The sequence below is a fragment of the Bacillus sp. 2175 genome (genome assembly GCF_057812155.1).
Genome location: NZ_CM173819.1, coordinates 4,605,001 through 4,662,671, shown reverse-complemented (window position 1 = coordinate 4,662,671; position 57,671 = coordinate 4,605,001). Strand labels below are relative to the sequence as shown.

Here is a 57,671-nt window from a genome sequence, read left to right as displayed (position 1 = left end):
ATTGAAGATAAGTGGAATACAGTTGAAAAATTCTTCAGCACTATAAATCTACGTTCCATTGGTAAATCCATTATAGAAGGTCTTGAAAAAGGTTTGGATGATGCGACAGATGGTTTATATAGTAAGGCGAAAGGCATTGCTGGAGAGATTAAAAAGACTATTTCTGGAGCACTAGAAATTAACAGTCCATCTAAAGTGATGATTCCAGTTGGTAGCGCAGTTCCAGAAGGTGTTGGCGTTGGTATGGATAAGGGGAAACGATTTGTTGTGGATGCAGCAAAAAATGTAGTTGGAACGGTTAAGAAACAGATGGGGAATATGCCATCTGTTTTTGATTTTGGATTCCAAACCTCGCATTATAGTATCCCACATCATACACTTGGTGATTTCAATGGTTATACGCAACCACAATCACCTTATAACAACGCACCTACAGCAAAAACTATGTTCTCGGATAGATCAGGTAGAGAACAAGAACTGAATGTAACGGTAAATATGACAAACGTTTTAGATGGAAAAGAATTAGCGAACGGAAGTTACGCATATACGACAAAGCTTCAAAATCGTGACCAAAAAAGAAGAGCGGAATTTTAAGGGTGGTGAGCAAGTTGGGGAAACTCGGTTTTACTTTTAATAAAATCAGAAAAGATTATATTCAAATGCTAGTTGGAAGAAAACGCCCTTCCTGGGCTCCAGTTAAAAGAAAATTAGTAAGGGTCCCTCATCGCGCAGGGGCTCTTTTTCTTCATACAGAAACGGAGGAACGTCGTATTGATGTTCCTCTTGTAATTAAGGCAGCAAAAGATATGGCTGATTTACAAAAGGTAAAAGAAGATTTAGCGGATTGGCTATATACAGAGCAACCAGCTGAACTTGTTTTTGATGATGAATTAGATAGGACGTATCTAGCATTAATTGATGGTTCTGTAGACCTGGATGAAATAGTTAATAGAGGTAAAGGGGTTATTACTTTTGTTTGTCCAATGCCATATAAATTAGGAAAACAAAATACTCATTCGTTCTCTCAAAATGGTTCTACTGAAGTCACTGCTTCTTTTGTCAATCAAGGGAATATAGAAGCACCTGCAATTATTGAAATCGAAGCACAGAAACCAAGTACATTTTTAGATGTGTGGTTTGGTGAGTATCCATATAATCGAGATTACTTTAGAATTGGTTATCCTTTGAAAACAGAGCAATTACCCGTTGAAAGAAATCAAAGACTTATATGGGACGAAATGGCTACCACTGTAGGATGGAGTAAAGTCAGTTCAATGGAAGATGGCAATCCAATTGGTGAAATGAAGTCAGATAAATACCAATTTTATTGTTCTGATTTTGGTACTAGTGCGGGGAAAGGGTGGCACGGTGCAGCTGTTAAAAAGAATATACCTGGGGGTCCAGTACAAGATTTTATTATGCAAGCCCATGTTACATGTAAGAGTAAAAAAATTAATGAAATGGGCCGAGTTGAGATAGCGATATTGGATGAAAATAGCAAGGTTCTTTCCAAAATTGCCATGTCTGATGTGTTTTGGCAAGCTGAACAAAACTTTGGGACGATGGTAATTGGATATGATAATAAGCCAGGGAAAACAGGTTTAATTTATGAGAGTGGTGATTATCCGAATACATGGAATCAGTATTTTGGTCGATTGTGGATAGCTAGAACGGGAAATGTATGGGAAGCATATATTTCAAAATTCTTGCCAGGGACAGAGAAGGATGATTCAGAGCGCTTTGCACGGTGGACGGATGAAAAAAACGATCACATGGAAAAAGCAGCACAAATCCAGATTAGTATTATGCAATGGCAAGATGTACCACCAGTAGAAGCAATGACCGTTTCAGATTTGAAATTTTGGAAAGTCAATTTAAATACTCAAAATAATCCACCTTACATTTTTGAAACAGGAGATAAAATTATAATTGATAAAGAAAAAAGTCTTGTAACCATTAACGGAAAAAAAGCCATTAATTTAAAAGATTTTTTCAGTAATTTTCCAACTGTAATACGTGGTGAAAATCGTATTGATATCATGCCACCAGACGTTAAAGCAACTGTTCGTTATAGGGAGAGATACAGATGAGAACACCAAGCGGCATTTTGCATGTTGTGGATTTTAAAACAGATCAAATCGTTGCAGCTATTCAGCCGCAGGACTATTGGGATGATAAAAGGCAGTGGGAAATCAAAAACAATGTTGATATGTTGGATTTTACTGTTTTTGATGGAACAACTCATTCGGCTACGCTACAACAACAAAATCTTGTTTTAAAAGAAGTTCGTGACGGAAGAATTGTACCATATGTTATTAGAGAAACAGAAAAGAATTCAGACAACCGATCCATTACCACATATGCTTCAGGAGCTTGGGTTCAAATTGCTAAGTCAGGTATTATAAAACCGCAAAGAATAGAAGGGGAAACGGTAAACAAATATATTGATATGGCCCTAGTAGGCATGAAATGGAAACGTGGGAAAACGGATTATGCAGGATTCCATACGATGACCATTGATGAATTTATTGATCCACTAACATTTTTAAAGAAAATAGCTTCTTTATTCAAATTAGAAATTCAGTACCGTGTTGAGGTTCAAGGATCACAAATCATTGGATGGTATGTTGATATGATTCAAAGACGTGGTCGAGACACAGGCAAAGAAATAGAGCTCGGGAAAGATTTGATAGGCGTTACACGTATTGAACATTCAAGAGATATTTGTACAGCACTAGTTGGATTTGTGAAAGGTGAAGGCGACAATGTAATTACCATCGAAAGTATCAACAGGGGACTTCCGTATATTGTTGATAATGATGCATTTCAACGATGGAACGAACGTGGTAAGCATAAGTTTGGTTTTTATACGCCAGAAACAGAAGAGTTAAATATGACGCCAGAACGTTTAATGACGTTAATGGAAATAGAATTAAAAAAACGTGTTAATTCTTCCGTTTCGTATGAAGTAGAAGCGCAATCGATTGGACGTATTTTCGGACTAGCACATGAACTCATTAACGAGGGCGATACGATCCGAATTAAAGATACGGGCTTCACACCTAAGTTATACCTGGAAGCACGTGTAATTGCCGGTGATGAATCTTTTACGGATCCTACACAAGATAAATATGTGTTTGGTGATTATCGTGAAATTACGGATCCGAACGAGGAATTACGAAAAATTTACAATCGAATCCTTAGTAAATTCGGTGAAAAACAAGAAATGCTGGATCAGCTAGATAAATTGGTGAAAGAAGCGAATGAAACAGCAAGTAGCGCTAAGAAAGAATCAGAAGCAGCGAAAACACTTGCTGAAAAGGTACAAGAGAATATTAAAAACAATACTGTTGAAATTATAGAAGCTAAGAACCCACCAACAACAGGGCTTAAACCTAATAAAACGCTTTGGCGTGATATGAGTAACGGAAAGCCCGGTATTTTAAAAATATGGACAGGTACAGCTTGGGAATCAGTTGTTCCTGATGTGGAATCAGTTAAGAAAGAAACACTGAATCAGGTGAATAAAGATATTGAGGCTACGAAAACGGAGTTAAATCAAAAGGTTAAAGAAGCACAGAATCAAGCTACAGGACAATTCAACGAAGTGCAGGAAGGTTTACAAGGTGTCAGCCGTACAATTACTAATATCGAAAATAAACAAGGTGAAATCAATAAGAAAGTAACTCAGTTTGAACAGGATTCCAATGGATTTAAAACTTCTATTGAATCGTTAACGAAAAAAGATAATGATATCAGCAATACATTACATACAGTCGAACAAACTGTAGAAGGTACAAAGAAGACTATTTCGGATGTGCAGCAAACAACAAGTGAGCTTAAGCAAAAAACAACTGAAATGAAAGAAGAAGCTGGGAAAATCAGTGAGAAGTTGCAGAGCGTAGAAAAGAAAGTTAATAACGATAAATCTGGTGGACGTAATCTTTTATTAAAATCAAATGTTAAATATGAGAAGACCGATTATTTAATCAATCAATACAATTCTACTGAAAATTTCTCTACAGGTGAGGAATATACCTTTGTAATGAAAGGGAGTGTCCCGCAAGGTCAGAAATTTGGGATTTGGCAGAATGGTGGGTCTAGCAATGTTGGATATGCAACAAGTGTTTACGCGAATGGAATAACGTATGTAACCTTCAAAGCTGTTGCGGCTACAAGTGGAAATGAACGAAAGTTAAGCTTATATAATTATCCGAGTAGTACTACGAAATCTATTGTGGAATGGGTTGCCTTGTATAAAGGGAATAAGCCGCAGGATTGGACAGCACCGCCTGAAGAGCAGGTAACAACGGATGAGTTCACCCAGAAAACAACTGAAATTACAAAAAGTGTGGATGGAATTAAAGAAACAATTACAAAAGTGGAAAATAATCAAAATGGGTTTGATAAACGTGTTGCGACTGTAGAAAAAGATGCAACTACCATTAAACAAAATGTCTCTTTCATACAAAATACGCAGACAGAACAAGGAAGACAATTACAAGAGGCGAAAGCTGGATGGGAAAATACTGCGAAAGCACTGCAAGGTAAAGTTGAACTTAAGCAAGTAGAAGATTATGTTGCTGGGTTTAAGATACCTGAGTTGAAGCAAATAGTTGATAAAAATAAACAAGATTTGTTGGGAGAACTAGCTAATAAACTTGCAACGGAACAATTTAATCAGAAAATGACTATGATCGACAACCGTTTCACTATCAATGAAGAGGGTATCAATGCCGCAGCAAAAAAGAAAGAAGTATACACAATAGAGCAAGCAAATGGACAATTTGCAAAAGATTCTTATGTAAGAGATATGGAAACCCGTCTTCAGTTAACTGAAAAGGGCGTTAGTCTATCTGTAAAAGAGAACGATGTAATTGCAGCATTTAATATGAGCAAAGAAAACATTACGTTGAATGCGAACAGAATTAACTTAGTAGGTTTCATTACAGCAAATCATATTAAAGGAAAAGTTTTAGAAGGGGTAACGCTTAAAACAAGTGGAAACAGATTTGTTGAAATAAATAAGCAAGACATGAAGATTTTCGATTTAGATAAGCCACGTGGCTATATAGGATTTATGGAAACAGATGATGGAAGTATTCAACCTTCATTAGTCCTTGGTTCTGATAATAGAAAATACGCTGGTACAGGATCATTTTATATTTATCAAGTCATGCCGCGAATTAATGGAGTTGATCAACCTTCTAAAGCATATGCGAAATTTGGGATTTCTAAAGGAGAAAATGCAGAAGGAACTAATATTTGGTCAAACTATATTCAAATGCATAATGACGGTGGACATCTGAGCGTATATTCTGATGGACAATTTCGTTTTCAAAACTTGAATAATATTATTTTTGAATCTGAAGGATGGGCTCCAGGATATGGTTACTTCTCTGTAACTACAACTGAACCACATATTTTTACAAATAACGCGGGGCAGTTTACTTTCAAAAGAAAAGGCAGTGACTATAAAATACATTTCGTAAACGGCGCCACCGATCATGATTTAATTATGGGTAATGCAATGATAAGGTCAAGTTTTGTACAAGGTTATAACAATGGCCTGCAGATTAAAGATATGATGGGTAAGGGATGGAAAGATATGGAATTAAGAACATTACGAGCGCAAGAGAATATTAGCGCTACAGGGCGTATGTGGGCGCAAGAATTTATCCCTAATTCTTCTCGTAAGCTTAAAACGGACATAGAAGACCTTCCATTCTCTGCTTTAGATAAAATCAACTCTGTAAACATCAAACAGTATCACTTTATAAGAGATGTTGAACGCTTCGAGTCAGGGGAGTCTATTATACTTCCAATTAATTACGGTATGATTGCGGAGGACTCTGACGATGTATTCACCACACCACAGAAAGACGCTGTAACACTTTATAGCTCGGTTTCAATTTCTATTCAAGCAATACAAGAAGTTCACTTTGAAGTTAAAAATCTTCAATTTGACCACGGTATGTTGAAGCAGGAAGTTGACACTCTTAAAGAACAACTTGAAGTAGAAAAACTTGAGAAAGTTTCAATGAAAGCTGAAATTGCTGAATTAAAGGTATTAGTACAACAATTAATAAATGAGGAACCAAAGCAGCCATAAGCTGTTTTTATTTTGCACAAAATAGGGCTTTTGTATAAAAAAATTTTCATGCATTCACTCAGAAAAGAGTTGTCTCATAGTATATAGAGATTGTCTTATTAAGATTTCAAAAGGGATGTGAATGTATGGAAGACGTATATGTAAAAATCGAAAGCCTAAAAGCAGAGCAAAAATAAATCATGCGAGATATTCGTAATTTAGAAACTCGTACAACGATAAACGAAAAAGATATTTCTACCATCAATCAGCAATTAGAAAAAATCAGTCTAAATACCACTTGGATTTTACGAATTGTTGTCAGTGCAATAGTTATGGCAATTTTGGGTTTGATACTTAAAGGTGGGATTTAGGTTGTTTATATAAAAGTATTTGTGAAAGAGGGACAAGTGTCTCTCTTTTTTATCTTGAAGAAGGAGGGAAGAATGTGGATCGTATCGATGTATTATTAAAAGTTTTTATTGCCACTTTCGGTGGGTTTTGTGGTTATTTCTTGGGAGGATGGGATGCAACATTGAAAATCTTAGTGACAATGGCAGTTATTGATTATGTAACTGGCATGATTGCAGCAGGATATAACGGAGAATTAAAAAGTAAAGTTGGTTTCAAGGGCATCGCCAAAAAGGTGGTGCTTTTTCTTTTGGTTGGGGCAGCAGCGCAATTAGATGCAGCGTTAGGAAGTAATAGTGCAATCCGTGAAGCAACAATTTTTTTCTTTATGGGTAATGAGTTACTTTCACTTTTAGAAAATGCCGGAAGAATGGGCATTCCACTTCCGCAAGCTTTAAAAAATGCAGTTGAAATTTTAGGTGGCAAAGAAAAACAAGAAGAGAAAAAAGGGGATGTTCAATAATGGAAATTAGAAAAAAGTTAGTTGACCCAAGTAAATATGGTACAAAGTGCCCTTATACAATGAATCCAGAATTTATCACAGTTCACAATACGTATAATGATGCGCCAGCTGAGAATGAAATTGCTTATATGATACGAAATAATAATGAAGTGTCATTCCACATTGCGGTAGACGATAAAGAAGCTGTACAAGGATTACCTTTAGAACGGAATGCATGGGCTTGTGGAGATGGGAATGGTTCAGGCAACAGAAAGTCGATTAGTGTGGAAATCTGTTATTCTTTAAGCGGCGGGGATAGATATTATAAAGCAGAAAATAATGCAGCTATTGTTGTAGCGCAAATCATGAAACAATACAACATTCCGATAAATAAAGTTCGCACACACCAATCGTGGAGTGGAAAGTATTGCCCGCATCGTATGTTAGCAGAAGGGCGTTGGAATTCTTTTATTGAAAGGGTGCAGAACGCATATAACGGTGGTGGGAATGCAGGTTCTACAAAACCATCTAACAATGGTGTAGGTGTTGTTATAATTACAGCGAATGTCTTACGCGTTCGTACAGGTCCAGGAACGAATTATGGTATTGTGAAGAATGTGTACCGAGGGGAACGCTATCAATCTTGGGGCATTCAATATGGCTGGTACAACGTTGGTGGAAATCAATGGGTTTCTGGGGAGTATGTGAGGTTTGAGGGTTAGGATAACACCATTTTTGAGATTGTTCATACTCTGAGACTACGAATAAGGCCTATGTGTATGTGAAATGAACGGAAAAGAGCATTCCTCTGTGAAGTGACCCCTAAAAGTTAGACACGGTTATTTCATTAGGCAGCTTGATAAAAGTGAGTCCGGTATTGTACCGGGCTCATTTTTAATTTTGCCTTAATCCGTTTCGTATTATAATAATCTATATATTTTTCTAATTCTATTTTAAAGTGCTCTACATTTTCAAATTCTTTTATGTAGAGGAACTCCGACTTCATAATCCCAAAGAAATTTTCTATTACTGCGTTGTCGTAACAGTTGCCTTTTCGAGACATACTCTGGACGATAGCTCTTGATTCAAGTGTCCGGACGTACTGTCTCATTTGATAATGCCATCCTTGATCCGAATGCATCAGTAGCTGGTGGGTTTCAGGTAAACGTTCCAATGCTTTCTCTAACATGTCTGAAACAAGCGAAAATTGTATAGGTAATAATTTCACCATTATACAAATCTAATACAGGTGATACATACAGTTTTTCTCCAAACAATTTAAACTCTGTGATGTCTGTTACCCACTTTTGATTCGGTGCATCTGTATGAAAATTACGCTCTAAAATATTAGGTGCAATTCTACCGACTTTTCCTTTATAGGATTTATATTTCTTCATACGCACAACACACTTTAACCCAAGCTCTTTCATAATGCGCTGAACCTTCTTGTGGTTCACTTTCTGGCCACGATTCGTTAATTCATCACGAATGCGACGATAACCATAACGACCTTCATTTTCCTCATAAATCGCTTTAATCTCAGCTTTCAAATCGGCATCTACATCTGGACGATTCATTTTCTTTACTAAATCATAATACGTGCTTCGAGGAATAATAGCTAGCTCCACGAGTGCCTTCACCGAATATTTATGCCTTAATTCATAGACTACTTGCGCTTTGTCTTGTTTTGTGATTTTTCCTTGTTTTGAACTAAGGCATTTAACTTTTTTAAGTACTCATTTTCCATCTCAAGCTGTTTAATGCGTGCTTCAAGTGCTTCGACTGATCCTTCAGCTAAAGGTTGTTTTACTTGTTTATTTGAATCTTTTTTCATGGATGGACGCCCCTTTTTCTTAGATTGAAGGGCATCAATTCCTTGTGTTTCGAGCTGTTTTTTCCAAACAGAAATCGTTGAAGGGGCAGGAATATTAAAGATAGCTGCCGTCTCAAATAAGGACATACCGTTTTCAATCATAAAGTTTAGTACGTCTAGTTTAAATTGTTGTGTGTAATTTGTACATCGTTTTAGAAAAGCTTCCAGACCATTCTGTTTATATTGGTTTACCCAATTCAAAATGATTGTGTCACTTATACCGAGCGATCTACCCATTTCTCGATAACTTTCATTTCCGTTCAAATAACGTAGAACGATTTGTATTTTTTCATCAGCTGTAAATTTAGCCATAGAAAAACTGCACCCCCAATTGTTAGACTGTGTCTAACAATTGGGGTGCAGTTCACTGGCGAGTGAGGGACGCTCTTTTTTAACATTATAAAGATATATCTCTCATTTGGTTTGTCGATAGTAATCATATGTAACGAAAGGAATAAATATGAACAATAAAAATCAGAGTACTCTTGTGGAGTGCTCTGATTACATAGGATGCTATATAAAAAGGGAACGTGTTAATTACATTGTATGTAGCAACATGCTGAAATATGAGAAAAAGCAATCCAGGGTGGTGAGGCCGGAATGCTTTTTCTGTATATAGAAAGGCATCATGCTAGGAGCAATTTAATATATGCTTCTAAAGTACGTAATGTTCCATCAAAATAAAAAGGCACCTTCCCCAGCTGAAGGTGCCTCATGTGGTGATTCTCTAAATGTATAAATAGTATATCCAATATTAGTGAAGGATAGAACTTATTATTGACCGATAAATGTATATGTTAAATATATTTTTACAAAAGAATAGTTTTATAAATCAGAAATTCTTCTAACTTGTTTTTCTTTCTTCATAAAATTCCTCTTATATTGTTTAAAGTCTTGTTTATCGACTCTGAACTTCTCTCCAGTAGCAACGTTTTTAACTAAATATGTTGTACGCTTAAATTCTCTAATGTAATAGATCACTAATCCAACTAAAAGGGATATACACATTGTTGCTGGGATAGCTAAAATACAAAGAACGATAATGAACGCAGAAATTTTATCTGATTCATAAACTCTTTTTAACACTATGCGTTTTCCAGAAGCAGCTTGCGCTTGTTGTAATTGTTGCATGCGTTGTAGCGATGCGACGGTATCATAACTCACGTGTTCAACCTCCTATTTTAAGTTGTATTGAATTAATACATATTCATAATATTTTATTTTGATGTAACTACACTGTTATTGTACATTTTGTCTACCTGTTCTTTATTATATCCATATGACAGTGTCAATCTGTCATCTACAAACAAACAAGTGCCTACATTAAAGCCTCGACACCCAGCCATAAATTTAGAAAGTTTAGGAATAAAACCAATTGCTTCAATATCCATTAAAATAAAACGTACTGGAATCGCTCTTTTATTTTGCTGTGCACCTTTTAACATATGGCTCATAAATGAAAAAATTCGATTTCCTATATCGGGCATAAAGTCTTCTTGTTGTTGATCATGATCTGTATACGTGAAATAAACAATAATTTTACGCTTTAATAGTTGCAGTAAATCTTGTTTAGAATTTGAATGTAGTTCTGTATAAGGAAGTAATAAGATTTCATAACCCTGATCATATTTTAGAGCAGATGTTTTTTGATACATAATGCCTTTGTAATCTAATACAAAAAGTGATTCCGCTTCAAAACCTATGATAAATTGCTCTACTTCAATTAATCCATTTTTAGGATCATAATATTTTTCAATAATTCGATTTAATGTTTTGAATGATGGTTGTTTTGACATTGTAATTACTCCTGGTTATATTTTTTCTCTTGGTGTTTTTCAGTGGCTAATTTTTCAGATGTTTTCCTGCTCACCTTAACTTTTAATCCGTATTTTCTTTCGTAAAGTTCTTCAAAAACTTCCTCTATTTTTCGTTCACCGTATACTTCTTTTACAATCCTCAAGTTGGTTTTGGGTCTAGGCATATATTATATTATCTCCCCTCTTCAATCCAAATTTCTTCCACAGTCAGATCCAAAGCTTTTGCAATACGAAGCGCAACTCTTAACGTAGGTTCACTTTTCCCTCTTGCTATCATGCTTAATGTTTGGTCTGTAATACCCACCAGTTTCGCAAGATCAGACTGTTTTAGCATTCGTTCGGCCAAGATTATCTTTAATTTACACTTCATAAAATCCCTCCTTTTTCAATGTTCTATTTCAATTTTTAAAAACCTCTAATATTTTTATTTGTGGACAAACAAGTTTTAAAGTTCTACATCATATACCTATATTACTTCCACTCAGAAGCCCACGAAGACTTCTACTTGGAATTCCAAATGGCATCGTAGATATTAAGAGAGGAGAGGGTTGCATGCGTTCTCAGTATAGTTATCTCAATGTAACGCCGTATTTATATTCATCAAAAGAATTACGTCACATGTATAACGAATCAAGATCCAGAAAAGAGACGGAATCTATTCTTACTCACATGAGGAACCATGAAGTATTTGATAATAAAGAATACAAAGGGTATTTCAACTTATCACAAGTTATTGAAGAAGATTTATATGGAGAAGAGGAAGATATATTGAATTGGCAAGATTTAATGGAGCGGTATCAAATTGTAGCTACCAAATCAGGGATTAAATTTCGTGAGAAAGAGGAACTGGTTGAGGAGGAATGGCTATGACACTTGCAGGAGAAGCAGTCATTATTTGGACGGCAACAGGTTTGTCTGTAATTGCGATGAGTGTAGCTGAAAAAATGGGGAAGAGTGTTCCACATTGGCTTCCACGTATAACCTTGTATACGACGCTTACGGGCTCGTTCTTATATCTTCTACGTTATGTTCTCGTTATGTTTCTATGAAGGAATATGATGTGGAAGAGAGGGACAGTAGAATTCATAAGCGAAAATGCTTGTTCTGTCTTCTTCCAACAAAGTGCAATGATATCCTTATAGGATATCTAAAGGAGAAATGTTTATGCTGGAATTACTATTGGTCCCGACGACAGCTTTAACTATTGCATTCGTAAGTGATCGGTTTAAAAGTAAAATAGATGATAAAAAGAAGATACAAGTATTTTTTGAAGTGTCAGGAATTGCAATTAAAAAAGATGATAGGATTCATTATCCAACATTTAAGAAGCGAACTCATGATGATCGAAGTACAACATATGTGTATGAGTTGCCTGTTGGTATGCCGAGTAAAATTATTCAAAAAGTTGAAGATGTTGTAAGTGAAGGGTTAAATAAACCTGTTCGAATTCAGTATGACAATTATAAATTGAACATACGTGTATTCGATCAAGAAATACCAAAGAAATGGGAATGGTCAACAAATTTAATTCAAGCTGGAAAATGGCTTGTGCCAATCGGGCAAAGTTTAGAACAATTGGTTTATCATGATTTTGATAAAACACCACATATGACATTAGGTGGTTTAACTCGTATGGGAAAGACTGTATTCCTAAAGAATGTGATGACATCTCTTATTACTGCACAAGCAAACAATACGCACTTGTTTATTATTGATTTAAAAGGAGGATTAGAGTTCGGACCGTACCAAAACATAAAGCAGGTTGATTCTATTGCAGAAAAGCCACTGGAAGCTTTTCAGGTATTAAGCGCGATTCTAAAAAAGATGGAAGAAAAAATGCTTTTTATGAAAGAACACCATTATACCAATGTGGTAGAAACAAATATAAGAGAACGCTACTTTATTATCGTAGATGAAGGGGCAGAACTTTGTCCTGATAAAAGTATGAATAGGGAACAACAAAAGTTATTAGGAGCTTGTCAACAGATGATTTCTCACATAGCGCGAATTGGTGGAGCATTAGGATTTCGATTGATTTTTTGCACACAATATCCTACTGGCGATACTTTACCACGTCAAGTGAAACAAAACAGTGATGCAAAATTAGGATTTCGGTTACCAACTCAAACAGCTTCTCAAGTTGTCATCGATGAAACTGGTCTTGAATCGATTGAAAGTATACCAGGGCGTGCGCTTTTTAAAACTGATCGATTAACAGAGATTCAAGTCCCTTATATCTCAAATGAACAGATGTGGGACGTATTAAAACAATACGAGGTGAAAAAGGATGCATATGCAGACACATATCAAAATGAATCGTCAGATGATGATTTTGACCTCGATTAGAAAGCTAAAATTTGCGACAAGAAGACACTTAATGGCAATTCACGATATGGGAGGAATTCGAAATGCAAATCGAATTTTAAAAGATTTAAGTCCATATGTGAATAGTACCGTTTATAAAAAAGAGCATGTATATTACCTCAATAAACAAGGACGTGCGCTATTCGATGATGTAGAAAAGGTTGTGCCCACCATTCGATTAGCACACAGCCTCATGAGAAACGAAGCGTGGCTGAATCTATTTTGTCCTGAGGATTGGCAGATAGAAGCCCCTATACGTTATAAAGTAGATGACAAGAAGCGAACCATTATTCCGGATGTAAAGTACCGTGATAGTGACGGGATTCTCAATGCAGTCGAAATAGATCGTACACAAATGATGAATGTGAACAGTGAAAAAATGAATAAGTATGGTGAATTCACGGTGTATTATAAAAACAAATATAACGGGAAAGTCCCTATCCTTCATTTCTTTACACTCACACCATTTAGGCAAAAGACGCTAGAACAATTTGCTGTGCAGCAAGGTGTATATGCAAAGGTATATGTGATACCTGAAGTGTAAAAGAGAGCATCACATACCAAATTCAGGGTCAAAATAATATTTGTTCATCAAATTGTTTACGATACCGTTGAAATACGCAAACTTACCCTTTTTCATTTTGACTCCATCTTTTACCTTCATCGCAAATTCTTTCATAGCTTGTACACCAATTTGTAGTTCTTGTTCTTTGTCAAACGCCGTTTGGCCTGTTGTATGATTTATTACACAATTGCATTGTTTTACGACCTTCCAAAATTCTTGAATTGTTTTAGCTTTTGAATAAAATGCTGAAGTTAGGGAAACGAAACGTTTCGGAACCCAATGGGCTACAAATTCAGCACATTTAATGTTTTCTTTAGGTACAGCATTATTGTCATTACCATTACGTTTATTTATATCTTTACTCTTTTGTTTTAAGATTTTAGTATTTGTTTTAACGGTAGGACACTTCTTAGTCGTTTCAGTAGGGTGCTTGTGGGACACTTCATTTACAATTGGTTGGATAATAATTGCATTAGAAGTTTGGCGCATATCTTTTTTTCGCTTCATGGCTATTTGCTTAATTATTCTTAAAGTCACAAGTTTCGTCATTAAACGTTGTACAGTTTTATATGATACGCTCATTATCTCAGCTATTCTATTTTTACATAGGAAACTAACACCTACGTATTTGCAGCTATGACGCTTTAAAATTTCAAGTAATGCAATTAATTTAGATTGTACATCTGCACGTTTAATAGACGTTTTAATTACATCTCTGTATACTCTAATCGTTTGATTTAATTCCTGTACATTTGAAAATGTTGATAAATTATGATAGGACTCTGGTTGAGCTAATACATCAATACACTTTTTCATAACGGTTTGTCTCCTTTTTGGAAACAAAAAAGCAACGTCACCGATTTATTGGTAAACGTTGCTTAATACCCCTTGTATGAGGTAAAATAACTCATGAGAGTATAGCAAGTGTTTACCTGGTCAGCTCAGGTGGACGGTATATACGGTGGTCCAACACCATATATACACGCTGTGCTCTTTTGTTTTTATGGTCACATTTTGGTAACGAATGAATAAAATTTAAAATTTATTCATGATTTTTAACGTTACACAAACCGTTGATATATAAGGGTTTATTACTATTTTTAAAACGAACGTAAATAACCTTTATTGACGAACAGGGTCAATTCCTTTTTTTGTTTTCAAATTCTTCTTCTGAAATGACTTTAAATCCGTGTCTTTTAAATAAAGCAGTTGTCACTCCGAAACCAGTTTGCTTATTACCGTTAAATTCTCCAGTGTAAATCGTAGAACTACCACAAGATGGGCTGCGTTCTTTTAAAATAATATATTCTGGGTGTAAATCTTTAATTTGTTCTAATGCTTTATAAGCACCATTTACGAAAGCTGCTGTGACATCTTCACCATTTTTTGTTATCACTTTCGCTTTTCCGTCTAAAACGTCGTCGCCATTCCCGCCAATAATTTCAGCGGAAGGACGAGGTGTTGGTAGTCCTCCTAATACTTCAGGGCAAATGAGGACTGTATCTTCTTTTTGCAGAAGCTCCTCTATTTTTGAAACGAGATTGTCATTCCCGTCATAACGGCAAGCAATCCCACCTAAACAAGCGCTAATTACGATCATATTTTCATCTCCATTAAAAAATATTAACTATCACGCCAATTTCGCTTCCTGCCTCTTACTTATAAATGAGGTGATATAAATGGGAAGCTTATATAATTTAATGAAACCATATAGTGAATTTCGAAGTAAAGAAGAGTTTAATACATATCAAAAACAAGTTTTGAAGTGCTACCGATTTCAATTGAATAAAACTGATTCTATCATTATTCATTTTTTAGGAAAATATGCGGTGAATGAGAAACAAAAAACAGTAGGGGTTGCTTGTCCATTAATGGGGACGATTGCGACGAATGTTGGAAAGAGTATTCGTACAGTACGCCGTTCAATTGCAAAGTTAGAGGAACTAGGAATTATAAAGCGTGTTGCAACAAAAGAAAGGCATAAACGCGGCGGGTATAGTGCGAACTTATATGTATTTCTTACATCTGCGATTGACCGCATGGATGACCGTATGAAAATGTCCGCTTGTAAAACTGAGGATAATGCAACTGGCTGTAGTAAAAATGAGCAAAAAATTGCTGGGGAAACAATTCTTTCTAAAAACATTTCACAAATAAAAGAGAAAAGAAAAGGAACGTATGAGCTTGATGAGACGTATTGCCGTCATGATATACCGAAGCCTTTTATATACGCACTGGTGCCGATGACGAGTAATCCGAAGAAAATTAATATATTTTGGAGTAAGGTCGAGCTTGCGTATAAAAAGAGTGGGTTACTAGAACAAGGTGTTTTACTAGAGCAAATATTAGCTGACGAAGAAGTGTATGGAAATTTAATTTGGCGCGTGAAAAGTGTTGTAAGAGCATATAAATATGGGGAAATTTGTAAAGACATTGGGGCACTTTTATACAGTACAGTGCGAGATTTATTTTTAGAGGTTGGATTAGAATGGGGAGCAGCATTAAGGAGAAGTAAGGGAATATCACTATTTGATCCATTCAAAAAAGAGCCATGCGTATAATACATGACTCTAAGTGGCTAATCGAACTTCCTTACAACTGGAACACGAATCGCTACAAATAGTACGAAGACGATAACAGCTATTGCACCACTTTTCATAACGGTTACGATTGGAATTCCCATTGCAAGTGCAAGTGATGTGAATGCATAAGAGAGCGGGATAAAGCCCATTGATGATAGCATAAGTAAACTCATTACGCGTCCCATCATTTCTTCTTTTACTGTCGATTGAATCATTGCCATAAGCGGTACAATCGCCATTGCGATTGTAATACCATAAAACATGCCGGCTAATAGTGCTTGCCAAAGTACGGTGCTAAAGTTGATGGCTAAGAAGAATACACCAGACAATAGCATCATGATAATACAAAATAGACCGCGTCTACGATTAATATTTTTTAAACCTACAATGATAGCACCGATTGCCATTCCGCCGCCTACAGATGCTTCTAAGTAACTAAACTGGAGCGAATCACCATGCAGAACGTTTTTAACAAAAAGAGGGAAACCAACTTGCATCGGGCCGATTAAAAATAAGTTTAAAAAAGCGCTACAAATAAGGAAAGTTGAAAGGAATGGCGATTCCTTTACATATAAGATTCCTTCTTTAATGGAAGTGAACATACCTTTATCTGTATCTTTTTGTTCTGGCATCGTAAATTGTATTTTTTGAACGAGTATGGCAGCGACAATCAGTAATAAAATCGTAATGGAAAAGATTGTCTCATAGTTCGTAAATTTAATGAGAATACCACCAAGTACAGGGCCTAAGATGACCGATGCTTGGTTCGTCATTTGTGTAAGTGAATTTGCTTGTGTTAACCGGCTTTTTTCTACCAATTCCGGTAAGATAGATCCATCCGCTGACCAGAAGAAAGCATCAGCAAGTCCAAAGAATAAAGCGAATAAAGCAAATGTATATAGTGTTACATCACCGACAATGAACCATGTGAGAATGGTTGCGACAAGAATCGCTCGAATGATATTGGAGTAAAACATAATGTTTTTTTTCGGGAATTTATCAGCTACAGCGCCGCCGACAATCATAAAAATAAGCCTTGGAACACTAAGGGCTACGAAAACAACACCGAGTGAAGCTTCAAGGTTTAATGTTTTTGCTATGTACCACGTTTGTGAAAAAGTAAAAAAGGCTAAAGCAAAGCTTGAAAAAAGAGTAGCTGCCCAAAGAAAAAGGAAATTCGTATTTTTTAATAACGGTTTTCCGCTTCCTTCTAAAGCAGTTTTATTTTGTTGTAGTTCCTCCATATTGCTTCCTTTCTATGTGACGAATTTAAACTAAAAAACCTATTAACAATCGTTTTATACAGTTTCTAATATTTCTATACTGCACTTTCTCATTGTAGACAATAATAATGAATTTGCCCAGTAGCTATTTAACGACAAAAAAAGATGCCGAATGGGCATCTTTTTTTAGGCTAACGCAATATAAATATCCAATTGAACGTTGTTTGGATCTAACGCTCTTTCATCGTAAAGCTCAAAGTCTGTTGTGAAGGCACGTTTATTTTCTTTCGACCATTTCCAAATATATTCCCAAGCTTCACAAACGACTTCAGCAACTGGTCCCTTTCTTGTTGTAAATACCGCATATGTAGCGGCAGGTATTGTTAAAGTTGTCATATTTTCAGGAACGTCTTCTAATGAAGAAACAGGCATACCGATTGTAAATTGATATGTACCGGTTTCATCTGATTCGTAGTTTGAGTAGAAAGCGAATGTTTCTTTCGTTTGTTGATTTGGGATGTGATGCATCATTTGTTCTTGAAAGTATCGGTTCCAAAGTTGTGGAATGTTTCCTTCAGTAGATGCCTCTTTTTCATTAGTCGTCGTAACCGAAACGCCGATTGCGTGGAAAGCTTCTTTTTTTACGATAATAGGTTCGTGTAGCATAAAAAATTCCTCCTTTTTTTAAAAAAAGAACGTTTGTTCTTGTTTAATATAACATATTTTTACATGTAACGGTTGTTATTTTTAGAAAATTTTAATCATAAAAAACAAACTGAAAATAACTAAAAAATGGTAAATTTTCTATTGTATGTATAAATAGGGTGAGGAGTATGTTAAAATTTTTAAGTATCCTTTAACTGTTATATAAACCTATACAGCACGATGTTTTTACTATATTAAAAGTATGGTAAAGGTTTGTATAAGTGTCCGGTATATATGCTATTTTTGATAAATTAAAATAGTAATATTCTATGAGATTTATATTGTTGACATTGGGATTTCAACGATACATTTTCGTAGGTCGGATTGTTGCGAGTGGATATATATTGCTATGTATTCGGCTACTAAATGAAAGGGTTACTGAAATGAAGTAGGCGGATAGCAAGTATATAGAAAGGAGAAAGGTAGAAAATATGAAGCAAGTATTGAAGTGTTTTAATGTCGTAACAATGATCACACTTCTTCTATCCATCATATTGCCTTCGCCCAGTGCTTTTGCTACAGAGATAAATAAAAAAAGCTGGGATGAGTTACAAGGAAATGATGTGAAAATTAAGGCAGATCAAGTGAATGCTGAAATGTATAAGGGAGAAGTAGCGGAGAGGGAGCACGTATTTCAATATAAGATTGAAAATACGGGAGATACACCAATCCGAGAATTAGTAATTAAACAAAATAATGACAATGGAATTGAGTTTCTTTCGCAATCTGTGAAAGTAAACGGAGAGAAGTTACTTGAAAATAAGGTAGCGGATTTCTATGTAGAGGAAAAAGATAATGGAGGAAAGGTTCTTTCTTCTAATCTTAAAATTCAAGATTTAAAATCACATGAAAAAATGACTGTATTAATAAAAGCTCGTCGTGCGCAACATTTTAATAAAGAGTATAAGCAAAAAATTAGTGTGCAAAAGGATCAACTACAAATAGGAAACATGTCTGTAGATGTTGAAGGGCTTCCTTCTGAAGAGAAGTTAGAAGCTAATACCGATGATGAGGCTGACAGTAGTAAGAAAGCTATCGGATCAACAACTGATTCAAAAACTAAAGAAGTGGATGGAAAATTAAAAGTATCTGTAGAAGATAAAAATACATCTGCACAAAAAACAGAAATAGAGAAGATAAAACAACCTGAGGCTGAGAAGCAACTAGAAAAAGAGAAAAAGCAATCACCTTTAGCAGTAAAGCAGAGTGATGCAGAAGTACAAGCTGCATCAGAAAATGCTTCGAAGGTTCAAATCCAAACAGGAGATAAACAAGGATTTGGAGACCCGTTGTATTCTACAATTGCTCCTGGTAATTTAGTACAGACTGGTAATGTGACGCTTGGTTTGACATCTGATCATTATGGCAGACAAAGTATGGGTTATAAAACGAATAAAATGACGGTTGATGTTGATAACGATGATAGTACTTTTAATTCGTCAACAGGTGCATTTCCTAACATTCCTGCTGGAAGTAAAGTGAAAAAGGCTTACTTATTCTGGACAGCAGCAATGGGGTTACCAGGAAATATCGCTGATAGAAAGGTTACCGAGGATCAAGTAAGGCAACCAGTCAAAATGAGAATGGGAAATAAAGAATATGCAGAGGTAACTGCTGATAGCATAAGAAAAGCTGATTATCTACCTTATATTTCTAATTACTCAGGTAGTGGCGCAGGATATGTAGCGTATGCAGATGTAACAAATATAATTGCACAGCAAGGTATTTCTCAAACGTTGACAGTTGCAAATGTGCCACAAATTAAAGATGTAACAGGTGGCGGCTATTACTGGGGTAACTGGAATCTTATATTAGTTTATGAAAACTATAAAGAAACAGTAAAAGACATGAAGATTTGGGAAGGGCTAGTCTCTCAAAAAAGTACAGCCTGGACAGATATTAGTGTTAATAAAATAAACACACCAAAAGAAGGCGCTTTCAAGGCGGAATTTAGTTATTTTTCATCGCAAGGTGATCCAGCTGATAATGATGGATATGCCTATGATTATGGAGAGTATGATTTTGGGTTAGGGTATCAAAAGTTTAAAAATATTAAAAGTAAAGATAATGATGTTAATGACTCATCTATGACAGAAGTACAAGTAGATGGCACTAACGAATTTGTTACGAAAAAATACCCAGGATATAATCCAGATTGGACAAATTCTTTCAGTACAGATATTCATACGTATCACCTTGAAGGACCCACTCAAGTAAAGAATGATTTGAAAGAAGGAAAAATACGTTTTAGAGCATATGGTGGTGGCGGTGATATTTACGTATTAAATAACGCCACATTCGTTACAGAACATAATGCTCCAAACTTACAAGTTGATAAAAAGGCATTAGATAGTACCGGTAAAGAAGTTAAGGAAATTAAAGCTGGTGAAGAGTTTACGTATCAAATTGAAGTGAAAAATGATACGAAAAATAATCAAGCGCCGGTATCGAATGTAAAAGGTTTTGATAAATTAGATGACCGTTTAGAGTATGTTCCAGGGTCTATTCAATATGTTTCTGGAAGTAATAAAGGAAATAAAACAGATGATGCAAGCGATGATGAAGCGGAGTTTGTAAATAATCAAATTGATTTCCGTGTTGGTGAAGGTGCTAATGCTAAAGACGGCGGTGTTTTAAAGCCGGGTGAAAGTACCGTTATTACATTCAAAGTAAAAGTGAAAGATTCTGTACAATCAGATACAACAGTAAAAAATGTCGTTGTTGTAAAGGGACAAGATAGTGCCGAGATAAAGTATGAAACTGAGGACGATGCAAATGTTACGGTTACTACCCCAAAAGAAGTTCCAGGGGAAATAGAGGCGAGAAAAATAGCTTCTAATAAAACACCGAAGTTAGGTGAAGAGGTAGAGTATCGTATTACATTTAAAAATAAGACAAAAGATGGACGTCTAGATGTATTGACCATTGAAGATGAATTACCAAGTAGTCTTGAATACGTGAAAGATAGTTTGAAAGCCGAAGGTGCAAAACCAGAGCCAGTAGAGCTGAAGTTTGAAAATGGAAAAGTAATTGCAAAGTATCCAGAAATTATGGATATGGAAGAAAGAAGTATCGTCTTTAAAACAAAAGTAAAAGAAACTGCAAAAATTGGTGAAGAAATTGTTAATAAAGCAACCGTTAGAGATAAAACAAATCCACCAAAGAATCTAGAAGAGAAGATTACACCACAGCATAAGGCCGGTAAAATTGCTGCAAAGAAAAAAGCAACAAATAAGAAGCCGAGGCTAGGAGAAGAAGTTGAATATCAAATTAGCTTCAAAAATACGGTGGAAAACGGAAAACTAGATGCAGTTACAATAGAAGATGAAATTCCAGCTAACTTAGAATTTGTTCAAGGCAGTGTGAGAGCTGAAGGTGCTGCACCAAATCCAGTAGAGTTAAAAGTAGAAAATGGTAAGATAATCGCAAAATATCCAGAGATTACGGATACAAAAGAGCGAAGCATTGCCTTTAAAGTGAAAGTAAAAGAAGAGGCAAAAGCGGGAGAAACGATTGTTAATAAAGCGGTTGTGAGTGAGCCAAATGGACAAACTGAGCATCCAGAGGAAAAGATTACGCCGGATTATAAATACGGTAAAGTGGATGTAGAAAAAAGCGTAACGAATCAAACACCAAAACTAGGAGAAGAAGTGGAATACCGAATTACATTTTATAATACGGTAGAAAACGGAAAACTAGAAAAGGTGCTAGTAGAAGATACACTACCTAAAGGTGTTGAATACGTGAAAGATAGTTTGAAAGCTGAAGGTATAAAACCAGAGCCAGTAGAACTAAAAGTGGAAGATGGCAAAGTAATGGCCAAGTATCCAGAAATTACGGATACAGAAAAAAGAAGTATTGTTTTTAAAGTGAAAGTAAAAGATTCGGCAAAAGTAGGGGAGGCAATCGTAAATAAAGCAATTGCAAAAGATCCGAAAAATGAGCCTGTTGAATCAAAGGTTGTTATTACACCGCAAAGTAAAAAAGGTGAAATTGCTGCTACAAAGGTAGTTAATAATAAGAAGCCAAAGTTAGGCGAAGAAATCGAGTACCGCATTAGTTTTCATAATACGGTTGAGAACGGAAAACTAGAAAAGGTGCGAGTGGAAGATACAATTCCAAAAGGTCTTGAATATGTAGAAAATAGCATCAAGGCCGAAGGAGAAGCACCTGAACCAGTAGAATTAGCTGTTGAAAATGGGATAGTCAAAGCTAAGTATATCGATATTATGGATATGAAAGAAAGAAGTATCGTCTTTAAAGTAAAGGTGAAGGAAGAAGTAAAAGTAGATAAAGAGATTGTCAATAAAGCAATTGTTGATGATACGAAAAATCCACCGATTGAACCGGAGGAAAGAATTACTCCGCAACATAAGGATGGAATAATTGATTCGAAGAAGACAGTAGATAATCCATCACCAAAACTAGGAGAAGAAGTAGAATACCGAATTAGCTTTAAGAACACGGTAGAAAACGGAAAACTAGAAAAGGTAATAATAGAGGATACAATTCCTAACGGTTTAGAGTATGTAAAAGGCAGTGAAAAGGCTGAAGGTGATAAACCAGCTCCATTAAAGTTAAGTGTAAAAGATGGAAAAGTTATTGCTGAATACGACAATATTACGGATATGAAAGAAAGAAGTATTGTCTTTAAGGTAAAGGTGAAGGAAGAAGCGGAAGTGGGGAAGGAAATCATCAATAAGGCAATTGTTGATGATATGAAAGATCCGAAAGAACCAGAAGCGAAAATTACACCATTACACAAAGATGGAAAAATTAAAGCGAAGAAAATCGTAAATAATGAAACACCGAAGTTAGGAGAAGAAGTAGAATACCGAATTAGTATGAAAAATACGGTAAAGAACGGAAAGCTAACAGACGTGACAGTAGAGGATACTTTACCAGAAGGTTTAGAGTATGTAGAAAATAGTTTGAAAGCAAAAGGTGCCGGAATAGATTCAGTAGAGCTGAAATTTGAAAACGGTAAAGTAATGGCAAAATATCCAGAAATTACGGATACAGAAGAAAGAAGTATCGTTTTTAAAGTGAAAGTAAAAGAAGAAGTAAAAGTCGGTAAAAAAATCATTAATAAAGCAACTATTGATGATTCGCAAAATAAGCCAGTTAATCCGACAGCGGAAATTACTCCTCAGTATAAAGATGGAAAACTTGAAGCAAAAAAGATAGTAAATAATGAAACGCCGAAGTTAAGAGAAGAAGTGGAATACCGAATTAGCTTTAAAAATACGGTAGAACATGGAAAGCTAACAGAGGTGAAAATAGAAGATGATTTACCAAATGGATTAGAGTATGTGAAAGATAGTTTAAAAGTAGAAGGTTCTAAGCCAGATCCAGTGGAATTAAAATTTGAAAACGGTAAGGTAATGGCAAAGTATCCTGAGATTACAGATACAAAAGAGAGAAGTATTACCTTTAAAGTGAAAGTAAAAGGTAAAGTGAGCGATTCAATTGTTAATGAAGCGATTGTGAGCGATACGAAACATCCGCCAGAAACACCGACAGCAGAAATTATTCCGCAACATAAAGACGGAAAAGTGAAAGCGAAGAAGACGGTAAATAATGAAACGCCGAAGTTAGGAGAAGAAGTAGAATACCGAATTAGTTTTAAAAACACGGTAGAAGACGGAAAACTAGCAGAGGTAAAAATAGAAGATACTTTACCAGAAGGTTTAGAGTATGTAGAAAACAGTGTGAAAGCAGAAGATACTAAGCCGGATCCAGTAGAATTGAAAATGGAAAATGGTAAGGTAATGGCGAAGTATCCAGAGATTACGGACACAGAAGAAAGAAGTATCACTTTTAAAGTGAAAGTAAAGGAAGAAGTGAAAGTCGGTAAAAAAATCGTTAACAAAGCAATTGTTGATGATACGAAAAATGAACCAGAAACACCGACGGCAGAAATTACTCCGCAGCATAAAGACGGAAAAGTGGAAGCGAAGAAGACGGTAAATAATGAAACGCCGAAGTTAGGAGAAGAAGTAGAATACCGAATTAGTTTTAAAAACACGGTAGAAAACGGAAAGCTAGCAGAGGTAAAAATAGAAGACAATTTACCAAATGGATTAGAGTATGTGAAAGATAGTTTACGAGCGGAAGGTACTAAGCCGGATCCAGTAGAACTGAAAGTGAAAGATGGAAAAGTAATCGCCAAATATCCAGAGATTACGGATACAGAAGAAAGAAGTATCGTCTTTAAAGCGAAAGTAAAAGAAGAATTTAAAGTTGGTGAAGGCCTTGTCAATAAAGTAGTTGTTGATGATACAAAAGATCCAACAACTTCAGAAGTAACAATTACGCCAGAATATAAAGACGGTAAGCTTAAAGCAGAGAAATTTGTAAACAATAAAAAACCGAAATTAGGAGAAGAAGTAGAATACCGAATTAGTTTTAAAAACACGGTAGAAAACGGAAAACTAGTAGAGGTTACAGTAGAAGATGAAATTCCAGCTGGATTAGAGTACGTGGAGAACAGTTTACAAGCAGAAGGTTCTAAACCAAGTCCGGTAGAATTGAAATTTGAAAACGGCAAGGTAATGGCAAAGTATCTAGAAATTACGGATACAAAAGAAAGAAGTATTATCTTTAAAGTGAGAGTAAAAGAAGAGGCAGAAGTAGGCAAGGAGATTGTTAATAAAGCAATCGTAGTAGATACAAAAAATGAGCCCGAAGAGCCTCATGTGGAAATTACTCCGCAATATAAAGATGGTAAAATTGCTGCGCAGAAAGTGGCGAATAATCATAAACCGAAACTAGGAGAAGAAGTAGAATACCGAATTAGTTTTAAAAACACGGTAGAAAACGGAAAACTAGCAGAGGTAAATATAAAGGATGCATTACCAAATGGTTTAGAGTATGTGGAGGGCAGTATCACGGCAGAAGGTTCTAAACCGAAACCAGTAGAGCTACATGTGAAAAATAATAAGGTAATGGCAAAGTATCCAGAAATTACAGATACAGAGGAAAGAAGCATTGTCTTTAAAGCGAAGGTAAAAGAAAGCGTAAAAGTGGGAGAAGAAATCGTAAATGAGGCAATTGTAGATGATACAAAGAATCTGCCAGAAGAGCCTTATGTACCGATTACACCACAATATAAAGATGGGAAAATTGAGGCAAGAAAAGAAGTAAGTAACCATGAACCGAAGTTAGGTGAGGAAATCGAATATCGAATTATTTTTAATAATACGGTGAAAGATGGAAAACTAGCAGAGGTAAAAATAGAAGATAAAATTCCAGCTGGATTAGAGTTTGTAGAAGGAAGCGAAAAAGCTGAAGGTGAAGAGCCAAAACCAGTGGAGTTGAAAGTAGAAAATGGTAAGGTAATGGCAAAGTATTCAGAGATTATGGATACGCAAGAAAGAAGTATTGTCTTTAAAGTGAAGGTAAAAGATTCGGTTACAATAGGGAAGGACATTACAAATAAAGCGATTATCCATGTTGATGATCCGAACCATCCAGTAATTGATCCGACAGCAAAAATTACACCACAATATAAAGATGGTAAAATTGCTGCTCATAAAAAGGTGAATAATCATAAACCGAAGCTAGGTGAAGAAATCGAATATCGAATTTCATTTAATAATACGGTGAAAGATGGAAAACTGGCAGAGGTTAAAATTGAGGATGAAATTCCGTTTGGTTTAGAGTATGTGAAAGATAGTCTAAAAGCAGAAGGTGATAAGCCGGCCCCAGTAGAGTTGAAAGAAGAAGCTGGTAAGGTTAGTGCGAAGTATGAAAATATCACTGACATGAAAGAAAGAAGCATTATCTTTAAAGTGAAGGTGAAAGATTCCGTTGAAGTGGACAAGGCAATTGTAAATAAAGCAATTGTTGATGATACAAAAAATCCACCAGAGCGACCAGAAGTAGATATTACACCGCAGCATAAAGCTGGTAAATTTAAAGCTAATAAAAAGGTAAGTAAAAAAGATCCAAAGCTAGGAGAAGAAGTAGAGTACCGAATTAGTTTTAAAAATACGGTAGAAAACGGAAAACTAGCAGAAGTGAAAATTGAGGATCAACTACCAAATGGATTAGAGTATGTGAAGGATAGTTTAAAAGCAGAAGGTAATGAATCAAATCCGGTAGAGTTAAAAGAAGAAGCTGGAAAAATTACAGCGAAGTATGAAAATATTACTGATACAGCTGAGCGTAGCATTATCTTTAAGGTAAAAGTAACAGAAGCAGTAAAAGTCGGGAAGAAAATCGTGAATACGGCAATTGTGGATGATGATAATCCGAAGAATCCTCCGCAAAAACCAGAAGCGATTATTACACCGGAGTATAAGAATGGAAAAATAAAAGCTGAGAAAACAGTAAATAACCCAGCTCCAAAATTAGGAGAAGAAGTAGAGTATCGAATTACGTTCCGTAACGTAGTTGAGCACGGAAAATTAGCGAAGGTGAAAATTAAGGATGAATTACCAAACAGTTTAGAGTTTGTAGAAGGTAGCGGAAGAGCTGAGGGGGATAATCCAAAACCGTTGCATGTAAAAGTGAAAAACGGCATAGTACTCGCAGAATATCCAGAAATTACGGATACGAAAGAAAGAAGTATCGTCTTTAAAGCAAAAGTGAAAGAAAAAGCTAAAATTGGCGAAGCGATTGTGAATACGGCGGTTGTGGAAGATACTATAAATCCACCAGAGAAACCGAATGTCGCGATACAACCTCAACATAAAGAGGGTGTATTACAAGCTGAAAAGACAGTGAGTAACCATGAACCGAAGTTAGGAGAAGAAGTAGAATATCGAATTAGTTTTGAAAATACAGTAGAAAACGGCAAACTAACTGAGGTAAAAGTAGAGGACGAAATTCCAGCTGGTTTAGAATACGTACAGGATAGTATAAAGTCTGATGGGCCGGAACCAAATCCAGTAGAACTTAAAGTTGAGAATGGAAAAGTAACAGCAAAGTATCCAGAAATTACGGATACGAAAAAAAGAAGTATCATCTTTAAAGTGAAAGTACAAGAAACGGTACAAGTAGGAAAAGAAATTATAAACAAGGCGGTTGTGGATGATAATAATCCGACAAATCCACCAGTTGAGTCACTTATACCAATTACACCTCAATATAAAGATGGGAAACTAGAGGCAAGGAAAGAAGTAAGTAACCATGAACCAAAGCTAGGGGAAGAAATCGAATATCGAATTACTTTTAACGGCACAGTAGATGGCGGGAAGTTAGTTGATGTAAAGATTGAAGATGAAATTCCGTCTGGTTTAGAGTATGTGAAAGAAAGTCTGGAGGCCGTAGGTGATAAGCCTGTGCCAACAGAACTTAAAGTCGAGAATGGAAAAGTAACAGTGAAGTATCCAGAAATTACGGATACGAAAGAAAGAAGTATCATCTTTAAAGTAAAGGTAAAAGAATCGGTAAAAGTTGGAGAGGAAATAACAAATAAAGCGATCATTCATGTAGATGATCCAGATCATCCAGTTATGGAACCGACAGCGACAATAAAGCCAGAATATAAAGATGGTAAGTTAAAAGCGACGAAGACAGTAAATAATAAAGAACCGAAGCTAGGAGAAGAAGTAGAATACCGAATTAGTTTCAAAAATACGGTAGAAAACGGCAAACTAGCAGAGGTAAAGGTAGAAGATGAAATTCCAGCCGGTTTAGAGTACGTGCAAGATAGCATTAGATTTGAAGGGGCTGAACCAAATCCAATAGAGTTAAAAATGGAGTTTGGAAAAGTAATAGCAAAGTATCTAGAAATTACAGATACGAAAGAACGTAGTATTATTTTTAAAGTGAAGGTAAAAGCAGCACCAAGTAAAGGGATAACAAATAGAGCGGTAGTGGACGATAAAATAAATCCACCACTTGAGCCTACAGTTACAATTTTACCGAAAACAAAAGAAGATCTTAAGATACCAGAAGAGCCGAAGGAACCAGAAGTGAAGCCGGAAGAGCCGAAAGAACCGAAGGAACCAGAAGTGAAGCCGGAAGAGCCGAAAGAACCGAAAGAACCGAAAGAACCGAAAGAACCGAAAGAACCAGAAGTGAAGCCAGAAGGGCCGAAAGAACCGAAGGAACCAGAAGTGAAACCGGAGGATCCGAAAGAGCCGAAGGAACCAGAAGTGAAACCGGAGGAACCGAAAGAACCAAAAGAACCAGAAGTGAAGCCAGAAGATCCGAAAGAGCCGAAGGAACCAGAAGTGAAACCGGAGGAACCGAAAGATCTGAAGAAACCAGAAGTGAAACCGGAGAAACCGGAAGTAAGACTGGAAAAGTTAATTAAAGAACCGCAAGTAAAAGTAGAAAAAGAATTACCGAAAACAGGGGGAGCACATTCATGGATGATGTCAGTTGGTGCGGGAATTTCATTCTTAGTTGGCGGAGTATTATTCGTATTAGGTAGAAGAAGAAAACAATAATTTTTTAGACGAAAAGCACACTGAGTTCGATAGTTTATTGGACTCAGTGTGCTTTTATGTTATATAAAAGGAAAGCTCCTTCCACGTATGGAAGGAGCTTTATTTTTGCATATTAAAACATACTTGAGCTATGCATCGGTTGAAGTTTTGCATTTGGATCGAAGTAAGCTTTTGCATTGTTTACTGCTGTCGGTGCTTCGCCAAATCCACAAGCGATAAGTTTTACTTTTCCTTCATATGTACAAATGTCACCAGCAGCGTAAATGCCAGGAATATTTGTTTCCATTTTTGAATTTACAAGGATGCTGTTTTTTTGTATATCTAAGCCCCAGTTTTTAATTGGGCCAAGAGAAGAAACGAAGCCGTAGTTTACGATTACGTCATCAACATCGATGATAATTTTTTCCTCCGTTTTTACATGTTGAAGAACGACTTGTTCAATCTTGTCATCACCAATGAGTTCTACTGGAACGTATGGTGTACTTACTTCTGCACGAGAATTCATTAAGCTTTCTACGCTATGTTCATGCGCACGGAATTTATCACGACGATGAACGATTGTAACTTTTTCAGCAATCGGTTCTAACATCATTGTCCAGTCTACTGCTGAGTCGCCACCGCCAAATACTACGACGCGCTTACCAGCAAATTTATTCATATCATCAACGAAATAATGTAAGTTTTTCTTTTCGTATTTCGCTGTACCTTCTAATTCTAAGCGGCGTGGTTGGAAAGCACCATTGCCAGCAGTAATAATAACTGATTTAGAATAGTGAGTTTGCTTATTCGTAACAAGTTTAAATATACCGTCAGCTTGTTTCTCAAGCGTATCGACAGCTTCTTCTAAACAAACAGTTGGGTCAAATTTCTTCATTTGCTCTTTTAAGTTATCAACTAATTCTTGTGCGCGCACTTTTGGAAATCCAGCCACATCATAAATGTATTTTTCAGGGTAGAGTGTGGATAATTGTCCGCCAAGTTGAGGTAAGCTTTCAATGATTTTTACACTTGCTTGTCTCATACCGCCATAAAATGCTGTGAACAGTCCCGTTGGACCACCACCAATAATTGTTATGTCGTAAACTTTTTGATTTTCTGCCACTTTCATTCCCCCTATAGATGGAATTTTGATATTGATTTCATATATTGTTCATATGTACACGAAAATCCTGCAAATGATGACACTTTCAAATAAATGATAGCATATTTGAGTTCATAATACTTCTGAAAACGACTGAATTGTGTGTAAGTTTTCGCATAGGTTCTTTTTTATTGTATAAAATATACAGAAAGGAAAATACATGAAAAAAAGGCTAAAAAACCCTTGAAAACGCTATGTTATTTTAAAATATTGATAATTCTCCAGACGCTTGAATTCTGGAATAAAACCGACTAATATAGGGAAGTATTATGTTAAATTTCTATGACAAAATTCGTACGATTTTTTGACTGCGTTTTGTTATGATATAGAATGTGATAAATTCCACATTCTTGACAAATAGAGTTTTTAGTACTTGGTATTATTTTTTATTACTATTATATAAAGAAAAGGGTTGTGATTTGGTGAAGACTCCAAAAATCGTAGTTTTAGGTGCAGGTTATGGCGGGATGATTACGACTGTTCGTCTGCAAAAAGCATTATCTGTAAATGAAGCTGAAATTACGCTAGTAAACAACAACAGCTATCACTACCAAGCGACTTGGTTACATGAGAGCGCAGCTGGTACATTACAAGATGAAAAAATCTGTCTAGATATTCAAGACGTTATTGATACAAATAAAGTGAACTTTGTACAAGACACAGTAGTAGAAATTAAAGCTGCTGAAAAACGCATTATCTTAAAAGATGGCGAGTTAGAGTATGATTACTTAGTAATTGGTCTTGGTTTCGAATCAGAAACATTCGGAATTACAGGATTAAAAGAGCATGCATTCTCAATCGCTAACATTAATGCAACTCGTGAAATTCGTGAGCATATGGAAGCTAGTTTCTCTAAATATGCAACTGAACAACGCGATGAGTTAGTAACAATCGTTGTTGGTGGTGCTGGATTTACTGGTATCGAGTACGTAGGTGAGCTTGCAAACCGTGTTCCTGAACTTTGCAAAGAGTATAATGTACCACGTGAAAAAGCACGTATCATCTGTGTAGAAGCTGCTCCAACAGCACTTCCAGGTTTTGATCCAGCGTTAGTAGAATACGCTGTAAAACAGCTTGAGAAAAAAGGTGTAGAATTCCGCATCGGTACAGCAATTAAAGAAGCAACTGAAGAAGGTATTATCGTTGCGAATGGCGATGACACTGAATTAATTAAGTCTGAAACAGTAGTTTGGGCTGCAGGTGTTCGTGGTAATGGTATTGTGGAAGAGTCTGGCTTTGAAGCAATGCGCGGACGTGTAAAAGTTGATGAGTACATGCACGCTCCAGGATACGAAGATGTATTCATGGTTGGTGACGCAGCGTTAATTATTAATGAAGAAATTAACCGTCCTTACCCACCAACAGCACAAATTGCAATTCAACAAGGTTACAATATTGCACACAACTTAACTGTATTAGTTCGTGGCAAGGGCGAGATGAAGAAATTCGCATTCGATAATAAAGGATCTGTATGTTCTTTAGGTCATGACGATGCAATGGGCGTTGTTATGGGTAAAAAGTTAACAGGTTGGAAAGCTTCCTTCATGAAGAAAGTAATCGATAACCGTTACCTATTCTTATTAGGTGGACCTTTATTAGTTCTTAAAAAAGGTAAATTAAAGTTCTTTTAATATATAGTAGAAAAAGCAGAAACGGCTAAGAGCTGTTTCTGCTTTTTTCATATTAAAAATATAGTATAATATATAAAAAAGAAAGAATATTCTGTCCGTTCTGATGGAGGAGGTTATTACATCATGGAGAAACGAGGGAAGGTATGGCTAGCTGTTAGTGGTTTAGTAGCTACAAAAGATGGTAGGTGGCTATTTGTTAAGAAGAAATACAGTGGATTAAAAGGGAAATGGTCTTTACCGGCTGGTTTTGTAAATGAAGGTGAGACGGTTGATGAAGCTGTGAAACGCGAAGTGTTAGAAGAGACAGGCATTGTCGCTCATGTGAAGGGGATTATTGGTGTTCGATCGGGTGTTATTCGTAATGAGATTAGTGATAATATGATTATTTTCCTTTTGGAACCTGAAGGAGAAAATATTATTGTACAGGAGAAAGAATTGTCTGAAGTGGCGTTCTTACATCCGGATAAGATTGTAGACGATCCGAATACGTCTGTGCTTATTAAATATTTGTTAGAAGGAAGATCAGAACTACATCTTGAAGTGGACAAAACATTAAATCCAGGTGAACCATTTGGTTATACAGCTTATCACGTATTTACGGCACGTGCGAAGGAGAGGGGAAAAGAGTGAGTATACCGGTACTACTTATTTCAATGATGTTATTCTTTATTTTGTTCTTTGGAATTGGATTTTTACTCAACATGATTTTGCGAGCTACTTGGGTAATGGTTATTGTGTATCCGATTGTTTGTATGCTTATTATTAATAAAGCGAGTATGTGGGATTATTTTTCAAAACCGAAAGAAACATTTTCTTCATTTGGGACAAGTGTATCGCACTTAGGACAAGCAGACGTATTTATTCTATCTACTGGATTAGTAGGGGCTGCTTTAGCAGGAGTCGTAATCAAGAAACTTCGGAAAAGCGGATATCAAATGTTTTAATCTCCAATTAAGTTGGAGATTATTTTTTTGCATATTCCTTCATCGTATAGGGAATGATTAACGATGAAGGAGTGTGGAATATAAAAATGTTAAAACGATATTGTATTCGCATTATGATGACTTGTTTACTTGCAATTGCATTATGCGTAACATGGAATGCTTTCACAGGAGTTTCTTTATTAGAGATTGTAAAGATATATGAAGGAATGAGTGCAAAAGAAGTACATGCAGCAGAAGTTAAGAGAAATGTTGCTCCGAGTAAAGAAGTGATAAATGCTTTAGAGCAGGCAAACGACTGGTCTAAATATCGTTCAATTGAAATGACTGCAACAGGTTATACATCGGGGATTGAGTCAACTGGTAAGAGGCCAGGGCATCCAGAGTATGGTATTACATATTCAGGTGTCAAAGTGAAAAGGGATTTATATTCCACAATTGCTGCGGACTTACGCGTATTCCCGATTGGAACGATTCTCTTCGTGCCAGGTTACGGGTATGGTGTAGTAGCTGATAAGGGCGGTGCAATAAAAGGAAACCGTCTTGATCTATATTATGATACGGTGAAAGATGTTTATAGCCAATGGGGTAAGAAAAAAGTAAATGTGTACGTAGTAAAAGTAGGAAATGGTAAATTTACAGAAGAAGAGTTAACGATGTTAAATCAAGACGAAACGATGCAAGTGTTTCGTGGTCAATATTTAAAACAAAGATAGTCTAGTCGTAATTACGCTAGACTTTTTTTCTTGGCTTATTTCATGATAGAGGAGATTTTGGATCTGCGATTTTACACGCCATATAACTGTAGTTAGAATTATCGCATTTTATCGAAAATAAAGTTATAATGGTGGTAGAGAAATTTAGGGGGTCTGAACATGTTTCAAGTACAAAAAGAATTAGCAGGTCATGAAGCGGTAATTGTTGCTTTATTTGAAGAAGAGAAAATGAGTAGTTTTGTACAAGAACTGGACAAAGCGTTTGAAGGGCAATTACAAGTTTTACTAGAAGAGAAAGAATTATCTACGAAGAAAAAGGCCATTTCGAAAGTACATAGCTTAGGGAAAATAAATGTGAAACGTTATTACTTTGTTGGTTTAGGAAAGAAAGAATCTTACACGACAGAAACGTTACGTGCGGCTCTTGGTAAGGCGTTTAAAACACTGCAAGCAGCAAAAGTACGAGATGCAGCAATCTTACTTGATTCTTTCGTAACAGAGAAATTAGACGCGATTGATGTCGCTCATATTGCGGCAGAGGTACAAGGCCTTGGTACATATGAGTTACAAACGTATAAATCAGATAAAAAGGATCGTGTAGAGTTAGAGAAGTTCACGGCTATTACAGCGGAAGATGCACAAGAAATTGAAGCAGCATTAACAGTTGGCTACGTACATGGACGTGCAACAAATTCAGCTCGTACACTTGTAAATATGCCGCCAAACGTATTAACAGCGACAAAGCTTGCTGAGTATGCTGTTGAATTAGCGGAGAAATATGATATGGACTATAAAGTTCTTGAGAAAGAAGAGATGGAAGACCTTGGTATGGGTGCGTTACTTGCAGTAAACCAAGGTAGTGTAGAGCCACCAAAAATGATTGCTCTTATTTATAAAGGAAAAGAAGAGTGGACAGATGTCATTGGGTTCGTTGGAAAAGGTATTACATACGATACTGGTGGTTATTCTTTAAAACCACGTGAAGGCATGGTTGGTATGAAAGGTGATATGGGCGGTGCAGCTGCTGTATTAGGTGCGATGGAAATTATCGGTGAACTTCGCCCAGAACAAAATGTGATCGCTGTTATTCCTTCAACTGATAACGTTGTAAGTGGTACGGCATTTAAGCCAGACGATGTAATCACATCTATGAGCGGAAAAACAATTGAAGTATTAAATACGGATGCAGAAGGTCGTCTAGCTTTAGCTGACGGTATTACGTATGCGAAAAAACTTGGTGCAAACTACCTTGTTGATGTTGCAACATTAACAGGCGGTGTAATTGTTGCACTTGGAAACTATACGACAGGCGCAATGACAAATAATGAAGAGTTATTTGAGCAAGTGCTAGAGGCTTCTATGGAAACAGATGAGCCAATTTGGCAACTACCGATTTTTGATCGTGATAAAGAACGTGTGAGAAACAGTAAGTTTGCTGATTTAAATAACTCACCAGGCCGTGAAGGACATGCGGTTATGGCAGGTACATTCTTAGGCGAATTCGCTGAAGATACACCATGGGTACACTTAGATATCGCTGGAACATCAGAAACAAAAGGTGCGCACGACTTAGGTCCAGCTGGAGCAACTGGCGCAATGGTACGTACACTTGCAACACTTGTGGAGCGTTTTGGAGAAGAATAAGAGTATAAGTGAAGACTGTTCCGATATTTTGGAACAGTCTTCTTTTTTATAGGTTTGTTTATCCCACTATTTGCCGGGTAGTAAGACCCATAACTCAAAATTCAGCGAAAGGAAAGCAGTTAGGTCGGATTGCCGGTAAACGCTCGATTGGTGAGGGCTGATTAAAGTTTCACTTTATAAAGAAATCGTATACAAAACCCCATTTAAAGCAAAAGAAGTACGGCCCGTTTCTTCAGAGACAACTAATATAAGTGCATCACTCTTTTCAGATAAGCCAATTGCAGCTCTGTGACGTGTTCCTAGCTCAGGATCAACTTCTGTACTTTTCGTTAAAGGAAGAATATTAGCAGCTGAGACAATATGATTATTTTTTACGAGAACGGCACCGTCATGAAGAGGGTTACCTGGATAAAATATTGATTCGAGTAATGGCGCAGTTAAATGAGCGTTTAATGTCGTTCCAGTTTGAATGAGAGCTTCAAGCGTCTCGTTTCGTTCCACGACGATAAGAGCACCATGTTTTCTGGCGCTTAAATGTTGGATAGCTGTCGTAATAAAAGATGAACTTTCCGTATAAGGTGATAAATATGCCTGAATATAGTATGTAGCTGCCAATGTTTGTACATTTGCTAACATATGATGAATATCTTCCATTTTGCATAAAATACATTCGTCTTCTTTATCGATTGCGTTCCTCATAATCGATAGTTCTTTTTCAGCAATTTCAATCATTTGCTTTGTTTGTATTTTGAGCTCTTCTGACAAGCCCCATTCGTGCATAATCCTCATTCCCTTTAGTGGAGTATTTAACAATAGTGTATACAAATATTCCTAGTAAAATCCTGTTAGATTTTATAAAATATTGAGATACAGCATGTTTTTTTCATATAATAAAGGTATGACGAGCGAGAGGAGAGAGAAGAATGAATTGGAAACAAGAATTTAGTCGCTGGCTTTCTTACGCACAATTAGATGCAGAATTAAAAGAACAGCTAGAAAATATGAAGCAAGATGAGAAGAAAATCGAGGATAGCTTTTATAAAAATCTAGAGTTTGGCACAGGTGGTATGCGTGGTGAACTTGGTGCTGGTACGAACCGTTTAAATGTATATACAGTTCGTAAAGCAACAAAAGGATTAGCAAGCTTTATCGAAAAGTTAGGTGAGGAAGCGAAAAAACGCGGTGTTGTTGTAGCCTATGATTCTCGTCATAAATCACCTGAGTTTGCAATGGAAGTTGCTGCTACACTTGGTGCACGCGGTATCACAACATATGTGTTTGAAAGCTTACGTCCAACGCCAGTACTTTCTTTCGCAGTTCGTCATTTACATACAGTAAGTGGAATCGTTCTTACGGCAAGCCATAATCCACCTGAATATAACGGATACAAAGTATACGGTGAAGATGGTGGACAGTTACCTCCAAAAGAAGCAGATGAGTTAATTAGCTACGTAAATGCAGTAGAAGATGAATTAACAGTTGAAGTCGCTGATGTAGAGCAATTAAAAGCTGACGGTTTATTACATATTATTGGACAAGAAGTAGATGATGCATATGCTGCAGAATTGAACAATGTCATCATTAATAAAGAAATGGTACAAAAGGTTGGTAAAGACTTAAAAATCGTCTTTACACCATTACACGGAACATCAAATATTTCTGTACGCCGTGGTTTAAAAGAAGTTGGATTTACAGATGTAACAGTTGTAAAAGAACAAGAGTTACCAGATCCAAACTTCTCTACAGTAAAATCACCGAACCCAGAGGAGCACGCAGCGTTTGAGTATGCAATTCGTGACGGTGAAAAGGTAGGCGCAGATGTATTAATCGCAACTGATCCTGACGCAGACCGTCTTGGTGTAGCAGTGCGTAATCATAATGGTGAGTTCCAAGTATTAACCGGAAACCAAACAGGTGCATTAATGCTTGATTACTTACTATCTCAAAAGAAAGAAAACGGAACGCTTCCAGAGAACGGTGTCGTATTAAAAACAATCGTAACGTCTGAAATTGGTCGTACAATTGCAAAAGCATACGGTTTAGATACAGTTGATACGTTAACTGGATTTAAATTTATCGGTGAGAAAATTAGACAGTATGAAGAAAGCGGACAATATGAATTCCAATTCGGTTATGAGGAAAGCTATGGTTATTTAATCCGCCCATTCTGCCGTGATAAAGATGCAGTACAATCTGTTCTATTTGCATGTGAAGTAGCTGCATACTACAAATCACAAGGGAAAACGTTATATGACGGTCTATTAGAAGTATTTGAGAAATACGGCTTCTTCCGTGAAGACCTTGTATCGTTAACGTTAAAAGGAAAAGATGGAGCGGAAAAAATCCAAGAGATGATGGCAACGTTCCGTGAGAATCCGCCGAAAGAAGTAGCGGGCTTAACAGTCGTAGCAGTGGAAGACTATAAAGCAAGCATCGTTACATCTTTACAAGATGGACATAAAGAAGAGATTCACTTACCGAAATCAAATGTGTTAAAATATCAATTAGAGGATGGTTCATGGTTCTGCCTACGCCCATCTGGAACTGAGCCGAAGATTAAGTTTTACTTTGGTGTAAAAGATAGTTCTTTACAAAATAGTGAACAAAAGTTACTTACTATTAAAGAAGACATTATGAATCGTTTATAATACAAAGTAATTTTAAGTAGTAAGGAACAAAAGGGAGCGAAATCTCCCTTTTGTTTTATGTAGGAAATGCTTGCTATTGATTCCGACAGGAGAGAGGGTATTTTGTGATGAAAAAAGTAAGAAAAGCGATAATCCCAGCAGCTGGATTAGGAACACGTTTTTTACCAGCAACGAAAGCAATGCCGAAAGAAATGTTACCGATAGTAGATAAACCAACGATTCAATACATTGTAGAAGAAGCAGTGAAATCGGGAATCGAAGATATTATTATTGTTACTGGTAAAACAAAGCGCTCTATCGAAGATCATTTTGATAACGCATTTGAACTAGAACAAAACTTATTAGAGAAGAAAAAATATGAGTTGCTTGAAAAAGTACAAGCTTCTTCAAAAATGGTAGATATTCATTACATCCGTCAAAAAGAGCCGAAGGGACTAGGACATGCTGTTTGGTGTGCACGTAAATTCATTGGTGATGAGCCATTTGCAGTGTTACTAGGTGATGATATTGTCCAAGCTGAGAAACCGTGTTTACGTCAATTAATGGATGAGTATGAAAAAACACTTTCTTCTGTTATTGGTGTACAAACTGTTCCGGAGTCGGAAACACATCGCTATGGAATTATCGATCCATTAGAACAAGAAGGTCGTCGTTACCAAGTTCGCAATTTCGTTGAAAAACCAGCACAAGGTACAGCTCCTTCAAACTTAGCGATTATGGGGCGCTACATTTTAACGCCTGAAATCTTTATGTTCTTAGAACAGCAACATGTCGGTGCTGGTGGTGAAATTCAGTTAACAGATGCAATCCAAAGCTTAAATGAAATCCAACGTGTATTTGCCTACGATTTCGAAGGAAAGCGCTACGACGTAGGTGAAAAGCTAGGATTCGTTCAAACGACAATTGAAATGGCCCTGCAACACCCAGAATTACGTGATGACATGGTTGCAATGATGAAGAAAATTTTAGAAGAACAAGCGAATCAAGAGTCATAATAAAAAATGAGTTATTTCAGTATACTGAAATAACTCATTTTTTTATTATGAAATCGTCGAATGAGAATGCTGATAAGCAGAACGACGCACAGCATAATATATGCGAGGTGCGATAATAGCACCGATAATTGTAAATGCAATATCTTTTACTGCAAACCACATCATAATCATCCAAGCAGCTTTATAGCTCATATTACCGCCCATAAAGAGATTGACTGCCCCGTACATGTAAGTAGTACCGATTATATAAGTTAAAATAATTCCTGTGAAAGAGGCAATTGCAAATGTAATGAATGTTGGTCTTTCTTTTTGTTCTACTAGTTTTCCGGATACGTAAGCAACGATAATAAATGCGATAATAAAACCACCAGTAGGATCTAAAAGTGCTCCAAATCCAGCTTTGAAGTTAGCGAAGATTGGTGCGCCGGCTACGCCAACGAGCATATATACAGTCATGGATAAGGCACCAAGTCTACTTCCAAGAAGAAGACCTGCTAAAATTGCGAAAAATGGTTGCATAGATAATGGGATGCCTGCTACTTGAAGGAATGGTGCCCAAGATACAATATTTGCACCGATTGCCATAAGAGCAACGAACATGGCAGCTAATGCTAAATCTAAAACATGAAATCTTCTCATAATGTTAACCTCCTGTTGTTTTTAGGTTAACATTATCGTAGCGAAAATATTTACTTGTTGTCAATCAAAATATTTTGATAAGAAGGCTTTAAATAGTCTCTTAGCAACGTATATGGAATACGAAATTGCGGAATTCCACTTGAATAGGGAGCAATCTCATATAAAGGGAAATAAATGACGAGATTGTCTGGCTCTAAAAAGAAGTGGAATTTTTTCATACTCATTACTTTTTCAGTTGCATCAGGAAAATAAATGCTTTCATTTTGTTTAATTTGTCGTACAATCTCCGCACGGATTACATCTTTATATTTATCCTTTTGTTGAAATAAATCGTCTAAGTGCAGTACCTTTTTTTCGTTTAAATCGAATGTATTTGCCTTCCACGTATAAAGACCGTGTGCTCCACCAGTATATTGATAGTAATTCACATATAGGCTAAGAAAAGGTGGTTTGTTTAAAGAGACTTTATAATCAACATTTGCTACGTACGGATGAAATGGTGTACTAGATCCTTCTGTCTCTTTATAATATTTTTTTGCTTCTTTTTCTAATTTGGTTTTAAATTTGTCAGTGGATTTTTTGTAGTATAAATTGAGTTTATTTTGAAATTTAGAGTCAGAAAATTCGTGAAAATAAGGCCTGTTTATTTGATATTCTATATAAGGTTTCTTACCTTTTTGCGTTACAGTCTTAACATCGATTGTCAGGTTAGATGCTTTGGCTGTTATTGCACAATTTGGTACAATAGTCAGCAAGGAGAACATAAGCAGTAATATACAAAATTTCTGTTTCATTTAGGTGAAGCCTCCTTATATAAGTGTTATAAGTAGTTTGAAAATAAATAGGTAAAATTATACATTTAATTAAAGTAAGAGAAGGGGGAAGCGATATGGCAAAAACTTTAATGGATTCACTTGGAATTGAGTTGTTAGAGATGACAGAAGATAAGGTGGTTGCTACGATGCCTGTTGATGAGCGTACGCATCAGCCATTTGGATTTTTACATGGTGGTGCATCGGTTGCATTAGCAGAAACAGTGGCAAGTGTTGGTTCATATAATTTAATTGATCAAGAAAAATGTATTTGTTTCGGATTAGAAATTAATGCGAACCACATTCGCTCAAAGAAAGATGGAATTGTAACAGCGATTGGAACACCAATACATAGAGGACAATCGACAATGGTTTGGGATGTTCGCATTATTGATGAAAATGATGATTTACTATGTATATCAAGATGTACAGTAGCAATTAAAGAAAAACGTGAAAAATAAAAAAGAGGCGCTCTTATTAATCTGTACCCTTTGTAAAGGACATTTTGAAAAAAGTTAGGCAACATCAAGAAGATGGTTTCTGTATCCAACAGGAGTCATCTTTTTTAAATTCCATTGATATCTATAATGATTATAATACGTCATATATTTCTTAATCTCTTGTTTCAATTCATTAAAGGACACGCAAGGTTTTATATGAGCTTCATCTTTCAGATGACCAAAAAATGATTCTTGTGGGGCGTTATCCCAACAGTTTCCTCTTCTTGACATGGATTGTCCTAGGTTTAGCTTTTTAACTAGCTTTTGATAGGTAGGGCTTGTGTAGTGGGATCCTTGATCTGAATGAATATAAGCACCTTCAGTCAATCGAATCCGCGGATTCCTTTTTAGTTTATGGAGAGTTGTCGTTACGAGCTCTAATGTCATCTGTTCTGAAACATGGTAAGCTAAAATTTCATTAGTTGAGCCGTCTAAAATTGTAGATAAATAGGCCCTTTGATTCTTACCGTAAACTAAATAGGTGATATCTGTAAGAAGTGTTTTCCCTGGGGTATTTTGTTTAAATTCCCGATTTAATTGATTTGGTACTATTCGATGTTCTTTTGTAGCTTTAAGCATTCTTTTATAAGGATTCGCTTTGCGAACCGGACAGATAATCTCGTATTTCTTCATAATTCTACGGATACGCTTTAAATTGTAGACAACTTGAAACTGACCCGCCAATGTCATCTTTATCTGACGAGCCCCTTTGTTTCTATTTCTAAATCGAAGTGCTTTTAATATGGTTTCCTTCAAGATTTCATCTCGATCACTCTTTTGTTTCCGTTGTTCTTGAGATGAAACTGAAAAGTAATTATAGTATCCCGAACGGGATACACCAGCTACTTTACACAAATGACTGACCATATTCCTTAAGTTGTATTTCATGATGACAGAACGAATCAAGATGAATTTCTGACTAGGTGGTAGTGTTATTTCCTTCTCATCCTCCCTTCCATAAGTTTGATTTTTTTTAGCAATTCGTTTTCCGCCTTTAGTAAGTTTCGTTCGGCTTCTAAACGGGCATACTTTTCTTCTAACGTAAGCTCTCTCTCAAGAGTTCTTCCAGCGTTTTCGATACGTGTATCCCTTAAACCCAATACACCATTTTTTCTATAAGCAGCACGCCATCTACTTCCCGATGACATAACTCGTTTCATTCCAATCATATCTATATCAAAACCACATTCTTCAAAAATATTTCGAGGTAGCTTTCCTTTTTCATTTTCCTCAATAAAAATATGCTTAAATTCCTCTGTATAAGTGATACCTTTCTGACTTACAGATTTTACGTATAGGTTATTTGATAGAATTTGAATTTCTCTTTCTGTAAATAGTTTTTTTGTCATTTTCAACATTCTCCGATCCCAATTTTCCTTTTATTATACAAGAAATACCCTATAGAATAGACTTTTTTCAAGTGTCTATTCTATAGGGTACATTTTATATGAGCAGCCTCTTTTTCTTATAATTAGAACTGGATTTTCTTCTCTAAGAAACCTTTTAGTTCGCTAATTGGCATACGAACTTGTTCCATTGTGTCACGGTCACGTACTGTAACAGCTTTGTCTTCAACTGAGTCGAAGTCGTATGTGATACAGAATGGTGTACCGATTTCGTCTTGACGACGGTAACGTTTACCGATAGAACCAGTTTCATCAAAGTCTACCATGAAGTCTTTAGCTAATTCTGCGAATACTTCAGTAGCACCTTCAGATAGCTTTTTAGATAATGGTAAGATAGCTGCTTTGTATGGTGCTAAAGCAGGGTGGAAACGAAGAACTGTACGAGAATCGTTTTCTAATTGCTCTTCTTCATATGCATCACATAAGAATGCTAATGTTACGCGGTCTGCGCCTAAAGATGGCTCGATGCAGTATGGTACGTAACGCTCATTCGTTTGTGGATCGATATAGTTAAAGTCTTCGTTTGAGTGTTCCATGTGACGTTTTAAGTCGAAGTCTGTACGAGATGCAACGCCCCAAAGTTCGCCCCAACCGAATGGGAATTTGAATTCAATGTCAGTTGTTGCATTACTGTAGTGAGATAACTCTTCTTCACCGTGGTCACGAAGACGCATGCTCTCTTCAGACATACCAAGTGAAAGTAACCAGTTTTTACAAGTTTCACGCCAGAATGCGAACCACTCTAAATCTTCACCAGGCTTACAGAAGAATTCAAGTTCCATTTGTTCAAATTCACGTGTACGGAATGTGAAGTTACCAGGTGTGATTTCGTTACGGAAACTCTTACCGATTTGGCCGATACCAAATGGAAGCTTTTTACGCATAGAGCGTTGAACGTTTTTGAAGTTTACGAAAATACCTTGTGCTGTTTCAGGACGAAGGAAGATTTCGTTTGTGCTAGACTCTGTAACACCTTGGAATGTTTTGAACATTAAGTTGAACTGACGGATTTCAGTAAATTCTTCACTACCGCAATCAGGACATTTTACTTCATGTTCTTTCATTAAGTCAGCCATTTGGTCGAAAGTAAGACCGTCAACAACCATTTCGATGCCTTTTGCATCTAAAGCATCCTCAATTAATTTGTCAGCACGGTGACGAGCTTTACATTTTTTACAGTCGATCATTGGATCGTTGAAGTTACCAACGTGACCAGAAGCGATCCAAGTTTTAGGGTTCATTAAAATAGCTGCGTCTAAACCAACGTTGTGTGGAGATTCTTGAATGAATTTTTTCCACCAAGCTTTTTTAACATTATTTTTTAATTCGATTCCAAGTGGACCGTAATCCCAAGTGTTTGCAAGACCACCGTAAATTTCAGAACCAGGGAAAACAAAACCGCGATGTTTCGCTAAGTTTACAACTTGTTCCATTGAATACATAAGAAAATCCTCCTTTTGAAAGTTAACGTATTGGCGATGACATACTCTGATACTTTGGAAACGGGCAGTATATGTTAAAAAGAACATAAAAAAACGCTCATCCCAAGGCTTATTTGCCTAGGGACGAGCGTTTGCCCGCGGTTCCACCCTAGTTGATACACAAAAGGTGCATCCACTTTATCATGTATTGCTCAGGACTGCCGTTTCCTTGCGGCTTCAGGCTTTCACTATCCCTGAATCGCTTTTTATGCAAGTACTTATAAGTCCGTCATCGCTACTTATATTAATAATAATGAACATATTCTAACACGTTCTTTTTTAAATCTCAATAGAGGAACGCGTCTATCTATGATAGAGTCTCGCCTATTTTTTCGTTATTTATTCGGTAATTTTGTTTAATATGCTTAATTGCTTCGCGCTTACTTAATGGAGCGAGCTCATTGTTTTGCACGTATTCCCAAACTACATCCGGATTTGTTTTTGCATATTCACGAAGGACCCAGCCAATTGCTTTTTGAATGAAAAATTCTTTTGAAGAATGTAGTTGTCCAATAATCCAGAAAAGAAGTTCTTCATCCATCTTTTGTTTATATTTGAGTTGGAATAAAATAGTGGCACGTTGTAACCAAATGTTATCTGATGCAATCCATTTTGGGATATAGGCAGAAATCAATTCTGGATGTTGTAAAAAGATATTACCTAAAAATGTAGGTACGATGCTATCGACAGTGTCCCACCAAGATTTTGTTACAATCAATTCTTCTAAGAAGGGGATATGTGTTTCGTTTATATGCTTTTTATATTTTTGCATAATATCAAGTGCAGCCGCTTGGAATTCACGTTCTGGTAAGTCCCAAAGTTCACGTACGATAATTTGGAAGTCTCTTTTATCTGGGAGAGTATGTATTTGAATGATGTCTTTTAATAATTGGTGTCTTTCCGGTGTTTGAATACCTAGAAATGGGAAGTGATTTTTCATATAACGAGCCATAGGTTCTGCTTTTTCAAGATTTTGATGAGCTGTAAAATGCTCTTGTAATGCTTTTACAAATGGATGCATACGTGTTTCTCCTCTCTTATTCTCTTTCTTCTCTTATTATACAAAGAGTTTGGATAAATTTTAAAACATAACTTGCAATGTAATGAAATATGTTGAAAGTAGAGAGGAGAGGATAAGATGGAGGATCAAGGCGTACTAGCAGGTTTCTTTGCTCTTAGTTTTGCGTTTATTCTTGTTATATTGATTTGGGCAATTATTTCATATTTGTTAACGGCTTTTGCACTTTATTCGATGGCGAAAAATGATGGTGCAACGGACGGGGTGCTTGCGTTTATTCCGTTTTTGAATAGTAAGACGTGGGGGGACTTAGCGAAAGATAAATTACCAGATTTTTTGAAAGAAGAAGCAGGGTGGAAAGTATTCGGCATATATGTTGCATGTTTCATTTTTAATTTCGTACCAATTATAAGTTTACTAGCAACAGCTGTATCGATTGTATTGTCCATTTATCTTATCTACGCTATTTTAGACAGATACGGAACGAACTCTATATTATTTACGATTATTCATGTAATCACATTTTCGGTGTTCTTACCGATTCACTTATTTATTATTCGAAATGAACCGGTGAGATATAAAGAGTAGATTTTTCATTTTTGTTGATAAGTAGCTATAAGTAAAAAAGCGCCCTGATTATCAGAGCGCTTTTTCTACTACATAAGGTAGCGTAAATAAATATAAATGTGAGAAATGATTAATGAAACGATCATAATTGGGAAACCGACTTTTAGGAAGTCCATGTAACTAAATTTATGTCCTTCGCGGCTCGCGATACCTGCAACGATTACGTTAGCAGAAGCTCCGATTAATGTTCCGTTTCCGCCCAGACAAGCACCTAGTGCTAATGCCCACCATAATACATCGATTTGTGCGTCAGATGGTGATAAGCCTAGCCCAACTGCCATATCGTTAATAAGTGGAATCATTGTTGCGACGAATGGGATGTTATCAATTGTTGCAGAGGCGATACCAGATACCCATAAAATAAGGATGGATGCGTAAGAAATATCTCCGCCTGTTATACCAATTACTTTTTGAGCTAACATTTTGATAAGACCGATATCGATAAGTCCTCCAACAAGTACGAATAACCCTGCGAAGAAGAAGATTGTTACCCACTCTACGCTTGCAAATACTTCTTCAATTTCATGCTCTTTCACACCAATTAACATAAGTACAGTAGCACCAGTTAAGGCGATAATAGCGGCATCGATATGGAAAATAGAATGAGTCATGAAACCTACAATTGTAAGTCCAAGTACCGTTAAAGATTTTTTCATTAATACTGGGTCTTTAATGTATTGTTTTTCATCTAAGCTCATTAATTTTTTAACTTGTACAGGATCGGCAATTAATTGTTTGCGATACATGAAGTAAAGTATTATCGCTGTAACTGCAATAATAATAATTACAATAGGTGCTAGATTCAATAGGAAAGCATTGAAGTCTAAATGCTTATTTGCAGAACCAATCATAATGTTAGGTGGATCACCAATTAATGTTGCTGTTCCTCCAATGTTTGAAAAAATAATTTCAGAAAGTAAATAAGGAACAGGATTTACTTGCAGTATGCGCGTAATAGATAAAGTAACTGGAACAACAAGAAGTACAGTTGTAACGTTATCTAAAAATGCGGAGCCAAGCGCGGTAAGTAAGGAAAGTGAAATTAAAATTTTAATTGGATTTCCTTGTGCCCCTTTTGCTGCTTTAATGGCAACGTATTGGAAGACACCTGATTTACTCGTAATGTTCACCAAAATCATCATACCGATGAGTAGCGTAATCGTTCCCCATTCAATATGTTTCGTAAAGGCGTTATGTAAATCGACGACCCCCACAATTACCATGAGTGCTGCACCAAGAAGTGCGATGACAGCGCGATTAATTTTTTCAGAAATAATAATGGCATATGTAATTAAAAAGACTGCGATAGCAAAATAATACTGCCAGTTAGCGAGTTCTTGCGTTGTTTCGTGCAAAAATCTCATCTCCTTTCATTCACTTTTTCTTAGTGTGTCAAAAATGCTCTAGAAGAAACACACATAACGTCATTATAAAGTAGGAAAATGGCGGATGTAAATGAAAGGAGAGATTTTGTCATATTTTCTGCATAGGTCATTTTTTCTTATTTTTTAAAATATTTGTGGGCATTTGACATATATATAAGATACATCCAATCTGAATATTTAAAATGGAATTAGCATTCGAGCTTGTTCGTGTAGGAGTGTCAAATAGAAAGGAATGACAAAAATGATAAGGAAGGGATCGTATGGATGAACAACGATTTTTATTTTTAGACTTTGAGTTTACGATGCCCCAGCATAGAAAGAAACCGAAAGGATTTTTTCCAGAGATTATTGAGGTAGGACTCGTTTCAGTTGCTGGCTGTAAGGTAGAAGATACGTATTCATCACATGTTAGGCCGAAAACATTTCCCTCTTTAACGGATCGATGTAAGAAGTTTTTAGGAATAAAACAAGAAGTCGTGGATAAAGGGATTTCATTTCCTGAACTCGTTAAGAAGCTTTCAGAATACGAAACGAAATGTAAACCGACAATTGTAACGTGGGGAAATATGGATATGAAAGTGCTGAAGCATAATTGTGAAATGGCAGGGATAGCTTTTCCATTCTTCGGACAGTGTCGTGATTTATCTCTTGAGTATAAGAAGTTTTTTGGAGAAAGAAATCAAACAGGATTATGGAAAGCAATTGAGGCGTATGGAAAAGTAGGGACAGGGAAGCATCATTGTGCGCTTGATGATGCAATGACGACGTACAACATTTTTAAACTAGTAGAAAAAGATAAAGAGTATTTAGTAAAACCAGCACCTCCAACATTAGGAGAACTTGTTGATTTTTCAAAAGTGTTAAAGAAAGTGAGCACACAGTAACGACCAAATTGCACATTATGTAATTTGGTCGTTTTGTTTTTTAGAGTTTGTAGTCTTTCTTTAACTGTTCTAATGTTTCTAGACTACGCTCTGCAAAAGGTGAATCATCTTCAGAAAATGAATTCATTTGAGTTTCTAATGCTAATTTTAGTGAATCTGTATAATCCGGAATTTCTCCTTCATATTTCTTCACCATTTGTTCTGGAATGTTCGTTTGCTCACGAAAAGCTAAAGCACGTCTTTCGTGGAAAAATGGTACGTCAGCTTGTTTTACGTTATGTAAGTCACCTTGCACCGGATGTTTTAAAACAGCTAATGCTTTTACGACGTAACTGCCAGGGCGGCTATTTGTAACCTCACCAATGTATTTTCCTGTTTTATAAATACCAGTAACGATTTCACCAATTTCAAATGTTTCTCTCATATTTTTCACCTCAAGTTTATAGTAAGGAAAGTGAGGGAAGGAGTCAAAGAAATCCTTCGTTTTCAGAACGCCCCTTGAGAATATGGGGAGGTTGCACTATAATTTAAAATAATATAACAGAAAATTCTGATGTTTTATAAATCCTATAATAAGGAGTGTTCTATATGATGCCTTTATATTTTCCGGAAGATAAAACAGAATATATTATTCCGGGGATTGTTTGCGTTCTATTTATTATCGGTGCTATTGCCACGTGGCGCATGTTTATTCGTATATCAAAAAGAGAAGCAGACCGATTACAGAAAGTTGAAGAAAAACTATTAGCTGAAAAGAAACAGTAACTCATTTTTGTATGTTTCCTTCTATGCTCGGACAATCTAAGGGCAGAATATATTTTGGAGGGAATAAAATGAAAAAACGGCTTTTTTTCAGTTGTTGTTTACTATTTCTGATGGCAGGTTGTGACCAAGGAAAGCCGAAAGAAATTGACGTGAAATTACATAATGCTTCAGGTGATGAAGTGGGGACTGCGAAAGTAACTCAGCAAACAAGCGGAGTGAAAATTAAGATTAAAGGGGAAGGTTTCACGCCAGGCCCGCACGGCATACATGTGCACGAAATTGGTGAGTGTAAAGCACCACGATTTGAATCATCTGGGAATCATTTTAATCCTGATAATAAAAAGCATGGACTCCTTAATCCGAAGGGTGCAGAAAACGGTGATTTACCGAACGTAGTTGCAGATGGTTCTGGAAAGATTAAAGCAGAAATCGATGCACCTCACATTACACTTGAAGAAGGGAAAACGACGATTCATAGAAAAGATGGAGCGTCTATTATTATTACAGAAAACCCTGATGATGGTATGACACAACCGACAGGTAAATCAGGGGATCGAATTGCTTGTGGCGTAATTGTAAAAAAAGCATCGGATATGAAGAAAAAGTAAAAGCTACCGTGAATGGTAGCTTTCTTTGTGAAATGTAATTGAAAATATATCAGCGATTATTGGAATATATCGACTGTAACTCAAATTATATCGGCGATTATTGGAATATATCGACTGTAACTTGAAATATATCGATTTACCGACAAAATATGACAAAGGAGTCTGCCCCAAGAATGATTCGGGACAGACTCCTTTCTTATTATGAAAACGTATGACGCAGTCTGTTTAAAATTTCTTCTAAAACAGATCGTGGACAGCCGATGTTAATTCGAATATGTTCTTCGCCACCTAACCCGTATTTCTCACCAGGTTCAACGATGATTTTTCCTTTTTCCTCAAGTAGTGCGGTACGCTCGTTTTGAGAAAGCTTTAGACGAGAACAATCAATCCATAATAAAAAGCTACCTTCTGGCTTCGTTACGGAAAGAGCAGGTATGTGAGTTTTAATATATTCACAAGCAAATTGAGCATTATCTTCTATATATAATCGAATTTCGTTTAGCCAATCATTACATTCTGTATAGGCGCTTTGCATCGCTGTATAAGCGAAGATATTTAACCCGTGGAAGCCTTGTCTATACTGGATGGCTGTAAAGGCATGACGGAGCTTTTCGTTTGGAATGATAATGATCGACGCTTGTAATCCAGCGATATTAAATGTTTTACTTGGAGCCATGCAAGTGATAGTGCGCTCTGCTAATTCTTCAGATAAGGAAGCGAACGGTGTATGTGTATGGTCTGCATAAATGATATCGGAATGAATTTCATCTGCCACAACGATTACGTCATATTTAGTACATAACGATCCGAGCTGCACAAGTTCCTCTTTCGTCCAAACGCGTCCGATTGGGTTATGAGGGCTACAAAGAAGCAAGAGTTTGATGCCTTGCTGAAACTGCTTTTCTAAATGCTTGAAGTCTATCACATATGTATCATTTTGTTTCTGTAATGGACTCACGCATAACTGCCTGTTGTTTGTTGTGACCATTTCGAAAAATGGAGGATAAATAGGTGGTTGTACGAGAACAGATTCGTTTTCTTTGATGAAAGCCTGTATGCTCGTACTAAGAGCTGGAACGATTCCGGCGCTAAAGACAATCCATTCTTTTTGAATATCCCAGTTGTATTGTTGTTTTGTCCAGTTACAAATAATATCTCCAATATTTTCGGGAGGAAGTGTATAGCCAAAAATCGGATGTTCGATTCGTTGTTTTAAGGCAGTTTGAATTGGTTTTGGTACTTCAAAATCCATATCAGCAATCCAAGCATGGATAAGTTCTTCGTTTTTATATGTATCCCATTTTATACTATGCGTTCCACGTCGATTGATTGCTTTATGAAATAGTTGCATAAGTTTGCTCCCTTCTTCTGTAAAACCAATAAGTTATGAAAGTTCTCTCTCTTCTTATAGAATAGCTGATGTGATAGGATAAAGAAAAGTATTAAAAAGTGAAAAGGCGGGAAGCGAATGGGTACATATGAAAAGATGATAGAGGTTGTGAAGAATTGGGATCCGTTTCAAATGGGACCGGAGTTTTATGAAACAGAAGCGAGCGATGTTGTGAGCGTCATAAGTGTGTTTGACGATCCAAAATATATCGCAAAGAAGATTCAACATATATACTTTATGTCTTTTGAGGAAGTACCTGCGCTTGAAAAATGTGAGAAATTAGCTGTGGAATTACTTGTAATAAAAGAAGGCGGAAGCTGTTCATTATAGGCTGTCGGGATTTCCGACAGCCTTTTTTATATTATCCCGCTATCTGCTGGGTAGTAAGACCTTCACCTCAAAATTTAGCGGAAGCAAAGAAGTTAGGTGGAGGCTGATTAAAGTTTCATTTTATTGCGCGGAAAAAGCGATAATTTCTTCATAAACATGTTCAGGCTTTTCTTCAGGTAGTAAATGTCCTGTATTTTCGTAAGAAATAAATTTTGAATTCGGTAAATCTTTGTGTAGACGATGACCTACATGTACAGGGACGACGCGGTCTTTTTCACCCCAAATGAGTAGGATAGGTGTTTCGATTTTTTGTAATTCAGTTGAAGATAAGTCACCTTCACGGTCTCGTATCATGCGAGTTAAAGCGGGAAATATACGGTCGTCATAAAAAGGAGCGGAGTAACCTTTTTTCATTTCATCGTCAATTAATGAGTGATCATGAACGACATTCATTAAGTTATGAACAATGCCGCGCCTTATAATCCAGTTCTTTACGTATAAATGAAAGAACGGTAAATAAGAAGAGTATAGTAAAGGTAAGGTTGCGCGCGCTAAATAGCTCGAGCTACATAGTAAAATCGTCTTTGAAATGAGTTCAGGACGTATACGGTTTACATAGAGAGAAATTTGCCCACCCATAGAATGCCCAACTAATACAATGTTTGAGAGAGATAAATGTTCAATTAAATCAATAATAATCGTTGCTAAATTGTGATAAGAATACTTAAACAGATGAGACTTATCACTTTTTCCGAACGGTGGCAAATCAAGAGCAATGACTGTTCCTTCCTTCGATAGTAAAGGAATTAGACGGCGGTAACTGAATGAGGAAGATAAAAAGCCGTGAACGAGTATGAAAGTAGGACGTTCTGTTTTATTATCATGTTCATACAATTCGTAATGAACAGTAGTGCCGCGAGTGGAAAAAGTGAAATAAGGACAAGTATATTTATGATTCATTTTTTGTCACTCCATTGATTTTTGTTCATATCATCTCCAAGGAAGAAGAAAATATGTTAACAAAAAAAGGCAAGATGACGATGTCATCTTGCCTTTCGTTTATTCAGTATTACCCGCGAACAATATTAGGCGGTGTTTTTCCTTGTAACCCTGCAACTAAATTTTCAGCGGCGGTCATGGCCATTTGCTGACGAGTTTTTAATGTTGCAGATCCGATATGTGGTAAAGTCACAACATTTTGTAATGATAAGAGTGGATTATCTTTTTGAATCGGCTCTTGTGTAAATGTATCGATACCTGCTGCAAAGATTTTCTTTTCTGTTAAAGCATGGATTAACGCTTTTTCATCTACTGTTTTGCCGCGAGAAGCATTAATGAAGATTGCTGTGTCTTTCATTAATGAAAATTCCTTTTCTCCGATAAGGTGATATGTTTCATCTGTTAATGGAGTAAGAAGAACAATAAAGTCAGACTGATTCAGTAGCGTCTGTAAATCACAATATGTAGCATCGAATTTTTGTTCAGCTTCTTCTTTACGACGGCGGTTATAGTAAAGAACATTCATATCAAATCCGAATTTTGCTCGTTTTGCAACGGCTTCTCCAATTCGGCCCATACCGATAATACCAATTGTGCTATGGTGTACATCTAGTCCGAAGTGTTCTTTTCCGATTTCAGCGTTCCATTCACCATTTTTCACGTAAGAATCGAGTTCGCAAACGCGGCGCCCAGCTGATAGCATAAGGGCGAAAACGAGATCAGCTACTGTATCATCTAATACGTATGGTGTATTTGTTCCGATAACATTTCGGTTTTTCATCGCTTGTAAATCAAAATTATCGTAACCGACAGAAATGTTGCTCACTACTTTTAAGTTAGGAGCTACTGTCAGTAATTCTTCATTAATAGCAGATCCGAAATTTAATAACCCATCTTTATCTTGTATTTTCTCTAATAGAATATCACGAGGTACTTTCTCATTTTGATCCCATTTTTCATAATCACAGTGTTCTGATAAATAGTTTTCTACAAATGTTGGAACTGGTTCAGCAATATAAACTTTTGGTTTCACGGTTCCATCCCCTTTCGCTTTATCCCGCATTTTTCCGCTGATTAAAGTTTCACTTTATTTTGACATAATTCAATAGAAAAATCTTCTTTTCAAACTTGAAAGGGTATTTGTATAATTTAGACACAAACGAAAAGGAAGGATGATTTATATGGTGACAGAAAAAGAATTAGAATTATTAGCTTGTCTTGAAAAGAGTAGTCGATTATCTGTAGATACATTAGCGAAGCTGTTAAATATAGAAGTAGAAGAAGTAAAGAAGATGGTTGCGAGATTAGAAAATGAAAAGATTATTGTGGATTATGTAACACATATCGATTGGACGAAAGTGAAAGAACATACAGGTTTAACGGCAATGATCGATGTGAAAGTTACGCCAAAGCATGGCGTTGGATTTGATGCGGTTGCTGAGCAAATTTATCGTTATTCAGAAGTGAAATCCGTTTATTTAATGTCAGGGACATATGATCTTTCTATTACATTAGAAGGGAAAACGATGGGGGAAGTAGCGATGTTTGTTTCTGAGAAATTAGCAACAATTGAATCTGTCGTTTCTACAACTACTCATTTCATTTTGAAGAAGTATAAACATGAGGGTGTTATTTATGAAAAAGACGATGATGATAAGCGAATTGTGGTGACACCATGAAGCAATTTGAACTATCTAGATCAGCAGAATCTTTAAAACCATCTGGTATTCGAAAATTTTTTGATTTAGCAGCAAATATGAAAGGTGTTATCTCCCTCGGGGTAGGAGAGCCAGATTTTGTTACCCCTTGGAATGTAAGGCAAGCATGTATTCGTTCTTTGGAACAAGGGTATACGTCATATACAGCAAATGCAGGATTATTAGAGCTCCGTCAAGAAATAGCAAAGTATCTAAAAAAACAATTTGCAGTATCTTATGACCCAAGTGATGAAATCATTGTTACAGTTGGAGCGAGCCAGGCGTTAGATGTAGCGATGCGCGCCATTATAAATCCTGATGATGAAGTGCTCATTATTGAACCAAGCTTCGTTTCTTATGCACCACTTGTGACATTAGCTGGAGGAGTTCCGGTTCCTGTGGCGACTACTTTAGAAAACGAGTTTAAAGTACTACCAGAACAGATTGAAGCAGTTATTACAGCGAAAACAAAGGCGATTTTGCTTTGTTCACCAAATAACCCGACAGGTGCAATGCTAAATAAATCCGAGCTTGAAGAAATAGCAGTGATTGTTGAGAAGTACAATCTAATTGTATTATCTGATGAAATTTATGCAGAGCTTGTATACGACGAAGTATATACAAGTTTCGCGAGTATTAAAAATATGCGTGAGCATACGATTTTAATTTCGGGATTTTCAAAAGGGTTTGCGATGACAGGATGGCGTCTCGGTATGATTGCAGCTCCTGTTCAATTTTCAGAATTAATGCTCAAAATCCATCAGTATTCAATGATGTGTGCACCGACGATGTCTCAGTTTGCAGCACTTGAGGCGTTACGCGCAGGGAACGATGAAGTGATTCGAATGAGAGATAGTTATAAGAAGCGTCGTAACTTCATGACGAAATCTTTCAATGAAATGGGCTTAACGTGTCATGTGCCAGGCGGAGCATTTTATGTTTTCCCTTCTATATCTTCAACAGGATTATCTTCAGCGGAATTTGCAGAACAGTTATTGCTGGAAGAAAAAGTGGCTGTTGTCCCTGGTACCGTATTTGGCGAAAGTGGTGAAGGTTTTATTCGTTGTTCTTATGCAACATCGCTTGAACAACTTATGGAAGCAATGAAGAGAATGGAACGGTTTGTAGAGAATAAAAAAAGGACAAAACGTAATACGTTTTGTCCATAAAAGGGGGGGAATACTAGAAAGCCATGTGTTAGTAGTCTATCCCAATATTGGATAATTATACTTCTTTAAGGGAAATTTTTCATGAATTTTGAATGAGTTCTGTCATAGTGGTATAATTTACTAATATAAGGTATACGCATTCTAGATAACGTTATCTAGAATGCGTACTAACCAATCGGATATTTAAAATAAATATATCTGCTTTGCTCTCTATAATTGTAGAGAGAATGGTAAACGTATGGGAGTGTTTCATATGTCAGAACAATATACAACAGGAGTGGTTGTAACAGGGAAAGTGACTGGAATTCAAGATTACGGTGCGTTTGTAGCGTTAGATGCAGAAACACAAGGGCTTGTGCATATATCTGAAATTACAAATGGATATGTAAAGGATATTCATGACTTTTTAAAGGTCGGCGATACAGTAGAAGTAAAGGTACTTTCAATTGATGAAGAGCACAGAAAAATGAGTTTATCGTTAAAAGCGGCGAAAAGAAAACAAGGAAGGATTCTTATACCGAACCCATCTGAAAACGGATTTAATACGCTGCGAGAAAAGTTGGCAGAATGGATTGAAGAGTCCGAGTTAACAAAGTAAAAGAGGAACGCATATGAGCGTTCCTCTTTTACTTTATCTTATGATATATATTTGCAAATATGATTGCATGCAATCATATTCGTATGTCGGAGGTGAAAGGACATACTGATTATCGAATTTCGTTTGTTTCTGGGTGCGTACCAAGATTTTCAGATGGTTTAAACAGTAAACCAAGGTTGATAAGCCCAGATATACCAACGATGCCGTAAATAATACGTGCAAGAGCTGAATTTTGTCCACCGAAAATGGCTGCTACTAAGTCAAACTGGAAAAACCCGATTAGTCCCCAGTTCACAGCGCCAATTACAGTAAAGACTAATGCGATACGTTGTAAAGTACTCATGAAAAAGCCCCCCTTAATTGTGAAGCATGAGCAAGCGATGAGTTAATTAACTCTTTTATAGAATGGGGTAGTTATGTTGTTTTTATACATAAAAAATGTTTGAAAGAAGATGTATATACATCTATACCGAAAAATGCGAATTTTTATGCAAAAAATGAACTTTTTCTAAAAAATATATATTGGTTACGTTTACAATGTTTGAATCGCTTGATTTACAACTTCAGTTTCGCTAAAGTGAATACAGAAATACATATCCATAATTGGAGGGAAAAAGATGAGTACACATGTAACGTTCGACTATTCTAAAGCGTTATCCTTCATCGGTGAACATGAAATCACTTATTTACGTGATGCAGTGAAAGTAACACATCACGCAATCCACGAAAAAACTGGAGCTGGGAACGATTTCCTTGGGTGGGTAGACCTTCCGCTTCAATATGACAAAGAAGAATTTGCTCGCATTCAAAAATGCGCAGAAAAAATTAAAAATGACTCTGACATTTTACTTGTTGTAGGTATCGGTGGTTCTTACTTAGGAGCACGTGCAGCAATCGAAATGTTAAACCATTCTTTCTACAACACGCTTTCTAAAGAACAACGTAAAACTCCACAAGTGCTATTTGTTGGACAAAACATTAGCTCCACTTACATGAAAGATTTAATGGACGTATTAGAAGGTAAAGACTTCTCTATTAACGTTATTTCCAAATCAGGTACAACAACAGAGCCAGCACTAGCATTCCGTATCTTCCGTAAGTTATTAGAAGAAAAGTATGGAAAAGAAGAAGCTCGCAAACGTATTTATGCAACTACAGATAAAGCGCGTGGTGCATTAAAAACATTAGCTGATAACGAAGGTTACGAAACATTTGTTATTCCAGATGATGTTGGAGGTCGTTTCTCTGTATTAACGCCAGTTGGTTTATTACCAATCGCAGTAAGTGGCTTAAATATTGAAGAGATGATGAAAGGTGCAGCTGCTGGTCGTGATGACTTCGGAACATCAGAACTAGAAGAAAATCCAGCTTACCAATATGCAGTAGTTCGTAACGCTTTATACAATAAAGGAAAAACAATTGAAATGCTTGTTAACTATGAACCAGCACTTCAATACTTCGCTGAGTGGTGGAAACAGTTATTTGGTGAAAGTGAAGGAAAAGATCAAAAAGGTATTTTCCCATCTTCAGCAAACTTCTCAACTGATTTACACTCATTAGGTCAATACGTTCAAGAAGGTCGTCGTGACTTATTTGAAACAGTCCTTAAAGTAGGCAAATCTACACATGAACTAACAATCGAATCAGAAGAAAACGATTTAGACGGATTAAACTACCTTGCTGGTGAAACTGTAGACTTCGTAAACACAAAAGCATACGAAGGTACATTACTTGCACATAGCGACGGGGGAGTACCAAACTTAATCGTCAATATTCCTGAATTAAATGAGTACACATTCGGTTACCTTGTATACTTCTTCGAAAAAGCATGTGCGATGAGCGGCTACTTATTAGGCGTGAATCCATTTGACCAACCTGGAGTAGAAGCATATAAGAAAAACATGTTTGCTTTACTTGGTAAACCAGGATTTGAAGAATTAAAAGCAGAATTAGAAGAGCGTTTAAAATAATAAAAAGCGACCGGATTCCGGTCGCTTTTTATTATTTTATCGAAAAGTCCATCAGTATATTCAAACTAAAGTGGGTATGCTAAAGGAAAAGTCTAGGAGGGATGGGCTTGATTCCGATTCAATCAAATTTAGAAGGACGTACATATGCGTTATATAAATTAGAAGAGATTATGAAACCACTTGGATATAGCATTGGTGGTAATTGGGATTATGATAAAGGATGCTTCGATTACAAAATCGATGAAGAAGATGGGTATCAATTTTTACGAGTGCCATTTACAGCCATTGATGGAGAACTAGATGTACCAGGCGTAATAGTTCGTCTTGGAACGCCGTATATTCTTTCGCACGTATATCAAGACGAACTAGATGATAATGTGAATACTTTAACAGCTGGAACAAGTGGAATGGATCAATTTGCTGAGCCGAAAGATCCAGATGGAGATGTGAAAAGAAAATATATCAATATTGGGAAAGTGCTCATGCAAGAATTAGAGCGTCATTTTACTAATGGTGAATAACAATGAGTATGTCGCTTTCAATGAGAACAAAGGAATGAACTGGATTAATCATATATTGTTCGTCGCGCTTTATACCTAGTAAGAGAATGTTTTGCTTTAAAAGAGTATAGCTACAATTGGCAAAAGTTTGTCCGGTGCAGGACGATGGAAGCTTCATCAGTTGTAATTTATTATCAGAGATTTCGTCGTAAAGTGAAAATAGTACACCTGAAATGGAAGGGAATAAAAGAGAAGCGGTAAATACATAGCTCGTTAATTTATTTCCTTCTATAATTTCTGACGCGCCAGCTCTCGTTGCATTTTGTATTTGTTCAGAAGTAAGAAGTTCAGCGATGCAGTGAATGTTTGGGTTGAGCCCTTTTGCAGTTAAAATATTTAAAATGGACTGTGTATCCGCTAAGCTTTCATTTTTTTCTTTATCCGCTGTTATTAATATGGTGTGTGCCGTTGCAATATTAGCCTTTAATAAAGTTTGATCGTGATGCGGACAACCTTTTATAAATTCTAAATGATGAAATGGTTTTGGAAGTAAAGAAAGTGTTTCATCAATTAAAACGATATCAAGGTTTGGTTGTAATACGTGCATTTGCTTTACAACATGTTTTGCGCGCTCATTCCAGCCAACGATAATCATATGACCGTTAGAAGTAGCGGCTTCTTCACCTTTAATTTTCATATATTGT

Annotated in this window: 52 protein-coding genes and 1 pseudogene (2 of these 53 only partly in view); 30 read left to right on the top strand and 23 right to left on the bottom strand. The window is 36.3% G+C overall.

Features of this window, described 5'->3' with window-relative positions:
• The 6 genes from ACXKY9_RS24245 to ACXKY9_RS24220 form a co-directional block, all read left to right on the top strand.
• Positions 1-594 carry the end of a phage tail tape measure protein gene (locus ACXKY9_RS24245; RefSeq protein ID WP_015382488.1) on the top strand. It extends 3,330 nt beyond the left edge of the window, so 594 of the gene's 3,924 nt are visible here — the last part of the coding sequence; the start codon falls outside the window, past its left edge; it ends in the stop codon at positions 592-594.
• A gap of 14 nt (positions 595-608) precedes the next feature.
• Positions 609-2,090, top strand: a complete 1,482-nt coding sequence (locus ACXKY9_RS24240; RefSeq protein WP_000517105.1) for a distal tail protein Dit — start codon at positions 609-611, stop codon at positions 2,088-2,090.
• Positions 2,087-6,112 (top strand): phage tail spike protein, encoded by a 4,026-nt coding sequence (locus ACXKY9_RS24235; RefSeq protein ID WP_001260185.1) that lies wholly within the window; start codon positions 2,087-2,089, stop codon positions 6,110-6,112. Before ACXKY9_RS24240 ends, ACXKY9_RS24235 begins: the two co-directional genes overlap by 4 nt.
• 179 nt (positions 6,113-6,291) lie before the next feature.
• Positions 6,292-6,462 carry a hypothetical protein gene (locus ACXKY9_RS24230; protein WP_001204836.1) on the top strand — a complete coding sequence of 57 codons (171 nt, stop codon included), beginning with the start codon at positions 6,292-6,294 and terminating at the stop codon, positions 6,460-6,462.
• Positions 6,463-6,536: 74 nt separating this feature from the next.
• Positions 6,537-6,962, top strand: a complete 426-nt coding sequence (locus tag ACXKY9_RS24225; RefSeq protein WP_000373903.1) for a phage holin family protein — start codon at positions 6,537-6,539, stop codon at positions 6,960-6,962.
• On the top strand, positions 6,962-7,663 hold the full coding sequence (locus tag ACXKY9_RS24220) for an N-acetylmuramoyl-L-alanine amidase (RefSeq protein WP_000405777.1): 702 nt from the start codon (positions 6,962-6,964) through the stop codon (positions 7,661-7,663). Before ACXKY9_RS24225 ends, ACXKY9_RS24220 begins: the two co-directional genes overlap by 1 nt.
• 125 nt (positions 7,664-7,788) lie before the next feature.
• On the opposite strand, the pseudogene ACXKY9_RS24215 reads toward ACXKY9_RS24220, so the two are convergent.
• The 5 genes and pseudogenes from ACXKY9_RS24215 to ACXKY9_RS24195 all read right to left on the bottom strand — a co-directional run bounded on the left by ACXKY9_RS24215 (position 7,789) and on the right by ACXKY9_RS24195 (position 11,001).
• A pseudogene (locus ACXKY9_RS24215) lies at positions 7,789-9,126 on the bottom strand (IS3 family transposase).
• A gap of 513 nt (positions 9,127-9,639) precedes the next feature.
• Positions 9,640-9,978, bottom strand: coding sequence for a hypothetical protein (locus tag ACXKY9_RS24210; RefSeq protein WP_000119484.1), 339 nt, complete (start codon positions 9,976-9,978; stop codon positions 9,640-9,642).
• 53 nt (positions 9,979-10,031) lie between these two features.
• Positions 10,032-10,610: a type IV secretory system conjugative DNA transfer family protein gene (locus ACXKY9_RS24205; RefSeq protein WP_000043398.1), complete on the bottom strand. Its 579-nt coding sequence runs from the start codon at positions 10,608-10,610 to the stop codon at positions 10,032-10,034.
• A gap of 5 nt (positions 10,611-10,615) precedes the next feature.
• Positions 10,616-10,795: a hypothetical protein gene (locus ACXKY9_RS24200; protein ID WP_001137905.1), complete on the bottom strand. Its 180-nt coding sequence runs from the start codon at positions 10,793-10,795 to the stop codon at positions 10,616-10,618.
• An 8-nt stretch (positions 10,796-10,803) separates the two neighbouring features.
• On the bottom strand, positions 10,804-11,001 hold the full coding sequence (locus ACXKY9_RS24195; protein WP_000649833.1) for a helix-turn-helix transcriptional regulator: 198 nt from the start codon (positions 10,999-11,001) through the stop codon (positions 10,804-10,806).
• A 182-nt stretch (positions 11,002-11,183) separates the two neighbouring features.
• Here ACXKY9_RS24195 and ACXKY9_RS24190 point away from each other — a divergent pair, with 182 nt between their 5' ends.
• The 4 genes from ACXKY9_RS24190 to ACXKY9_RS24175 all read left to right on the top strand — a co-directional run bounded on the left by ACXKY9_RS24190 (position 11,184) and on the right by ACXKY9_RS24175 (position 13,539).
• A complete protein-coding gene (locus ACXKY9_RS24190) occupies positions 11,184-11,501 on the top strand; it encodes a hypothetical protein (protein ID WP_001257569.1) in 318 nt (105 codons plus the stop codon).
• A complete protein-coding gene (locus ACXKY9_RS24185; protein ID WP_000170777.1) occupies positions 11,498-11,680 on the top strand; it encodes a hypothetical protein in 183 nt (60 codons plus the stop codon). The genes ACXKY9_RS24190 and ACXKY9_RS24185 overlap by 4 nt, the downstream gene beginning before the upstream one ends.
• Before the next feature lie 115 nt (positions 11,681-11,795).
• Positions 11,796-12,977: an FtsK/SpoIIIE domain-containing protein gene (locus ACXKY9_RS24180; protein WP_000891535.1), complete on the top strand. Its 1,182-nt coding sequence runs from the start codon at positions 11,796-11,798 to the stop codon at positions 12,975-12,977.
• The gene (locus ACXKY9_RS24175; RefSeq protein WP_000551103.1) at positions 12,919-13,539 is read left to right on the top strand and encodes a replication-relaxation family protein; all 621 of its coding nucleotides are present in this window, start codon (positions 12,919-12,921) and stop codon (positions 13,537-13,539) included. The genes ACXKY9_RS24180 and ACXKY9_RS24175 overlap by 59 nt, the downstream gene beginning before the upstream one ends.
• 9 nt (positions 13,540-13,548) lie before the next feature.
• On the opposite strand, the gene ACXKY9_RS24170 is transcribed toward ACXKY9_RS24175, so the two are convergent.
• Both ACXKY9_RS24170 and ACXKY9_RS24165 read right to left on the bottom strand, forming a co-directional pair.
• Positions 13,549-14,376: a hypothetical protein gene (locus ACXKY9_RS24170; RefSeq protein WP_000710530.1), complete on the bottom strand. Its 828-nt coding sequence runs from the start codon at positions 14,374-14,376 to the stop codon at positions 13,549-13,551.
• 322 nt (positions 14,377-14,698) lie between these two features.
• Complete coding sequence (locus tag ACXKY9_RS24165; protein WP_000635484.1) at positions 14,699-15,160, bottom strand: 2-thiouracil desulfurase family protein; 462 nt, start codon at positions 15,158-15,160, stop codon at positions 14,699-14,701.
• 79 nt (positions 15,161-15,239) lie between these two features.
• On the opposite strand from ACXKY9_RS24165, the gene ACXKY9_RS24160 reads away from it, so the two are divergent.
• Positions 15,240-16,121: a helix-turn-helix domain-containing protein gene (locus tag ACXKY9_RS24160; RefSeq protein WP_000535259.1), complete on the top strand. Its 882-nt coding sequence runs from the start codon at positions 15,240-15,242 to the stop codon at positions 16,119-16,121.
• Between the two features lie 17 nt (positions 16,122-16,138).
• Here ACXKY9_RS24160 and ACXKY9_RS24155 read toward each other — a convergent pair whose 3' ends face one another.
• Positions 16,139-17,386: an MFS transporter gene (locus ACXKY9_RS24155; protein WP_000391942.1), complete on the bottom strand. Its 1,248-nt coding sequence runs from the start codon at positions 17,384-17,386 to the stop codon at positions 16,139-16,141.
• Between the two features lie 165 nt (positions 17,387-17,551).
• On the bottom strand, positions 17,552-18,031 hold the full coding sequence (locus ACXKY9_RS24150; protein ID WP_000902159.1) for a GyrI-like domain-containing protein: 480 nt from the start codon (positions 18,029-18,031) through the stop codon (positions 17,552-17,554).
• Positions 18,032-18,501: 470 nt separating this feature from the next.
• Here ACXKY9_RS24150 and ACXKY9_RS24145 point away from each other — a divergent pair, with 470 nt between their 5' ends.
• On the top strand, positions 18,502-28,473 hold the full coding sequence (locus tag ACXKY9_RS24145; RefSeq protein WP_000815771.1) for an isopeptide-forming domain-containing fimbrial protein: 9,972 nt from the start codon (positions 18,502-18,504) through the stop codon (positions 28,471-28,473).
• Positions 28,474-28,585: 112 nt separating this feature from the next.
• Here ACXKY9_RS24145 and ACXKY9_RS24140 read toward each other — a convergent pair whose 3' ends face one another.
• Positions 28,586-29,575 carry an NAD(P)/FAD-dependent oxidoreductase gene (locus tag ACXKY9_RS24140; RefSeq protein WP_176887173.1) on the bottom strand — a complete coding sequence of 330 codons (990 nt, stop codon included), beginning with the start codon at positions 29,573-29,575 and terminating at the stop codon, positions 28,586-28,588.
• A 461-nt stretch (positions 29,576-30,036) separates the two neighbouring features.
• Here ACXKY9_RS24140 and ACXKY9_RS24135 point away from each other — a divergent pair, with 461 nt between their 5' ends.
• From ACXKY9_RS24135 to pepA, 5 genes are all read left to right on the top strand, one after another.
• Positions 30,037-31,245: an NAD(P)/FAD-dependent oxidoreductase gene (locus tag ACXKY9_RS24135; protein WP_000856612.1), complete on the top strand. Its 1,209-nt coding sequence runs from the start codon at positions 30,037-30,039 to the stop codon at positions 31,243-31,245.
• A gap of 123 nt (positions 31,246-31,368) precedes the next feature.
• Entirely contained in the window at positions 31,369-31,875 is a 507-nt protein-coding gene (locus ACXKY9_RS24130) for an NUDIX hydrolase (protein ID WP_000415321.1), read from the top strand.
• Positions 31,872-32,189: a YuiB family protein gene (locus ACXKY9_RS24125; protein ID WP_000027016.1), complete on the top strand. Its 318-nt coding sequence runs from the start codon at positions 31,872-31,874 to the stop codon at positions 32,187-32,189. Before ACXKY9_RS24130 ends, ACXKY9_RS24125 begins: the two co-directional genes overlap by 4 nt.
• An 86-nt stretch (positions 32,190-32,275) precedes the next feature.
• Positions 32,276-32,902 carry a 3D domain-containing protein gene (locus ACXKY9_RS24120; RefSeq protein WP_000920098.1) on the top strand — a complete coding sequence of 209 codons (627 nt, stop codon included), beginning with the start codon at positions 32,276-32,278 and terminating at the stop codon, positions 32,900-32,902.
• A gap of 159 nt (positions 32,903-33,061) precedes the next feature.
• Positions 33,062-34,546, top strand: a complete 1,485-nt coding sequence (gene pepA, locus ACXKY9_RS24115; protein ID WP_000487942.1) for a cytosol aminopeptidase — start codon at positions 33,062-33,064, stop codon at positions 34,544-34,546.
• Positions 34,547-34,720: 174 nt separating this feature from the next.
• Here the strand turns inward: pepA and cdaS are convergent, their stop codons facing one another.
• On the bottom strand, positions 34,721-35,326 hold the full coding sequence (cdaS, locus tag ACXKY9_RS24110) for a sporulation-specific diadenylate cyclase CdaS (protein WP_000545253.1): 606 nt from the start codon (positions 35,324-35,326) through the stop codon (positions 34,721-34,723).
• Between the two features lie 143 nt (positions 35,327-35,469).
• Here cdaS and ACXKY9_RS24105 point away from each other — a divergent pair, with 143 nt between their 5' ends.
• Together ACXKY9_RS24105 and galU are read left to right on the top strand one after the other, a co-directional pair.
• Positions 35,470-37,194, top strand: coding sequence for a phospho-sugar mutase (locus ACXKY9_RS24105; RefSeq protein WP_001104221.1), 1,725 nt, complete (start codon positions 35,470-35,472; stop codon positions 37,192-37,194).
• Between the two features lie 107 nt (positions 37,195-37,301).
• Complete coding sequence (galU, locus tag ACXKY9_RS24100; RefSeq protein WP_002097988.1) at positions 37,302-38,189, top strand: UTP--glucose-1-phosphate uridylyltransferase GalU; 888 nt, start codon at positions 37,302-37,304, stop codon at positions 38,187-38,189.
• A gap of 45 nt (positions 38,190-38,234) precedes the next feature.
• Here the strand turns inward: galU and ACXKY9_RS24095 are convergent, their stop codons facing one another.
• Both ACXKY9_RS24095 and ACXKY9_RS24090 read right to left on the bottom strand, forming a co-directional pair.
• Positions 38,235-38,828, bottom strand: a complete 594-nt coding sequence (locus ACXKY9_RS24095) for a biotin transporter BioY (protein ID WP_001252163.1) — start codon at positions 38,826-38,828, stop codon at positions 38,235-38,237.
• Positions 38,829-38,878: 50 nt separating this feature from the next.
• Positions 38,879-39,622 (bottom strand): DUF3298 and DUF4163 domain-containing protein, encoded by a 744-nt coding sequence (locus ACXKY9_RS24090; protein ID WP_000810336.1) that lies wholly within the window; start codon positions 39,620-39,622, stop codon positions 38,879-38,881.
• 95 nt (positions 39,623-39,717) lie between these two features.
• Here ACXKY9_RS24090 and ACXKY9_RS24085 point away from each other — a divergent pair, with 95 nt between their 5' ends.
• A complete protein-coding gene (locus ACXKY9_RS24085; RefSeq protein ID WP_001140612.1) occupies positions 39,718-40,101 on the top strand; it encodes a hotdog fold thioesterase in 384 nt (127 codons plus the stop codon).
• Positions 40,102-40,155: 54 nt separating this feature from the next.
• On the opposite strand, the gene ACXKY9_RS24080 is transcribed toward ACXKY9_RS24085, so the two are convergent.
• The 3 genes from ACXKY9_RS24080 to ACXKY9_RS24070 all read right to left on the bottom strand — a co-directional run bounded on the left by ACXKY9_RS24080 (position 40,156) and on the right by ACXKY9_RS24070 (position 44,048).
• A protein-coding gene (locus ACXKY9_RS24080; RefSeq protein WP_087942833.1) for an IS3 family transposase occupies positions 40,156-41,498 on the bottom strand; the annotation gives its coding sequence in 2 pieces (ribosomal slippage) (positions 40,156-41,117 and positions 41,117-41,498; 1,344 coding nt in all).
• 113 nt (positions 41,499-41,611) lie between these two features.
• Positions 41,612-42,988, bottom strand: coding sequence for a glycine--tRNA ligase (locus ACXKY9_RS24075; RefSeq protein ID WP_000287147.1), 1,377 nt, complete (start codon positions 42,986-42,988; stop codon positions 41,612-41,614).
• Positions 42,989-43,334: 346 nt separating this feature from the next.
• Positions 43,335-44,048 (bottom strand): DNA alkylation repair protein, encoded by a 714-nt coding sequence (locus ACXKY9_RS24070; protein ID WP_000553301.1) that lies wholly within the window; start codon positions 44,046-44,048, stop codon positions 43,335-43,337.
• Positions 44,049-44,165: 117 nt separating this feature from the next.
• Between ACXKY9_RS24070 and ACXKY9_RS24065 the strand changes: the two genes are divergently transcribed.
• The gene (locus ACXKY9_RS24065; RefSeq protein ID WP_000390061.1) at positions 44,166-44,633 is read left to right on the top strand and encodes a hypothetical protein; all 468 of its coding nucleotides are present in this window, start codon (positions 44,166-44,168) and stop codon (positions 44,631-44,633) included.
• A 68-nt stretch (positions 44,634-44,701) separates the two neighbouring features.
• Here ACXKY9_RS24065 and ACXKY9_RS24060 read toward each other — a convergent pair whose 3' ends face one another.
• Positions 44,702-46,027, bottom strand: coding sequence for an ArsB/NhaD family transporter (locus tag ACXKY9_RS24060; protein ID WP_000545231.1), 1,326 nt, complete (start codon positions 46,025-46,027; stop codon positions 44,702-44,704).
• A gap of 290 nt (positions 46,028-46,317) precedes the next feature.
• Between ACXKY9_RS24060 and kapD the strand changes: the two genes are divergently transcribed.
• Positions 46,318-46,941: a 3'-5' exonuclease KapD gene (kapD, locus tag ACXKY9_RS24055; protein ID WP_000344358.1), complete on the top strand. Its 624-nt coding sequence runs from the start codon at positions 46,318-46,320 to the stop codon at positions 46,939-46,941.
• A gap of 40 nt (positions 46,942-46,981) precedes the next feature.
• Here the strand turns inward: kapD and kapB are convergent, their stop codons facing one another.
• Positions 46,982-47,365: a kinase-associated lipoprotein KapB gene (gene kapB / locus ACXKY9_RS24050; RefSeq protein WP_001209333.1), complete on the bottom strand. Its 384-nt coding sequence runs from the start codon at positions 47,363-47,365 to the stop codon at positions 46,982-46,984.
• Between the two features lie 164 nt (positions 47,366-47,529).
• Between kapB and ACXKY9_RS24045 the strand changes: the two genes are divergently transcribed.
• Positions 47,530-47,706, top strand: coding sequence for a hypothetical protein (locus tag ACXKY9_RS24045; protein ID WP_000982755.1), 177 nt, complete (start codon positions 47,530-47,532; stop codon positions 47,704-47,706).
• Positions 47,707-47,774: 68 nt separating this feature from the next.
• Positions 47,775-48,314, top strand: coding sequence for a superoxide dismutase [Cu-Zn] (sodC, locus tag ACXKY9_RS24040; protein WP_000746503.1), 540 nt, complete (start codon positions 47,775-47,777; stop codon positions 48,312-48,314).
• Between the two features lie 199 nt (positions 48,315-48,513).
• On the opposite strand, the gene ACXKY9_RS24035 is transcribed toward sodC, so the two are convergent.
• Positions 48,514-49,665 (bottom strand): MalY/PatB family protein, encoded by a 1,152-nt coding sequence (locus tag ACXKY9_RS24035; RefSeq protein WP_001175814.1) that lies wholly within the window; start codon positions 49,663-49,665, stop codon positions 48,514-48,516.
• 117 nt (positions 49,666-49,782) lie between these two features.
• Between ACXKY9_RS24035 and ACXKY9_RS24030 the strand changes: the two genes are divergently transcribed.
• Positions 49,783-50,034, top strand: coding sequence for a YugE family protein (locus ACXKY9_RS24030; protein ID WP_000537645.1), 252 nt, complete (start codon positions 49,783-49,785; stop codon positions 50,032-50,034).
• Positions 50,035-50,154: 120 nt separating this feature from the next.
• Here ACXKY9_RS24030 and ACXKY9_RS24025 read toward each other — a convergent pair whose 3' ends face one another.
• Together ACXKY9_RS24025 and ACXKY9_RS24020 are read right to left on the bottom strand one after the other, a co-directional pair.
• Complete coding sequence (locus tag ACXKY9_RS24025) at positions 50,155-50,994, bottom strand: alpha/beta fold hydrolase (protein WP_001015858.1); 840 nt, start codon at positions 50,992-50,994, stop codon at positions 50,155-50,157.
• A 109-nt stretch (positions 50,995-51,103) separates the two neighbouring features.
• Positions 51,104-52,096: a 2-hydroxyacid dehydrogenase gene (locus ACXKY9_RS24020; RefSeq protein ID WP_002005894.1), complete on the bottom strand. Its 993-nt coding sequence runs from the start codon at positions 52,094-52,096 to the stop codon at positions 51,104-51,106.
• A gap of 118 nt (positions 52,097-52,214) precedes the next feature.
• Here ACXKY9_RS24020 and ACXKY9_RS24015 point away from each other — a divergent pair, with 118 nt between their 5' ends.
• From ACXKY9_RS24015 to yugI, 3 genes are all read left to right on the top strand, one after another.
• Positions 52,215-52,712: an Lrp/AsnC family transcriptional regulator gene (locus tag ACXKY9_RS24015; RefSeq protein ID WP_000255696.1), complete on the top strand. Its 498-nt coding sequence runs from the start codon at positions 52,215-52,217 to the stop codon at positions 52,710-52,712.
• Positions 52,709-53,899 carry an aminotransferase gene (locus tag ACXKY9_RS24010; RefSeq protein ID WP_000808527.1) on the top strand — a complete coding sequence of 397 codons (1,191 nt, stop codon included), beginning with the start codon at positions 52,709-52,711 and terminating at the stop codon, positions 53,897-53,899. Before ACXKY9_RS24015 ends, ACXKY9_RS24010 begins: the two co-directional genes overlap by 4 nt.
• A gap of 253 nt (positions 53,900-54,152) precedes the next feature.
• Positions 54,153-54,497, top strand: a complete 345-nt coding sequence (gene yugI / locus ACXKY9_RS24005) for a S1 domain-containing post-transcriptional regulator GSP13 (protein ID WP_000003764.1) — start codon at positions 54,153-54,155, stop codon at positions 54,495-54,497.
• 109 nt (positions 54,498-54,606) lie between these two features.
• Here the strand turns inward: yugI and ACXKY9_RS24000 are convergent, their stop codons facing one another.
• Positions 54,607-54,840 (bottom strand): DUF378 domain-containing protein, encoded by a 234-nt coding sequence (locus ACXKY9_RS24000; RefSeq protein ID WP_000105788.1) that lies wholly within the window; start codon positions 54,838-54,840, stop codon positions 54,607-54,609.
• A gap of 274 nt (positions 54,841-55,114) precedes the next feature.
• Between ACXKY9_RS24000 and ACXKY9_RS23995 the strand changes: the two genes are divergently transcribed.
• Complete coding sequence (locus tag ACXKY9_RS23995) at positions 55,115-56,467, top strand: glucose-6-phosphate isomerase (RefSeq protein WP_000103658.1); 1,353 nt, start codon at positions 55,115-55,117, stop codon at positions 56,465-56,467.
• Between the two features lie 107 nt (positions 56,468-56,574).
• A complete protein-coding gene (locus ACXKY9_RS23990; protein ID WP_000612334.1) occupies positions 56,575-56,988 on the top strand; it encodes a YugN-like family protein in 414 nt (137 codons plus the stop codon).
• Here ACXKY9_RS23990 and ACXKY9_RS23985 read toward each other — a convergent pair.
• Positions 56,975-57,671: the 3' portion of a potassium channel family protein gene (locus ACXKY9_RS23985; protein ID WP_000842321.1), read on the bottom strand. The gene runs 299 nt beyond the window's last position; the window shows 697 of its 996 coding nt (coding positions 300-996); its start codon lies off the right edge, out of view — the gene reads right to left on this strand; it ends in the stop codon at positions 56,975-56,977. The genes ACXKY9_RS23990 and ACXKY9_RS23985 overlap by 14 nt on opposite strands.

Bases quoted from the DNA above. Each gene is read 5' to 3' on its own strand.
- ACXKY9_RS23995 (WP_000103658.1), top strand. From the start codon at position 55,115: ATGAGTACACATGTAACGTTCGACTATTCTAAAGCGTTATCCTTCATC.
- ACXKY9_RS24075 (WP_000287147.1), bottom strand. From the start codon at position 42,988: ATGTATTCAATGGAACAAGTTGTAAACTTAGCGAAACATCGCGGTTTT.
- ACXKY9_RS24195 (WP_000649833.1), bottom strand. From the start codon at position 11,001: ATGAAGTGTAAATTAAAGATAATCTTGGCCGAACGAATGCTAAAACAG.
- ACXKY9_RS24165 (WP_000635484.1), bottom strand. From the start codon at position 15,160: ATGATCGTAATTAGCGCTTGTTTAGGTGGGATTGCTTGCCGTTATGAC.
- ACXKY9_RS24025 (WP_001015858.1), bottom strand. From the start codon at position 50,994: ATGAATCATAAATATACTTGTCCTTATTTCACTTTTTCCACTCGCGGC.
- ACXKY9_RS24000 (WP_000105788.1), bottom strand. From the start codon at position 54,840: ATGAGTACTTTACAACGTATCGCATTAGTCTTTACTGTAATTGGCGCT.
- ACXKY9_RS24150 (WP_000902159.1), bottom strand. From the start codon at position 18,031: ATGCTACACGAACCTATTATCGTAAAAAAAGAAGCTTTCCACGCAATC.
- ACXKY9_RS24030 (WP_000537645.1), top strand. From the start codon at position 49,783: ATGGGTACATATGAAAAGATGATAGAGGTTGTGAAGAATTGGGATCCG.
- ACXKY9_RS24070 (WP_000553301.1), bottom strand. From the start codon at position 44,048: ATGCATCCATTTGTAAAAGCATTACAAGAGCATTTTACAGCTCATCAA.
- ACXKY9_RS24160 (WP_000535259.1), top strand. From the start codon at position 15,240: ATGGGAAGCTTATATAATTTAATGAAACCATATAGTGAATTTCGAAGT.
- sodC (WP_000746503.1), top strand. From the start codon at position 47,775: ATGAAAAAACGGCTTTTTTTCAGTTGTTGTTTACTATTTCTGATGGCA.
- ACXKY9_RS24130 (WP_000415321.1), top strand. From the start codon at position 31,369: ATGGAGAAACGAGGGAAGGTATGGCTAGCTGTTAGTGGTTTAGTAGCT.
- ACXKY9_RS24185 (WP_000170777.1), top strand. From the start codon at position 11,498: ATGACACTTGCAGGAGAAGCAGTCATTATTTGGACGGCAACAGGTTTG.
- ACXKY9_RS24065 (WP_000390061.1), top strand. From the start codon at position 44,166: ATGGAGGATCAAGGCGTACTAGCAGGTTTCTTTGCTCTTAGTTTTGCG.
- kapD (WP_000344358.1), top strand. From the start codon at position 46,318: ATGGATGAACAACGATTTTTATTTTTAGACTTTGAGTTTACGATGCCC.
- ACXKY9_RS24170 (WP_000710530.1), bottom strand. From the start codon at position 14,376: ATGAAAAAGTGTATTGATGTATTAGCTCAACCAGAGTCCTATCATAAT.
- ACXKY9_RS24120 (WP_000920098.1), top strand. From the start codon at position 32,276: ATGTTAAAACGATATTGTATTCGCATTATGATGACTTGTTTACTTGCA.
- ACXKY9_RS24015 (WP_000255696.1), top strand. From the start codon at position 52,215: ATGGTGACAGAAAAAGAATTAGAATTATTAGCTTGTCTTGAAAAGAGT.
- ACXKY9_RS24145 (WP_000815771.1), top strand. From the start codon at position 18,502: ATGAAGCAAGTATTGAAGTGTTTTAATGTCGTAACAATGATCACACTT.
- ACXKY9_RS24105 (WP_001104221.1), top strand. From the start codon at position 35,470: ATGAATTGGAAACAAGAATTTAGTCGCTGGCTTTCTTACGCACAATTA.
- ACXKY9_RS24035 (WP_001175814.1), bottom strand. From the start codon at position 49,665: ATGCAACTATTTCATAAAGCAATCAATCGACGTGGAACGCATAGTATA.
- ACXKY9_RS24095 (WP_001252163.1), bottom strand. From the start codon at position 38,828: ATGAGAAGATTTCATGTTTTAGATTTAGCATTAGCTGCCATGTTCGTT.
- ACXKY9_RS24175 (WP_000551103.1), top strand. From the start codon at position 12,919: ATGCATATGCAGACACATATCAAAATGAATCGTCAGATGATGATTTTG.
- pepA (WP_000487942.1), top strand. From the start codon at position 33,062: ATGTTTCAAGTACAAAAAGAATTAGCAGGTCATGAAGCGGTAATTGTT.
- ACXKY9_RS24085 (WP_001140612.1), top strand. From the start codon at position 39,718: ATGGCAAAAACTTTAATGGATTCACTTGGAATTGAGTTGTTAGAGATG.
- ACXKY9_RS24235 (WP_001260185.1), top strand. From the start codon at position 2,087: ATGAGAACACCAAGCGGCATTTTGCATGTTGTGGATTTTAAAACAGAT.
- ACXKY9_RS24190 (WP_001257569.1), top strand. From the start codon at position 11,184: ATGCGTTCTCAGTATAGTTATCTCAATGTAACGCCGTATTTATATTCA.
- galU (WP_002097988.1), top strand. From the start codon at position 37,302: ATGAAAAAAGTAAGAAAAGCGATAATCCCAGCAGCTGGATTAGGAACA.
- kapB (WP_001209333.1), bottom strand. From the start codon at position 47,365: ATGAGAGAAACATTTGAAATTGGTGAAATCGTTACTGGTATTTATAAA.
- yugI (WP_000003764.1), top strand. From the start codon at position 54,153: ATGTCAGAACAATATACAACAGGAGTGGTTGTAACAGGGAAAGTGACT.
- cdaS (WP_000545253.1), bottom strand. From the start codon at position 35,326: ATGCACGAATGGGGCTTGTCAGAAGAGCTCAAAATACAAACAAAGCAA.
- ACXKY9_RS24090 (WP_000810336.1), bottom strand. From the start codon at position 39,622: ATGAAACAGAAATTTTGTATATTACTGCTTATGTTCTCCTTGCTGACT.
- ACXKY9_RS24020 (WP_002005894.1), bottom strand. From the start codon at position 52,096: ATGCGGGATAAAGCGAAAGGGGATGGAACCGTGAAACCAAAAGTTTAT.
- ACXKY9_RS24230 (WP_001204836.1), top strand. From the start codon at position 6,292: ATGCGAGATATTCGTAATTTAGAAACTCGTACAACGATAAACGAAAAA.
- ACXKY9_RS24010 (WP_000808527.1), top strand. From the start codon at position 52,709: ATGAAGCAATTTGAACTATCTAGATCAGCAGAATCTTTAAAACCATCT.
- ACXKY9_RS24180 (WP_000891535.1), top strand. From the start codon at position 11,796: ATGCTGGAATTACTATTGGTCCCGACGACAGCTTTAACTATTGCATTC.
- ACXKY9_RS24205 (WP_000043398.1), bottom strand. From the start codon at position 10,610: ATGTCAAAACAACCATCATTCAAAACATTAAATCGAATTATTGAAAAA.
- ACXKY9_RS24045 (WP_000982755.1), top strand. From the start codon at position 47,530: ATGATGCCTTTATATTTTCCGGAAGATAAAACAGAATATATTATTCCG.
- ACXKY9_RS24200 (WP_001137905.1), bottom strand. From the start codon at position 10,795: ATGCCTAGACCCAAAACCAACTTGAGGATTGTAAAAGAAGTATACGGT.
- ACXKY9_RS24220 (WP_000405777.1), top strand. From the start codon at position 6,962: ATGGAAATTAGAAAAAAGTTAGTTGACCCAAGTAAATATGGTACAAAG.
- ACXKY9_RS24155 (WP_000391942.1), bottom strand. From the start codon at position 17,386: ATGGAGGAACTACAACAAAATAAAACTGCTTTAGAAGGAAGCGGAAAA.